This window comes from Azospirillum sp. TSO5, from assembly GCF_003116065.1.
GTDB lineage: Bacteria > Pseudomonadota > Alphaproteobacteria > Azospirillales > Azospirillaceae > Azospirillum.
In genome coordinates, this window is sequence record NZ_LGQY01000133.1 from 1 (window position 1) to 52,093 (window position 52,093).

The following is a 52,093-nucleotide window of genomic DNA, read 5'->3' on the forward strand; positions in this document are numbered from 1 at the left end:
TAGTCTGCCAGATCAGGGGTGGCTGGTTATTGGACGCCGATCACCCCTGAAACTGGCCCAGTGTTGCAGGCCGATGCACAACTTGATTTCTCCTCAGGCGCCCTGCTGGCTTAGAGGCGGCTTTCAGGACTCACGTTTGATGGTCTCCCTCCGGAAACCCGCTGATCTGCTGTCGGTTTCTCGTAACTTGGGAGCAGAGAGGCGTGCATAGGACCGACCACGGCAGAACTGATGCCTCTGCCTCGGTCGGTTGAGGGTGATCGGTGCAGGTGGGATCGCTTGAGCCTTGAACCACCAGAAGAACGAACGATTGGTGGACCTCAGATACTCTTTGCAGCACTTGACGGACACCCGTGCTCAAGCACGACTTTCCCAAAATGGGCACCGCTTTCCAGGTAGCGCATCGCTTCGGCCACGTCTGTCCATGGAAAAGCACGGTCGACAACGGGCTTCAGGTTGTTCGCCTCGATGGCACGGACCATGGCCTCGAAGGAGGCGCGCGATCCGACGGGGATGCCGCGGACCCGAACCTGACGGCGGAAGATGTCCAGCGGGTTGATCGCCCCTTCGGTGCCGCCGAGATAGCCGATGACGTTGATCTGGCCGCCACGGCACACAGCCTTCAGCGATTGGGTGAAACTTCCCGGGCCGCCGACCTCAATGACGTGATCGACACCTCGTCCCTCGGTCAACTCTAGGACCGTGTCGCTCCAGTTGGGATTGGTTTTGTAGTTTACCCCAGAAAACGCACCGAGCGTCTTGGCACGATCGATCTTGGCGTCGCTACTGGAAGTGACAATGACGCGGGCGCCGCTGACGGCTGCGAACTGCAAGGCAAACAGAGATACGCCCCCGGTGCCTTGAACCAGCACGGTCTCGCCAGCTTTTATACCGCCCTCCGAGATCAGCGCGTGCCAGGCCGTGACACCCGCACAGGGCAAGGTCGCCGCCTCCACATCGCTGAGGTTGCGTGGCGCAAGGACGGCCGCCTGCTCGTCGAGCAGGGCGTATTCCGACAGCAGCCCATCACGCGGGCCGCCCCGCTGATAGGAAGGCTCGGCCATCTCGAACGGTCCGGCGACCCATCGCTGCCAGAACGTGCTGCACACCCGGTCGCCGACCTTGAAACGTGTGACCTCATCCCCGGTGGCAACGACCTCGCCGACACCGTCGGACAGGGGAACGAGCGGCAGCGCAAAGCGTGTGTGATAGCTGCCGCGAACGATCTCCACGTCACGGTAATTCAGCGACGTTGCACGCACACGGATCAGCAGTTCCTGCCGACGCAGTTGGGGGAGCGGGCGTTCGACCAGTATCAGATTATCGAAACCTGGCTTGTCATTAAGGACGATCGCTTTCGGCATCTTGCGCTCCTATCGAGGACGATGCGGAAACGATGACCTTGTCTAACCTCACGCTCAAATTCATAATATGCAAAAAGATTATGCTGGAAACGATCATGCTGAACGAAATGCGGACGTTTATCCTCTTCGCAGAGGAGGGTTCTGTGCAGAAGGTCGCTCGCCGTCTCCCGCTGACGCAACCTGCCGTTAGCCGCCAAATCCAGCGGCTGGAAGAGGCGGTCGGCACGTCGCTGCTGGACCGTCGACAGAAGCCGCCGGTGCTGACACCGACAGGACGGGAGGTGCTGACACGCTGCCGCGAGATCCTCGCCTCCTATGCCTCTATGAAGGAGCTTGCCGTCGCGCCGGAACCCGCAGGTGTGCTGAGGCTCGGCTTGGCCAATGGGCTAGCTCACGACAGCCTGGCGGAGGCCATCTGTGAAGCAATCGCCGCCTTCCCAAAGGTTACGCTGCGCCTAAAATCGGGCTGGAGCGCTAGTTTGGCGGAAGAGCATCGCCTTGGTGTACTCGACGCCGCCATCGTGCTGAGCGACGGACCGCCGGTCTATGCCGCGGAAGTTTTGGGTACGGAGCGGTTAGCAGTCATCAGCGGCACGGCAATCCGACATACATCCGCCGCCATCATGACCGCCCCCTGGGTTCTGAGCCCCGAGCCGTGCGATGCGCGCCGCTTGTTGACCCAAGTCCTCTCGCGTGATGGCCGCATCCCGGTTGTCGCAGCAGAAATCGAGAACGGCGGGCTGCAACTTGCCCTCGTGCGCAAAGGGCTCGGCCTTGGCCTGATGCCCGAACGGCTGCTTCGCCAGGCGAAGCCTACGGGCATCGTGCCGATTGCCACACCCGGGATCTCCTTGTGCTTGGACGTGGCGCTGCTCCGATCTCCGCATCTCGGCGCCCTTGCCACGGTGGTGGACGCCCTGGCGCGCGTTACACGACAGGCGCTGGACCACAGATCAGATATCCAGGCGGCTTGACCGCCGCGCGGTCCCGCTATCTGGTGCGCAAAGCATTGCGAGCCAAAGGTGGCCTTCAAGAGGGCGACTGAACCCGTGCCGCGTCTTGCAAAAGCCGGCTCCCTTTCGCTCCCCGGACGCGGCAATATTCCCGGTCCGGGTCGTGCCGCTGTCATCTGAAGGCCCTCACCTTGGGTGGCGGGCCGACCCGACAACAGGGCCCAGGGGTGTCATCAGTCGTGGTTTTTAGAACTCTCTGTCTATAGTCCGCTTACCGCAGAGTGGGCAGAACCGAGAGGATGCCAGCAGGGCGGTGAGACCGTCAGATTGATGGCATGGCCATCGACACATCGCACGCGGCCTCAGCGCCTTCCGAACGCCGCCCTCTGTCTACGGCCAGTTGGCACGAGCTGGAGACGTCGACCATTGTAGGTCATTGCAGCGCCCGCCCGGGCTCCCAGGATGCTCCCACTTGCCAGCGTGTTCCACTTGGAGCATCAGGACGGATTGGCGATTGTGGAGACCGACCTGAAGCTGAGAGGCTTTGAAGACCTGTCGGCTTCATCGGCGAAGAATGCGCGAGCCGACGAGACAATGGAGGTCGGCCGTCCGACCCGCGTCGCGCCCTCCGAGGAGTTAATGGCCGGCTCATTGTCGGCCCCGCACGCTGGGCACCGGGGAAGCAGGCGATGTTTGTGAACCACCGCGTAGGTACACCCGCACTCGCACGAGCGCAGGGAGAGATCGCGAATGCGGAGGTCACGGACCAAAATCCAAGCCTCTGTGGGTCCGATCTTCGGAACCGCGACCAGCCCGGCCTCCGCGCGAAACTCCAAGAACAAGCCATAAGCTCGAATCAAAGCGTCGATGTTGATCGTCCGGAACACCGTTTCCGTGCCGACATGGACGTACAGGTTCAAAAACAGGCTGGCCTCGATAACGTCCTGCCGGGTGCTGACCACTCCGTCGGACTCGGCCATCTGACCTGACACGGGCGCTTCGCCGTTGTTGATCTCACGGTAAAGTGCACGCAGGATCGGTGCGGAGATGCCTGTGTGGAGCTGGACGATCGACGTCCGAACACCGAACACGATCAGCTTGATCGCCAGGGCCATTTGAGCATGTTGGGATAGGCGGTTCATGAGCGGCGCCTCTCAACCTTGACGCACGGAAACGGAGCGCAGGAGCGCGAGCTGCTTTGATGGCGCCTCACCTTTTTCAAGAGCGTCCGGCATCATCGGGCGCGGCTGAAAGAGGCACAGCGATTCCGACGCCATTTCCTGAAGCTTGCTGATGCTTACATCACGAATGTCTTCCGCAAACGCACGCGTGACACCGAAACGGGCCGTGGCCTCGCCCAGGTCTTCTTGCGCAACACGCTGAAGCAGGAGCAGCATGTGGCGGTTCAGATCACGAAAGTCCTCTGCAAACTTGTTGGTCATCGTTCAATCGTTCCAAAGCGAGGACACGGAAAGACCGCTTCCGGTCAGTTGTTTGAGGCGCTGGTAGACGGCGAGGACTCGCTGTCCATAGGCTCGTGCCGCTGGCTCATTCTGCCATGCGTTGTAGCGCCCGATGCCAAGTGCGAGATCGCCAGGTTTTGATGCGATGCTCTCACGCAGGATGGTCGCCCCCATGCGCAAATTCAGAACTGGGTCCAAAAGGTCGGCCGGGTCTGTAACGTGCTTGCCGTGGGCGCCGACATAAACCTGCATCATGCCAATGGCGGTACGCTGCAGATCAGCCGAAGGCATGCTCCGAAGGTGACGCTCCGCTTCGCTGCGATCGTCACCATAGAAATTGCCCTTCGGGCCGTTGAGCGCCCAGGGCCAGGGTCGGGCGAAGCGGTTCTCGTGCCTGGCGCTTTCAACCAGCGCCACGGAGAACAGCAGGTAGGGATCAATCCCCTCCTCTGCTGCTGCTACTTCCCAGGCAGTCCCAGAAAGGCTGAAGGCTGAAACTGGTGAGCTGATCGCGGCCATCATCGCCGTCCCGATAGCCGCGACCGCGGACATCAGGCGCCGCTTTTGCTGCGGCGAGCCCGGCTTGCTGGCCCCCTTGTCGTAGTGCTTAACCGGCCACATCGTGTGCCTACGCCCTTTAGATGCGCGCGATACCTCGAACGATTGCTTTATCACTTAACTTTCGTATGCACGCAAGTAATAAATCGAAATTCAAGGCAATTTTTTGTGTCCGCGCACGACATTGAATAGGCGAGCCAATTCCCCTCCCGACCAGCGGAGCATCTGCCTCCATTTTGCTAGCAGCGCGTCGGGCGAATCATACCCGGCTATGCACTGTTGCCGATGCTGCTTCTAGTATTTCTCTTGACAGAGATCCCACTTACATTGCCGCCGGGACTGGTCGATTGGATTTCGCTTCACTTTTGCTTAATGGGTCGTTAACGACGGCCATAGCATGCGGGCACGCATCCGTCTCCAGCGGGCCGTTAGACGCCGGCCAAAGCACGCGCGCAGTTGAGACTGCGGTCCTATCCCCTATTGGGAAGCTGATCTTCCGCTGTCTACCGCGGCTCGCATCTGAACCACTTGAAAGCAGCAAGGTGCACTAGCGGTACACCGGAGTGCACCTCCACGCCCTTCACCCATGGATAGGATTCGGGCTGGGTACTGCCGCAGTGCTCTGGAGTGTCAGTGGCGGTCACCTCACTCATTGTCTACTCCTTAGCAAGCTGGCGAAGCACTGACGACGGGTGTCACGCCAGCGAGGATTAGTATCCTCAACCTTCAGCATTTGAACGAATGGTGCGTGAAACCCGCATCTCCTGGCCCGCCCGGAGTCCCCCCGCCGGCCGGATGCAGCACAGTCAAGTGGGCCACCGATGGCGACGCTTCCTCATAATGCCGCGCGCACTGCCTGGAGACTGACACCATTCTGTCGGCAACATAGCTTCAATCCGTTCAACAAACAGAAACGCCCGGCTCCTAGGGAACCGGGCGTGATCGGCTGGGACAGCTAAAGGCGGCTCAGTCGAGAAGGCTGCGACTGAGACTGATGCTATTGACCTGGCAGCCATAGTTCTCCGTCGGCAAAGCGGAAGCCACGTTTATCGATGACGGTCCGATTTGCCCGGCACTGTTCTGCACAGCCATCCCGAAGGGACGATCGTCTACCGAGGAGCGGCCCGAACGCGACTTCAACGCACTGATGCCAAAGGCGAAGAAAGCCAGGAAAATGAGCACGAACTGACCCAGAATGAGAATTTCCAAGGGCCGCATGTGGAAAAGAAAATCGATCATAGTTGATGTCCAATCTGTACGGCGACGAACTCACAACGTCTCTATACGACGATCGTACCCGCGCCCGCCCCGAACGCAATAGCTCCTGCATGGAAAAAAATGAGCAACGGACCCCATTTCTGTCGGCGCTGGACCCCAAAGCTGTGGAGTATGCTCGCGACTTGTTGCAGGCAGAAAATGAGCACGCCCGGCTGTCGGTGTTCGACGCCGGGCGCGATTATATGGACTAGCCTGAATGCTGATGGCCAGCGCCTGTTAGTTTCCGCGCCCCTGAGCTAAAACGCCTGGAGGCTTACTGGCCGTCGCTCCATCAGCCCCAGGCTTGCGCGCGGGCGTCGTATCGACCGCGTCTACTGGGTAGCTCCTGCTCCCCTGTGCGGAGGCCGTAACGTTGCCCGGTGCTGGCGGCAAATTGTCGGCCGGCGGAGCCTGCGTCGGCGCTGTAACGGATGCGCCGGGAGTGATCGACTGCGCTTCATTCCCCTGCGCCAAGGGAAGGGCAGCGCCCGGTGCTGCCGGCAAGCTGTCGGCCGCCGGAGCTTGCCGCGATTTGGGCTCTACGTCGATGCCGGTCATTTGACCAGGGTCGTGCTGGAATACTTCAAAGGCGCCCCGTGCCGCGGACGAACCGTTAAAGCGGTTCTGCCCAGGATCCTGGTCCTCACGTACGCGATCCCGCAATTTTCCGTGGAGATTTTCAGTGCCTTTTCGTAGCGGGTCGTCCTCAAATTCCACTTTATGCCGTTCTTCAGACGCGGCAAAGCGCGTCTGAAGGTCACTCCGTTCTGGCATCTTCGGCTCACCTCTGTCGTTTACTTGGCTGAAGGCAGGGATCGGCTTACTGCCAACCACACTCTCAACCTCAGCGCGCGGCTGCGGCATTCCTGCCGCGTCTCCTCCAAGATGCGAGTTACGGGCAGGATCACCCACGGGGCCGCTATTGTGATTTGTGGCGCCCGAGAGCAAGCCTAGCAATGCTGCTTTTCTCTCCGTCACTTCAGCGGAGGAAGTAGAAGACGCCCCGGGCATTTTATTTTGGTTGTTCAAAGTCATTAGGCCAGCATAGGTGATAGCGTCTTCTTTGTTAGCGAAGGCCTTTGTTATCGCTCCACCAGTCCGCTCATCCATTCGAATCAACGCATCACGCGCACCCGTAAGGTTACGGCGCTCCAATTCGGACTCAAGCCGTTCTCTGCCACCATGTTGTTGGTTGACCGCATTCACAGCTTGACCGGCCGAGAGCGTCTGACTCGTACCGAAGGACCGCGCAAGACTGTCTGCTCTCTGGTATGTTTCTTGGGCGGTGAGCGCTTGTTGAGCGCTTTCGCTCAACGTCTTCTGCTGGCTTTCCGAAAGGCTGCTGGTGAAGCTATTCTGGGTGGTGTTGGCCGACTCGCGCATTGCGGTGTCAGTCAACGTGCCACTGAGCTTATCGTTTCGGCCAAACTGAGATTTGATCGCCGCCTCGATCTGCGAAACAGCTGAATGCCCGGCTGCCGCACTCATTTGGTCCGTTACCTTGCCACCAGCTCCAACCGCCACCCCAGCCTCAGCTCCGCCTTTCACAGAACCACCAAACGCTTCCCCAAGCTTTGCCTGAACACCTGCACTAATATTCCCTGTAAGGCCATATTCCAACGCGGCCGAGTTGATGAGTTGGGTTTTAGTCTCATCGCCACGGGCGAATTTGTCAGACACCCCCTTCATCGCGCTCGACACCAGTTCGTAGGTCTTGCTGCCCTGGAAAGCGGAGCCCGACTTGAACATCTCGCTGTGGCCAGTTTGATATTGCTGAACAGCTTGGGTACCAACCGTCGATGCGAGGTTGCTGGCAAAGGTATGCGTCTTAGCGTCGGCGACACTCTTGGTCGAGGACTCCGCACTCTGCGCCAACGATCCGACGTTGAACGATGTCAACATCTGATCGGCTCCACTAGCCATCGTCACGCGGCTCGGGTCACCGGTATAGCTCGGCGCCATCTGGTATTTGGGTGTGGCATTGAACGTGTCCCGAGCCACCTTATCCTCTTTGATGAAGTCGCCGCCCTGAAGGCGTCCAGCTAGGTGCGTGGCGGCTACGGATCCACCGTAGATCAGCATGAGTGTCAGCGCAGGAACCGACGAGGCCAGCATTTCGCCAGTGGATATCCACTTCTGCAGCGCACCGTCGGCGGCCAAAAGGCCGTTCATGGACCCGAGTGAGAAGCCGGAGTCTTCAAGCCCTCCCAACCTTCCCGTTAGGCTCATGTGAATGAACAGGTTCACGATCGCGAGCACAGGCATCCACAATTGGATCCAGAGCAGCGTTAGGATGTACTTGCCAGCAATCGATATGCCCAGGGGGCCGAGCACCACCAGGAACCCCATGATCGGCGTCACGGCGTAGGTGAAGCCCTCCAAGAAGGTAAGCATTGGGCGAACGATGCTCCGGAACATCGAGGCTTCGCCCATCCACGACATCGCACGCTGGTTCTTGGCGTCCTCGATCATCTTGGCGTAGCTGAAAGCGCGATCCTCTTCCGACCTTGCTACCGCGGCGCGCTCGAATATCGGCTGCAAAATGGAAGTGGTAACGAATTGTGTTGGCGAAATTGCCGTGACGCCAAGAGCGAGGAGTGCGTCTCCGATCTTCGCCGGTACGTCGGAGGCTGGCACATTCAACACTGGCGGAAGAACCTCGGCCAAGTATTTTTGGACAACAACGGGCGTGATCGCAGCGAGCTGCGCATGCCCGTCGGTGCAATCGTAGTTTTGGGACCCCGAACTGCCGAGCCACAACTCGGCCATCCATATACGAGAATCAAACTTAAGTGCAGAAACAAGCTCTGCAGAGTTGTATATCGTATGTGGGTCAATGGCACCCGAACTCAAGCCGGTCATCGTGCAGCGCTGAATGTATTCGGTCCACGACCTCTCGAAATTGGACGACCCTCCTGCAAATCTGTTCGCCGGGCCAAGCATTAGCGGGTCCCCCGAATGAATCCGAACCTTCTTCATCACTTCGAGTGAACTTCCATAGCCATGCTGGGTCATTGCGGGCATCGAGAACCCTTGCTCGAAGAGCACCGTGAGTTGATAACCAATCTCAGAGATGAGCGAGCCGCCAGCCGCAACGCCAACCGGCACGTTAGCAACGGGGCGAACTTGGCCGGTGTAAGCATCGGTTACGACAACAGTCGTCGACGGTCCAAAAAGTAGTGAGAACACGACCCAACCGAGAAAAACCTTCTGCCAGTCAATAGCTCTCGCCCCTGCTGCGACCGCTTGGAAGCAAACAAGCAAGGCTCCGAGCAAGAGCCCAATCTGAGCAACTGCATAAAATTCCCCGGTCCCCACAATCATCGCTACGGCGTTGAGGATTTCAGCAAGAAAAGCGCTGTCGCCAATGCTGTTGATATTCCACATCTGGCGTCAATCCCTTGCGACTGGGCCGGTTGCGGCGTAGCGGATTTTCTGCGTGATATCCAGGATGGCGAGATAGTCACGGAAAATTTCGGTTGGGTCGCCGATCTGGCCCCGAACCTGCTGCTGCTGAGCCCGCAGATCGGTACGTGAATCCCGAAGAAGCGCGTCCAGTTCCTTTGCGTGCGCGTCATCGGATACCTTCACGGCAGCCTCGACGGCCTTGATCATATCGTCCACCATGAGCGCCGCCATGTCATAGGCAAGGTGAGGGATGGCCCGCTCGGTCAAAGCCACTGCACCCATACGTCCATGCTTCGCCAGCTGGAAGATCAACCCAGCCAAGCCGTACCGCTGCGGAGAAAGGAATGCCTGGTCCGCCGCGCTCAATGCACCCTGGTTGTCAGCGATCCGATGCACGAGGCCAGGAGCACCACCGCTGCCATCAAGGAGCTTTTCCTCCAGCATCTTCCTGAAGCCCTTGATGACCATCGTTCCCATGATCGGGTTGGTGCAGCCATCTTCAGATTTTGTGTCGCATCGGAGCACGGTGACGGGCTGACCGTTGGTCCCATCCACCAAGTCACGAAAGCGGATCTTATTTCCCGATATAGCTGAGTATCGCGGCGACTGCTTGCCGCCCCCAGCATCGCTCATATCGCCAACAATAACCGTACCGGCGACGTTCATCATCGCCTCCAGCATGTCTTCGTCACCAGCGACAAACCAGCCGCTGACGGCATGCTTTTTGAGGGCGCGCCAAACTATATTGCCCTTAACCTTCTGGGAGAAGTCGTCGGGGGCGTTCTCGGCAGCCTGCTGGGTTGGTCCTTTGCCGCTCGACGTCGTCCAAGACTCGAAGATGTCGCCAATGCCCTTGGTGAAGCTGATCTTGGAAGCCTCGGTTTCCTGCTTGTTCAGAGCGGCACCCAACGTGTCGTTGACGATTCCCTGAGCTAATTGGCAGCTGTTCCCGAAGAACTGGTTGAGCTGTTGTATCTTTTTCTGGATCTGTTCGATGATGGCCGCGCAGTCCTGGCACATCGATCCCAATGCGAGCTGGAAAGCGTAGCCGGCGGCGTTCGCCGCAATGCCACGCATCAGCTGCACGAACTGATCCGCGTTGATGAAGCTGAACGATCCGCCGAACAGATCGATGCCTCCGCAGCCAGCCTCAAAACTCGGCGGCACGAATGAGACTAAATTCTCGTTCATAATCCGGTTTTTGGCGGTGAATTGGCCGCCGGCGAACACGCCACGCCGTTGCGTCTCCCAGACGCCCGGAGGTGTCGTGTTGCTCATTGCCCCGAACAACGAGTCCATCTGGCTCTGCAGCCCAGCGGCCTGTACTGGACCCGGCGCGGCCGTGACAGTAAGGCACGCGGCTATAGTGACCGCGGCCACCATCTTGCGGGCGATTTCGATCATTGCCTCACCATGGAACGGAGGTGGTTTACGAGTAGGGCAGGGTCGGAAGCGATCTCAGGTGGAATGTCGAGCTTCGCAGGCAGCATCGGCCCATTGTCCACGGCGCGTGTCTTGTCGAACGCCTTCTGGTCGATCCAGCCGGCATTGAGCGCTCCGGTGAGGATGCGCCGCCGCAACTCCTGCAGAGACAGGACGCCCCGGGCAATGGTCTGAATTCCGTCTGGCGGTCGGACCAGCACCAGGGTTGGCGTGCGCTCGACGCCCACCTTTGCAGCCTGGCCGCTGTCTGCCCTAAAGCGCGGAAACTGCCCACCCGGCAGGGGTTTCCCATCGAGGGAGATTGCCGTGATTTGAAAGCCATAGGCTCGTTCCAGCATCTCGAGAACCGGCGCCTGCTTGTCGCAGTAGACGCAATCGCTCCGAAAGAAGAACCAGATGCCGGCCTTCTCCGCGATTTCCTTCAACTCTGCGTCTGTGGCCTCACCCGCCACCGCATTCATCTCGTTCGCGGCGAAGGTTGCCGTCGGTCGGCGGCCGGTCTCATCAAGCAGCGGATCGCCCACGACAACGCGCTGGGCCATATCCGTGAAAGCCGAAGCCTTGTCCATTGCGAGCCGTTGAATGACGTAATAGGCGCGCACGTTCTCGGCGCTGGGTTCATCCAGCGCGCGGTCGCGGTACTTTGGCAGGTTCTCCCGCAGCCAGGCGGCCGAGCCGAATGAAGGGGGATCTGGGGTTCTCGGCTGTTCCGGGGGTGGGGCCGGGGGCGGCGGTGGAGGTGGAACAGCTGCAGCCGGCGGCGGCGGGGGTTCCGGTTTCGGGGGGAGAGATTCCTCGTCGGGCTCCGGCTGGACCTCATACCAGAACCAGCCGCGCTCCCGATCGCCGAAGAAGCCCGCGGGCTGCGCTTGCTGCTGGGCCGACGCAGAAAAGGCTATCGAGCCAGCGAGCAGAGCGGCAGTGGTGCTGATGAAGGCGGAGCGTGTCGTCATGCTCGCCAAGCTACCTTTCCAGGGCCCTCCTTCGCGCCGCTGAAAGGCGCGGGAAATCGATGTCTTTCTCGGGCGTGGGGGTTAGACAGCGCTGGACGATCCAGGGAGCATAGCGATGGCTGTATGGCCCAAACGAAGGATTGGCCATGGTCGGCGCCGGCTCTCGACCGACTAAAATAGCCAATCGAAGGAGCGCTGGGACCGCGGCGTCCATGCTGAACACTGAGGTCCCAGCGGGGTAGTTGCCCCGGATGGAGAGGCAGTGCCTCTCGTCCCCGGGGGCTTTGGTTTAAGTGGCCTCAGGCGGCCTCGATCCGCGCCGCGGCCTCTTCAAAGGTCAGCCCTGCCTGAATGAGGTTGAGCATCTCTTGGATTTGGCTCGGGTCGGTGATCCGAACCACGCTCGACGTTTCCTCGCCGATGATGTCGCCATTGTTGTCGACGGTCCGAATGGTGACGCTCTGCATCATTCTCCCTTTCCTCACGTGACAGTCGGCGAAGGACCGTTGGAAGTGGTAATCGTCACCTGCCAGTTGGTGCCAAACAGCGCACCTTGCTCCTCGGCCTTCAGTTTGGCGTCTCGGAGTGCAGTAGCTGCGGTTAAGTATGACCGAGGGCGCCGTTCCTTGATGGAACGAGGCTTGCCCCCTTCAGCGGTCACGGTCACGAACCAACGAAACTCCCCATCATAGGGCGTGACTCCGTAGGCGATGACGACACGTTCGGTACCCTGGGGGCGGGATTGCCCCCGTGAGAGTGCGTTGATCCAAATGGCCCGGTCTGTCGTTGGTACCTTCCGGCCATCGTCCAGTGCTTTCCCAGACCCGAGGGCTCCGTCGATCACGTCCCATGCGTCGTCTCGGGTTTCGCCATAGACCACAAAATGGAACAGCTCTCCCGTTGAGAGAACCTCGATGATGACATGCCACGCAGGCAGCGGACGGTTGAAGATGTCGTAGAACGGCCCGATTACCCTGTGCAGCGTGATGGACTGCTTTTGCATGTGCGACCTCGTGATTGAGGCACACGCCCCCGCCTGGGGCAACGTGTGCCCCGGTTGGGGATGGCGCCGCCCGACACCCAAAAGGGGGTCGGGCGGGGCGGATTGATTGTCAGGCGAGCCGCCGCGCCATGCGCGAGAAGGTCGCAACAGCTTGGTCGCGGTTCAGACGAGGAGTGAACCACTGGCGGACGCCTGCGGTGGTCGGCTTGAGGAAGACCCGGTAGTATCCGCCTGCGAGCGAAGCTTGCCGTCGGAGTTGGAGGATCTCACCTGTGTAGACCGTGCGCTCCGTCACCACCACGGGCGCCGGCGGCTTGCTGAAGAGCTTGCCGCCCGACACTTCGTAGAGGAACTGTGCGGTCAGGCCGATGAACTTGGTCAGCTTTTTCATGATGCACCTTGTTTAGCGATGAGGCGCACCACTCCCCTTCCAGGGGCGAAGCGCGCCCCGGTTGGGGAAAGTAGCTGTAGCAGCCGGCCATAAGCCGGCTGTGAATGTGCGGTCAGGACTACGGAACGATCACGCCCTGCTGCTGAACACGCTATTGAGGTCGATGCCGGGTCGATCGATGGACGAAAGCGTGACATACGCTTCAGCGTCGGAGCCGTCGGACTGGCGAACGAGCGCCAGATCGACGTCGTCCAAGCCTTCCGTGTCATAGTCGATGATCGCCACTCCAAGATCGCTTGGAAGGTTCTCACCAACGACGCCCTGCACCAAGCCGCCGTCAAGCACGATTGCCAGCCGCCCCGGCGTGCTGTAGGCGAGGATCTCTTCCAGGGTCTTTAGGTCGGCTTGCATGGTGCCGGGGCAGTTGTACGCAGGCCCCTGCATGAGATGATCCATGTGGTCCCGCAGGAACGCAGTGGCGCGTTGCAGGACATCCACAGGGACAGATTTCAGCAACTTGCTGTTCATGATGCACCTCATGTCCTCTTCGACGGACGACGGGGCACACCACCCCCGTGGGGCAACGGTGTGCCCCGATGGGGAGAGTTGATGAATGCTACCGGACAGTGCCGGCGTGGTCAGGCCGCGCGCTTGTAGCGATCGCGAACCTGCTGAGCCCAGTTTTGGACGCTTGAGAGGATGCGGCAATACCGAGTCTCAGCCTCATCCCGGTCGGTAAAGACGCTGGAAGTGATTTCCTTCCAGCGTCCCGGCTGACCGGGACGAACGCCCGAAAAGTGGGTTGTCTTCGTCAGCAGATAGCAGATGCTGCCTGGGGGCCGGGCAAGTTCGATATCGAACTGCTGGGCGTATGCGCAGGGCTGATCGTAGGTAAGCCCTTGCCAGTAAACGAGCACCGTTTCATCGTACAGGATATCCGCAGGCTCGCCGTGGATGATCGCCTCGGCTTCCCAACGGGAGATGCCCAGGAGATCAAGGCGTCTTTGTGCCTTGAGGGTCTCGATCACAAGCCGGTTTGCCTTGGCCATCTTCTGCACCTCACCCAGGTGATCCCAAGGCTTGGTGTTCTCGACCGGCTCATAATCTTCGTTATCATCGTCCCAGCATCCAGCGACGTAGGTCGGAGCCCTTTCGGCGGATACCTTGGCGGTCTCGACCTCACGAATGAGGGCGAAGGCCACCTTGCGAGCCGCGAAATACTCCGGCGTGCCGGGAATCGGGAAGAGGGTGTTCTGATTTTCCATGATGCACCTGTCCGGAGATGAGGCGCACCATGGCCCTGCGGGGGCTTGGAGCGCCCCGATGGGGAATGGAAAGCGAAGCTTCCGTTCATGCGCCGCCAGCAGGCGGAGCTTGGTTGCTGGTTATTTTAGGACCCCAACTAGGTCCCCAGCCGAGGCCGGACACTTTGCAATCGCTGCGACATGCAAGCGGAGCTAAGTGGGCCCAATGTAGCGGCTCGACGCTGGGAGGAACAGGGGTGAAAGGCGACGATTATCTCTCTCTTTCGCCAGCGCGAGAGAACAGGGACGAACGACGAGTTCACGAAAATTGGAGGAGGCCCGCCATGAGCGCGCAAAGACCGAAGCCTTTCAGTAGCCGAGGCTACCGATGCCAGGCGACCCGCTCACCAACCTCGCCAGGCATGAGATCCCGCACTTCCGGCAGCAACGGTGAAGCCCGACCACCCGCCCAAACGGTGTTGATATTCAATGCCTTTCGCTGGCGCGAAGGCCTTTCCCAGCCGCTATGGTGACGCGGAACGACCAACCACACGCTTAGATACTATGCCCCATATTACTGATGAAGAACGGGAGATCATCCGTACGCACTTCCCGACCATGGACAGGCGCCAGCTCCAGGCCCTGCTTCCCAAGCGGAGTTGGAATGGCATCCGATCCGTGGCGCGACGCATGAAGCTTCGACGCAAGACCAAGCCGGATCTCAAGTGGAAGCCTGACGAGGTCCGCGTGCTGCAGGAGATGGATCCCGCCAGCGCGTGCTCAATGGAGATTGCCGCCGTGCTGCCTGGACCCAACCGCACCAGCATCACCGATCACTCGCAAGAACTCGGTTTGGCCGCAGCGGAGGCTGGAGAACCCGACATTCGGATCACCTCGCGCAGTCCGCCCACCGGGTGGTCCATCGGTGAGTTTCTGGTGTTGCTTGAAAGCTATCCGTCGCCGAACTTGATGATGGAGGATATCGCGCGCCACCTGCCGGGAAAGTCGCTGTCGCAAATTCGACGAGCTGCCCATGGGGCCAATCTTCGCCGACCCAGGAGCGCCCAGGCCACGGCGGTATCAGGTCGCGATGCCAAAAACGTCTGGACGGATGACGAGGACGCGCTCGTGCTCAGCATGTGGCGGAGCGCCAGTCTCAAAGAGATCCAGTGCCTACTGCCGCACCGCACGGAAGGAGCAATTGCGAACCGGGGACGGAAGTTGCTCCGGCAGGGAGCCCCCCAAGATGCCACCGCATCATATGGCAATCTGGCCTTTGCGGCTCAGTAACCGCAACCCCGCACGAAGCGCACTAGGTTCGCCCTGCCGCCGGACCTTCTTATTCCCCTACAGCTCCACGACAAGGCACGCGTACGACCTCTCCGACAGTCGGAGCCGGTGGACACCGACCCTGGAGGCATAGCGGGAAGTCAGACGAGCTGGCGTCGTGCCCGATCGAACACCGAACTTTCAGGCGGCGTCAACGTGTGCGGCCGAAAGCGACGGCGATCCGTCGCACCGGGCCGTTGCCGCCGACCTTCAGCACCACACGCTGCCCCTCCTGCATATGCAGCGTTTCTTCGACGCGGACCTGATCCGGCTCCGGCACCTTATTCAATTTTCGCTGTTCCGCTAACAAGTCCGATCGGCGAAGCGCCGCGGCCTCAACCACCAACTCGACAGAGACCTCCTGAGAGGTATGTGGCGTTACCCGCACAGCAGTGACATGGCCGGTACAGATGATCGCTGGCGGTGCGCCATCCTTCCCGGCCAGCGCAAGTTTCACCTTCTCAATGGAGTGCGCAGACACCTCCGCGTTCGGCCGCGTGACGAATGGCACCTGTTCAATCAAGCGGTTCGCACTGTCGAACAGCGTCACTTCGACGACGAGCGAGGCCGCGGGGTCTGATGCATAATCCTGAATGCCCCCGCCGCTCTCCTCGCCGCACCGGCTCGACAGAGAACCATTCAGAGGAGCCGTACCTGCCGCCTCCGCGAAATGAAGGGTGGCGAGAAGGGCAACGGCCGCGACCGCAAGGGTGCGTATCATCTCGTAAGCTCCCAAGGCAATTCCAATTGCCCCGCCTAGCAGCTTCAGACGCTGTTTCTCTACAGAGAAAGGCGACGGTTTTCGTTGTCTTTCGGTGGCGCGCCGAATTGCCCGATGGCGATAGTCTTCCGGCAGCGTGATTATCCGGAGATGAAGAGTGAAGCGCCCCCTATTGACCCTACCCGTCCTTTTGGCACTCTCCGTCGCCACTCCTGCGGCTGCAGCGGACGTTGACAGCATCGTCGACGCTCTGATGAATCGCGTCGAGCGGCTTACCCAGCAGAATGCAAAGCTCACCATCGAGAATGAGCAACTGCGGCAAACCACTCAGGTCCGAGACCGCAGCGACGCCATGCCCGAGAATATGGGGCAGGCTCTTCGGAAAGCCGCAGAGGCTGTCACGATCTCCCCGCCGGCAGCGGTCTCACCAAACACAGCGCTCGACGCGAAGCAGCTGGACGAGGTGCTGCGCCAGTGGGTGAAAGACAATGCGGGTTATGTGTTCGAGAGCGTCAACAAGCACTTGGCCGAGCAGCAACAGGCCCGCGCTCCCAAATCCGAGAACTTCGCGGCCCGCGCTTCTGACCTGTTCGAGAAGGACGCGATCAAGGCTGGCGCCGTGAGCAGTCCCAAGGTGCGGCTGGTGATGTTTGCGGACTACAACTGCACTTACTGCAAGAAGGCCCAGCCGGTCGTCGAAGAGCTTCTTGCCAACAACCCGGACCTCCAGGTGGTCTATCGCGAACTTCCCATTCTGTCACCGACCTCCCGGCTCGCCGCCCAGGCGGCACGTGCAGCCGCGATGCAGGGCAAGCACGATGCCTTTCATCGTGAACTCTACAAGCTGACCGAGATCAGCGAAGCGAGCATTCTGCAACTGGCCGCCCGTCCGGACGTCGGATTGGACGTGGATCAGCTGCGGAAGGACATGACCTCGGAGAGGGTAGCCTCACTGGTTACCAACGATTTCAACCTCGGCCAGAGCCTGGGGATCCAGGGCACACCGTTCTTCTACTTGGACGGCGGAGCGACCATGCCGGGGTACGCTCCGACCTCCCAGATGCAGGTGATGATCGACCAGGCCCGCAAGAAGAGCTGAGCCAGATGCCCTTCCCCCGCATGCTTGCCATCGGCTTGTTGCTGATGGCGGCTGCGGGCTCCGCCACTGCGGCGCCCCAGCAGAACATATGGAAGAACACTGAGGCGGCGACGCAGGCGGTGGCCGTCGCCAAACGTGATCTGACCATCATCCTCCGCGTCCTCGCCAGCAGCGTCAGTTCCACCGAGTTTGCCGTGGCGATGTCGCCACTCACGTCAGAGGTTCGGTCCCGCTACCGGGGGCAAGAGTGCCTCTTCTACGAAGAGGTGACCAACTCACCGTTCGCCGATAATCCCTACTTCGCGCCGATTGCGGGGCAGATCGTTCAGGCCGCCTTGCCGGCCGAGTTCCACAACAACAAGGTTGTGGGAAAATTGGCCTCCTATCTGGCGTACATGGCGGCCACCAACGACCCGCCTGCCTGTGTCTGCGAGCCGATGCCGGTGGAAGAGGTGATCGACCTCTGCCGAAAGCGGTTCTATCCGGCGTCCCCACAGGATCAAGCCCGCTACGACAAGGCTATGCTGCCCCCGTGAGGCGGGCAGAGTTGAGACATGACGAACGGCCGGGGTGTACTCCCCGGCCGTTCGCATTTCAACGCAGCTTGTAAGCCCCGGTATCCCATCCCGACGCTTGCACGGGCTGCGGAGCGGTGCCCAGCCACCCGGCCAACGGGTTCACGGCATCAAGAGCCCCGCCTAACTCGCCGGTGGCCCAGTGAAGTGCGACGGCGGTCGTGCCCGGCCGCGTGTGTTCGATGTACATGCCGACACCGACACCGATCACCATCATAACCAACGGTGAACGCACGACCTGCAGGAAGAAGGCAAACAAGAAGGTTCGCAGGATCATGTTGACCATCGGGGTAAACTCCAGTGCGTATTGCCGGCATCCTACCGGGACGCGCAGCCGCTTCGCGCCGGGGAAAGGCGACGAATTTCCACGTCTTTCAGTGGCGCGGTTGAACCAGCCGACGCAATACGATCGGCGTAGTTGCCGCAGCTCTGCGACGATTCCCACGGAGTGATCATGCCCCCCCGGATCCCTGGTCGGACCCGATCGACTACAACAGCTCTGGCCCTGCTTGCGCTCACAACCGTCGCCGCAGGTCCCTTCGGCTGGGTGACGATCAACAGCGCCTGCATCATCGTGGAAGAAGGCGCCGCTACGCCCTTTGCATGGGTCGCGTTGGTGCTCATTGGCCTGCCCTTCGCGGGCTGGTGCCAGCGCTTTCTGCGCTGCCTCCTCTTCGCACGCCAGCGCGCCGCGAATGCGCTGGGAGCCAAGGTCATCACCTTGCGTATGGTCGAGCGGAACAAGAGCGTTTCTCCGGCCGAAGTGGCGCTTTACCACTTGGTCAGGAGCATTGCCGAACAAGCGGGCCTCCGGGCCGCGCCCATGGTCGGCGTCGTACCCAGCAACGCCATTAACGCGTTTGCGATTGGCCGGCGCGGCAAGTATTTCATTGCGGTCAACGTCGGCACGGTTAACCGGCTGTCAGTTGACGAGCTGGCGGCAGTCCTAGGGCACGAGGTCGGGCACGTCGCCCACGGGGATTCGTTCGTAAAGACGCTCGCTTTGGCGGTCCAGGACAGCATCGCTACGTTCCTGATCTCGCCTTTGGCCTTCGCCCACAGCCTGGTCCGCGCCTCGCCTGCCCTGCTGCTGCTATTGGGCGCCGGGTTGCTGTTCGGCATCTGGCATGGGCAACGAGACCTTGCCATGGCGTGCGCGGTCGCCCTCTTCCTTCCGCAGTTGGCGTGGCTCGTCCTGCTTGCGTGCCGCGCGCTGATTGCCCAGCTCGACCGCTGGCGCGAGTTTCACGCGGACGCTGCTGGCGCGGCCCTCACCTCACCCCGGAGTATGGCGGCGGCCCTCGCAAAGATCGCCGAAGACGGGTATGGCAAGCGGGTCGTGACCAACCCTCTACACTCCCCCGCCTTGGCTAGTTTCGGGATCAAGGACACGATCCTGTTCACGGGTCTGGCCGGTAAATTGTTCGCCACGCATCCCCCTGTCCAAGATCGCGTGGACGCTCTCATCAGCGGCCGGTTTCTCTAAAGGCTGGAGTTGGGTGCGAGGTCATAAGGCGAAAACAAAAAAAGCCCGTCCGACGTCCGCGATGGACGACAGACGGGCTTTTGGGTTTTAGAATCCCGGCCGAAGAGTGAGCCGGAGAACGCCGGTGGTGGGGACGCGGTAAACCGCGCCACCAACACTCTGCGCTACCAGTGCGGGGAAGACGCACCTTCGAACCACTGGCGCACCAGGGCCAGGTGATCCTCCGATTGACCTTCGGAACCAGCCAGCTGGGCGAAGGGATGTGCATCCCCCCGCCCCCGGCCTGATGCGGACCAAGCTGACGTCTAGGATCATGCTGCCGCCGCGTCAAAATTTGACGAAGTTGCGCAGCCGACCCAAGAGCCCGGTCCGTGGCGCCGCCGATCGCATCGACGGTTCCGCGATGAGGCCACGAATGCCCTCGCTCTGGGGTGTCGAACACGGACCCTGGACATGGATCGGTTGGAGATTTCGCTCAACCCGATCCGTGTACCGCGGCCCCGCGTCGCCGACAGCCATTGGCATGACCGCCCGCTGCTCCGTGCGGAACCGAGGGAAGCCAGCCTGACCGTGCATGACCCAGACATCGTGCCAATCGATTCCCTTCGCATTGTCGGGGATCGATAATGACGGCATGAAAACCAGAGCCTTTCGACCCATGTCCCACGCGCTCGCCTTGAGCCGTTGCGCGGCCTCACGGCCACGGCCGCTGCGATCCAGGTCACCCCAGACCACAATCTGCTCCACACCTTCAGGCGGAATGAACCGCTCCATGAGGTCGGCACAGACGCACGGCCACACTGTCATGCCGGTCGCCAGATGCACTGCAAGGGCCGTTTCAAAGCCCTCGGCAACACCGAGTACGCCGGCTTGCGGTTCACCCATGCGGATGAAGCCACCACCGTCCACCATCATGCCGTCAAAACGCGGATGCTCGACGGGCATGACCAGAGAGCGGTCGTTCGGCAGCGGAAAGACCTTCTTCGGTTCCTCCACCGGAGCCTTCTCGCCGTTCTCGGTGAGATAGGTTCGGTGAATGGTGGCGGGCCGCCCAAGGGCGTCCGACACGCCCATCAGCAAAGCTGGGAACTGACCGACCACGACACCGTCATCGTCGACGTAATCGAGCGACGGATGGAAGCGGAAGTTCTTCAGACCTGCGATGGGTTCGATGGAAAGCTTGCGCCGCATTAGGTAGCGCATCAGTGGCGCCGCCAATGGATCGGTCACCGGAACAGCCTCCGCCCACGCCCGCCGCAACAGGTTGCGGATGAAGGTGTCGTTCGGGGGCTTGGCCTCGACCTTCGGCCGGACACGAGGCGGCGGAGCGTCCTTCCGGACACGACCGCTGCCCACGTCAAGACCGACGACCTTCGCGACCTCCTCCAGCGTCTGCGGGAATGTCCAGCCTTCGATCGCCATCAGCAACCGGAAGCCGTCCGCAAACTTGCCGCAGGTGTTGCATACGCCACCGCCCGAGGTTTCAGCGTCCTTGAAGAACCGGAAACCGTCACCCCTGCCATTGCTCTTGCTGGTGCCGTGGATCGGGCAGACGGACCGCCCTCTTCCCGGCGCCTTCTGAAAGATCCGGCCGTCAAGCCTATTGCCGATCAGTCGCTCGTGAATATCCATCCAGCCATGCTTTTGCGCAGCGTTCCGGACGTCATCAGCTTTCAGCGTGTTCACGATTGTTCTCCTACGACACTCGGCAAAGACGCACCTATCCCCTGGCGGGGAGCAGAGCGTCCCCGCCGGGGTTTCTTTCAGTTGTGGGACGCGATCAGGCCGAGCCTGGTCGCCTGTTCACGGAACATAGCCCGGAGTTCATCCGGGTCCGCACCCAGCGCCTTCGCGCAAATGCGAAAGCCAAAGGCGTTCTCGCCGTCGCTGTCGATCCACTCCCAGGCTTCGGCCCGAGTGCGTTGACAACTACGACCATCCACTGCCGCGGCCATTGTTTCGAGCAGGATCGTCTCGCAAAGCGCGACGAGGTCCTGATCGGTCCAGGCGGTGTCGAGCAGCCAGTCGGCCGGCGCCACAGGTGGCGCACGCTCGTTGGTCAGCATGAGGTCTCTCCTTGCGGTGATCGGGAGAGACCTGTTCCCCTCCGGGGTCAGTCTCCCCGGGTGGGTTGGATCTTATCAGGCACGCCTACTGCAGACGCGGGTAGGACGTGCTGTTCAGGAAAGCTGCCCAGGCATCTGGCCACCTTTCGAAGGTTCCGGGTGCCCGCTGTTCAGCCTCATCGACAAAGCGAACGAAAGCGCGGCGGATCGTGTCGATCCGTTCGTACTGCGTTTGGCTGGTAAGATGGGCGAGCGTGCCGCTCGCCAGCCAGCGGACTTGCGTTGTGACAGGTTCCACGTATGTCCTCCTCGCATTGAGAGGGAGGCATCTCCCGGCGGGGAGATGTACTCCCCATGGGATCGGTGTATCGCTGTCAGGCGGCAGCGGCGATCCGGGAAGACCGAAGCCGAGCTTCCGACGCCGACAGGATCGTATTGACGTCCCCTTCGCGGAGGGTAGCGAGCGCACTCGCCGGATCCTTCACGGACGTTTCGCGAAGGGTTCTAAGAATGGTCAGCAGGCTCTGGGCCGTCTGGATCGCACCATCGTGGCCCATGACGCGGACACACAGATGAAAGCACTCTACGTTGCGCAGGCCAGTTTCCGGGTAGTCGTCCACGTCAAAATACGTGACAACCCGGCTGGAAACGACGCTTCCCTTATCGAAGCGACGGATCAACGAAATGCGCGGAGCATCGCTGCTCAGCACTTCGCTTAGGGACAGACGATTCTCCTGGTCATCCAGGATCTCATAGAACCACTTGCTCATGGGAGTCTCCAAAACTGGTTTCGGTAGGAAAGCCAGGGGGAGAAATCCCGTGTCCCGGGAAGGTTCCCCGGGAGGGTGGTCGTGGCGACTACTGGCCCCTGGCGGCTTACAGCTTGGAAGGCACGGTGAACATGCCTTTGACAGAGGGCGGCGCGGCTGGCGTCATGAGGACGATGGCCGGAGTGCAACCCGCAAGCGTCGCCGCAGCGGCGACCAGTAGGATCAAATTGCGCATGAGAACCTCTCTGCCGAAGGCGGAGGAAGCAGACGTCCCCCGGTGGGAGGCTGTGCTCCCTGCGGGGAATCTGCCGAGGCCGTCAGGCCCGGCGCGAGTGCCGACCAGCAAGGGGCGGCTTGAGTGCTGCTTATTTATCGAGCCCAACTAGCTCGCCAGCGGCGCTGGATCTCACGCAACCGCATCAAGCAGGAAGCGATAAGCGAACTCATAATAGCCAGGGTTAAGGCCAAGCGATAGAGGTAAAAGACGATCTTCTCATTCGTCGTTTAACGCTGCGGCACGTGCCCTCGACGCAATCCCCGGCGCGGAATCAAAAAGGGGGGATGCCGTAGAGCATCCCCCCTTCCCGCTTACCCAAGGACTGGCTACGCCAAGCAGGGCTGACCCTGCTGGACAAGCAGCTCCTCTACCACCGCCGCCGATAATGCGGCACGGGCGGTCGCGTCACACCACCCCTGGATCGCTGCCCGAACGTCAACGTCCCCTTGGTGGCCCTTCACGAACTCGGTCCGGAGCCTGATGCCGCGGTTGCGGACCACCTCCATGACCTCGCCGTGAATTTCCTGATCGGCAGTGCGGTCCTCGCGGACCCGTTGCGAACCGCCAAGCACACCGAGAGCGTGTTGGTTGTCCGACTGCACCGTTACGATGTCGCCGCGACAGAGCCTCAGGTTATGGACGGCGGCGATGACGCCGTTGCCCAGAGCCGTCAGCTCAGCCTCGCAGGAATCGCCGGCGGGTCCGTGGCCGCTGTAGCGGAAGACCCTCCGTCCCGATCGTACCCACACCGCCCAGCCTGCTCGCAGCCGCTTCCCACAGAAGCTGGCGTCGGCAAAGACGGTTACTCGTGTTGCTCGCCTCTCCATAATGCACCTCTTGGCGCAGGGAGACGCCCTCCCCTTGCGGGGAGAGGGCTCCCCGCGAGGGTTCGGGTTGATCGAAGGCCGGCGCCGAAGCGCCGGTCTATGGTCAGTGGCCGCTGACCGCGTTTGCAGAGCCCCAACGAAGCGCGAACTCCGTCGGGGATACTCCTTGGTCAAGCGCATCAGATAAGGCGTCCGGGTCCACCTGGGCATCGAACGTGTCGACCCGCCAGTGCCTGAGCATCGCCCCATCCACGGCTTCCACGTACTCCTGGAAGCCCATCTTCGAAACGTCGGTCTCGCGCTGTGTCCACACCTCGTCCACCGGACCGGTCAGGTCCACCGGGGCCAGATGGCCATAGGCGGGCGTCGCGAGTTGCTCGGCCGGAACTACGTCCTGGGTCGATATCTTCATGGCTTCCATCCTCCTGGGATCGAAGAGGGAGGCCGCCCCTGAGGGGATCGGCTCCCCTCGGGGTCAGGTCGTCAGGCTGCGGCTCGGGTGTGTCCCGTGCTTAGGCCCGCTTGGCGTTGCTCTCACCGCGCTCGCGTTCGGCGAGGTGGGCGGTGAGTGCGCGCTGCGCGTGGTGCTCTGCCAGCGTGCTGGCGCGGAACCGCTTGGTGATGTCGCCTCCGGGGTCGTGGACATGCTTGGCGGTCAGGGAAACGCCCCTTCCGATCAGCATGGCCTTCACGCCCGCCAGTGTGGCGGCTTCATCTTTGCGGTTGTCGCGCAGGGTCTTGTGTCCAGACAGGACATCGACCGCGTGCTCGCTTGCGGACTGCGCCACGATCATGTCACCGCGCTTCAGGTCGAACTCGTCCACCGTCAGGTGGATGCCCAGGGCCAGGGCCTCGACCGAAGCGTGGTCACGCGTGTGGATGTGCTTGTCCCAGACGCCCCGCTTCTGGAGCGTCTTGGTATTGTCCCGCGCGTAGACCGACCAGGCACCGAGTTGGTGGGTGGCGTCGAACGCCGCCTCTCCAAACACCGTAACCAGTCGGCCCCGTTTTGCACGCCGATCCAAATGGGGTTCGGTCGGCGGCTGCGGGACCACATCCTTGTTCCGCCGCTGGAACAGCCTGCGGAAGACCTCCTCCATGGCCCTCGTCGGGTCTTTGTGGTCGCGGAACTCCTTGAAGAAGAGCCGCAAGACCGTGACGCAGACGAAGGCCACAGCGGAGATCAACATCTTCTCGATGATCTCCATGATGCACCTCTCGTTCTTTGAAGAGAGGGGGAGATCGCCCCCGTTGGGGAGCGTTGCTCCCCCTCGGGGTTGCTGGTCAAAGGGCGAGGCTGCTATGCAGCAGCCGCCGTGAGAGCCTTGCGCGTGATCTCGAACAGCGCACTTCTCAGCTCGGTGAGGTCCTGGATGACGACCGCGGTCGGGAATAGTTGCCGAACACGGTCGATCTGGATGCCGATGCCGATCACCTCGATGCCCGAGGCCTGGCAACGCCGAACCATGTCGATGACTTGGTCTGAGTTGTTGGGCTCGCCGTCGGTCACGATGAGGAGCAGCTTACGCTCCTCCTTGGTCGTGTTGACCAGCTGCGCGGCGGCATACCACATGGCTTCCCCCAGAGGGGTGCCGCCGGCCGGGGCCACCGCGAAGTTGCCGACCACCTGACGCACCTTCTGTCCATGCTTCAGAAGAGGCAGAACGCCAATGGCGCGCTGGTGATCTTGATCATAGTCGCTCCGGCTTGCCGGAAAGGCTGTGATCGCCGAGTTGACGCCCGGGATGGCTTCGAGAGCCGTCGCGAGGGCAACCGCGCTGTCGATCGCCACGTCCAGCCGGTTCCGACTGGCCCCTCCGTTGACATGGGCGGCTTGCGCCGCCATGGAACCGGAGCGGTCCACGAGGATGTGGATCGCGGCGTTGGGGGCACGGGTGTCCGTGCGCTGCGTGAAGACCCGCGTGTCACCCGTCAAGATCCGGGTGATCTTTCGGCCGTTCACCGCACGGCCGCGCCGGCGGGTGATCTCGTCCTCCCGTTGGCTGGCTTGCACCAGACCCAGCAGTTGGGCACGTACCCGACCGCTCGTGCCACGGACGCGAGAAACGATCCCCTGTCCGATGAGCGGGTTGGCCTGCACCTCCTGCGGCTGAGCCATGGCCGGAACCCGACTCTGCACAGGTGCTTTGGCGGCGCTGTTGGACAGGTCCTTGGCCGCCTTTTGGAAGAGGTCTTTCGACCCCACATCGTCGGTCGAGGCCGACAGAGCCTTCGCAATCGCGTCGGCGCCGTTGGGATCGTAATCTCCACCCTGATCGGAGCCAGAGCCGCCCGCATCGCCGGCATCACTGCCGGCCGAATTGGGTCCTGAGCTATCGCCACCATCGTCGCCTTCTCCGTCACCGGATTGGTCGTCGTCGGCGCTGTCATCGGTGTCCGAGCCGGACCCCGAGCTATCGCCACCATCGTCGCCCTCTCCGTCACCGGATTGGTCGCCGTCGGCGCTGTCAGAAGCGGCTCCAGGCTTCGCACTGTCGCCCTGCCCTTCATCATCGCCGCCACCGTCGCCGTCGGCATCGCTGCCGGCGTCGTCAGTTGCGTCATCATCCTCGGACGTGCCGTCCTTGGACGTGCCAGAACCGCCTGTGGCATCGTCGGCATCGCTACCGTCGTCATCGCCTTGGGCGTCCTGCTCGTTGTCAGACCCGGACCCGCCCTGCTGTTGCGGGACGCTCTGGTTCTGCTGGTCCTGCTGCTGTTGTTGCGGCGGCTGCGGAGGGGGTTGGCGAGCCTTATCCTCCTCTTGCTTGAGCATGGTGAGGATGAGGTCTACGAGATCGAGGGCATCCGCAGTGCTCTCGAGGTTTTTCACCTCAGAAAGCAACGCGTGAAGCCTGACCATGGCACCGGCCGGGAAGGTCTGTGCCGCTACGGCCTCGCTTTCGTCCGCGAAAGACTCCAAGGCCTTCTGGCCAAGAACATCACATCGCAGGCGTAGCAGGCAGTAGCCGGACAGGATATCAGCCGGATGCGCCTTCTCGTTGACGGCCCTCATTTCGCCGCGGCGGATCAGATAGTCGATCACCTTGGCGATAGTCCTGCGGGTCCCAGGATAGTCGACGGCGAGCGCCGCCTCGATCCGGACATCCTCAATGATATTCAGCAGCTCCCGACGGAGCGGCTGGTAGTACGCGCGATGAACGACATTCCAATCCGTGAACTGGATGTGCCCACCGGCTTCATGCGCGATGACGCCGTAGGCGAGATCGCACAGGTCCGGCTCGTCGGGGTCGAATGCCGGCACGTAGACGCGATTCCCGTCGGTCATCATCTCGTTGCCAGAGACGATGACCTGTACCCCGAATTTCTTGCCCAGCGCCGCTGCCACAATGGGCAGCGAGTCATAGAGCGTGCGAGCTTTACGAGACGTCTTGGCCGGCTTGGCAGCCAGCCCTGTCCCTTGCATGGTCTGATTGACCGTCATTCTCGTGCCTTTCGCCTGGGGGGCGAAGGAGCCCCCCTCGACGGGGGAGAAGTACTCCCCCGCCTTGGGTTGCTTAGAAGAAGAAGGATTCGACAACCTCGACCGGTGCGGCCGTCGGCGGGATCATGTCAGGGAGCTTCCCGTCGTCTTCCGCCTCGTCCAGGTCGTCGGTGTCGTCCACCTCGGTTTCGACCGCCGCCTCAACAGCAGCCGGCTCCGCGTTGGGCGCGATCTCCGGTTCCTCCGGAGTTGCACTAGCCGGCGACGCAGCTTCCGCCCCCAGAGATGCCGGCTCGGCACCCGGGCGGGCATCCTGCTCTACCGGCTTCTGGTCGGCTTCCTGCGCGAGTTCAACCGTCTCCGTGACTGCCTCAACCGGTGCGGTCGGGACAGCCTCAGCGGCGACGGGTGTAACCTGACCCGCATCCTCTGCCTGTGCTGGCGTCGCAGTGTCGGAGTTGGACTCCTCGACCACTACGCCATCCGTGGCAGGAGAGGCGGCGTCATCACCATCACCGAACAAGCCGTCGAAGATGGAGAGGTCTGACGGCCCTTCAGCCATCGTTGCCTCGACCTGCGCAGGCGTGACGTGGACGACAGCCTCTGGCTCGTCCGCATCTTCCTCTTCCGGGAAGGCAGCATCAGGATCGACGATGTCCCCATCCTCGACAGATGCAAAGAGGTCGCCGAAGCCACCCGTCGCCGGGCGGCTCGCCGCGTAGGACCGGATCTTGTCGGGGTCCGACAGGATCAGGATCTTCGCGACGACCTCGTGGTAGACACCGTTCTCGATGTTGCCTTTCTCCGGAAAGCTGGCGATCAACTCGTCAATGCCAGCCACCATTGGAGCCACAGCGCCATCCAGGAAAGAAAGTCCGTCGAGCTTATCGCGCATCCGCTTGAGCGGCCCTGCGATACGCCGTGACAGGCTCTTCTCCGTCCGGGAAGCCACCGACTTCTCGTAGAGTTCATTGGCCTCCTGTGCGACCTCAGCCAAAAGCTGATTGCCCATGCGCGCAACCTCGCGGTCCAGCGAGCCGCTCTTGTCGGCCGGCGAGATCCGGAAGGTGCTGTAATCGGCCCAAAGTCGATGACTGACCGCCGAGGCGGGCTCAATGGCCCGGCGCAGCGCGTCCTCGAAGTTGGGGTGTTTGGCGATCCACTCTTCCACCTCCTTATCGTATTCGGCCAGGAAGGTGCTCTTCTCGCCGAGAAACTCCCGAACGATCTTGTCCAGAGCTTCGGTGACCGCTTCGGTCTTCTCGCGTGGGATCGCGTAGCCGCTTAGGAAGCGGATGCCAACGCTCTCCAAGAGGCGTTCCATCTGCTTCTTCAGCTTGTGGAAGACGTTGAGCCGATCAGGGTCCATGACTTTCTTGGAGCCCAGACTGGCAACGTCTTCAGAAGGCAGTTCACCACCCACGCCGAGGTTCAAATCTTCGGCCCGGAGCTTCTTGCGTCCGGTCCAGATCGTCACGCCCAGCGAGAGAATGTCAACCTTATCAAGGGTCTTCATGATGCAGCCTCGTTGTGAAACGAGGCGCGAACCCACTCCTCCCCTGGGGGCGAAGTGAACCGCGCCCCATTGGGGAAGGATGTTCTGGGTGGCAGAGCGGGCTGTAAGCCCGCTCAGAACCAATAGTCGGCTTGGCCGGTGTCGATTTGTGAGAGCTTGATCCGTTTCGGGATCAGCCCGGCATCTTCGGCAGCCGGCGTGATGAGGTCGACAGAGGATTCGAAGGTGGCGAGCAGAGCCGCCTCCTTGCGCAGGTCCTTGTCGATGGTGCCACCGTCCGCCTTGACCACGTTGACCGTCACGTCCGCAGACGCGACCATACGCATGGTCAGGAGAAACAGGAGGGCGCCGACGCCGTTGGCCCGCCGCAGCGACCCCGCGTGCCGCACCCTCCCGATGCCGGTGTGGCCGTCGAATGCCGGCGTCCAGCCCTCAATCACCGGAACCCCGGTCGGGATACCCTCACGGGTGCTCCACCGGCATTCATAGTGATCGGAGAGCCTGCCCACGGCCACCTCCATCACCTCAAAAAGCCGCTGCCAGGAGACAGCGGTGATTTCGAAGAAGATGTCGGCGTCCTTCATGGTGGCCGGTCTCGACGTAACCTCCTCAGCCGCGGGGATTTCCGCAGCCGGGTTGCTTTGCAGATCGGTGGCCTTACCGTCGGCGCCGAAGGTGCAAGTGCCCAGGATCTCATAACCCTGTTCAGTCTGCTCCCACAGTCGCCGACGACCCTCCGCCGCCGCGCCGCTGGATTTCCAGGACGACTTGGCGATGGGCTTTTTCTGCATGGCCTGTCCGGTCTTGCCGAAGCGCACGAACAAGTCTCCGCCGATCACGGCAACAGCCCAATCCTTGGAGGTGCCGTCGGAGCGGTTATACCGCGCCAACAGCCAGCGCTCGCCCGCCATCAATTAGCCTCCCAGAGATCGCCGAAGACATCGGCTGCGATCTGGTGGATCGCCTGCCGCTGCTCAGGTTCCGCCCGGTTGCTGAAGGCTCGCTCGAGAGCAAAGCCGACCGCGTTGGGAGCCCCCTTGAAGGCGACCGTCAGCCGTGCCCACCGCACGAGAGAGCGGGTGGACATGGTGAGGGAAAGCTCGGAGCCACCGTCCTCGCCGCCCAGGAACAGGCGACGGATGTCGTTAGCGACCTTGATCATGTTTTCCCGGATAGCCTGCGGCACCTTCGGCGCCACGCGCTCCAAGATTGATTCCTCGATGTCCGGCTCCAGATAGCCCACGCTGATGAAGCGGAAGCGATCCAGAAAGGCGGGATCGAGAACCTGGATGCTGGTGGCGTAAAGGCCCGAAGCATCACCCGACCCCATGCTGTTCGCCGTGACGAACAGCCGGAACTTCGGGTGGGCATGGATCACCTCGTTGGTCTCGGGGATCACCAGTGGCGATCCTTCCAAGATATCGTTGAGACCGACCAGCTCGCCGGCATCGCCGCGGTCAGCCTCGTTGATGACGAGAGCGTAGCCGTGGGTCATGCAGACGGGCAGCGGCCCGTGAACAAATTTCGTCTGCCCGCCGACGATGGCCTGATGACCAACGAGATCGGCGAACTCGCGACGCTTATGCCAGGAAAAGCACATGGTCGGCCAGTTCAGGCGCGAGAGCGTCTGGGTGACGATGGACGTCTTGCCAGCTCCGTACGGGCCACCGATCCACATGGCATCTCCCATAGGATCGGCAGCAAAGGCAAGGATGTCCCGCAGCTTGATGCGATCGAAAACGTAGAGATCGTCCCGCTTCGGGATGAGAGGGTTCGTATCGTCGGCAAAGCCCTCGACCGTAAACTGCGGCGGGGCCTTCGGCTGATCGAACGTGTCGCGAACGCTGAAGTTCTTAAACATGATGCACCTTTTCTTGGGGAAGTCGGGGCGCACCATGCCCCGGAGGGGAGCATGTCTGCGCCCCAGGTGGGGATGAACTTGTGTTGCGAACTACGCAGCCGCGGCTACGACCGGGCCCACGCTTTGGGTGCCTGTTGGCTTCGCCTTCTTGACACTCACCTTGACGCTCTCTGAGGAGGCGCTACGGAATTTGTCCAAATCGGCGTCGCTGACGGCAACCTTGTGATGCTCCAGGAGGGCCGTATAATCGACCCGCCCCTTGGAGATGTAACGGGTGATAAGGATGCCCGATGCTTCAGCTTGGGCGAACTGCCCCATCTGCTTGATCAGCCGCTCCTTAGCGTTGTCCTGCTTCAGGGTCAGTGTCGCGATCTCAGCCTTGAGGGCGTCGATCTTCGCAGCAGCATCTCGGTACTCCATCGCTGCAACTTCCCACTCCTGCTTTTCCTCATCGGACGCTGGGGAGTAGGTGTCGCGGGAAGGATCCTTCTTCGGCTCCTTGCCGGCGTTCACCGCCCCCATGAAGGCCTCTGCCCTCTGAAGCATGTCGGCGATGAATGCCTCGTCCCGGTCGACACGAAATTCGACGGCTTCGTCAACGACGAGGCTGCCATCTTCCTTCTCGATCACGCGACCAAACACCAGATAGCCGTGGTCCGTGCCGGACACGAAAATCTGAGCCTGCACTTGGCAGGAATAGAGGCGAAAAGCAGTCGCGTCCTCGCGGAGCGCCACCACCTCATCGAACACCGAGTCCGACGGGGCCTTGAGTTCGACGGGGATTCCGTCATCGGTCAGGCCGTCGAAGCTGGCGCGGATGATCGGATGGTCCGCTTCGGCGCAGGCGGGAAAAAGCATGGTGTCATGCTTCGCCTCGAACCACGCGCGAACAGCGGGCTCGCACCGCTTGCCATGAGCGACGAACATGTTGCCGCTCAAATCCTCCGGAGGAACCTTGCCTGCCTTCTCCGCCCACAGGCGCCAAGGCGTCTTGTAGGGGCTAATGCCGAGGACCACGGCAATGTCGGAAGCCGACACGCCTTGATCGCGCCATGCCAGCCATTCGGCCGAGCCCTGGCGAAGGTTGACGATCTTCATGATGCACCTCTGCAAGGGCGGAGGCGCACGTCTCCCCGGTCGGGGGCGTCGTGCGCCCCAGCGGGGATTTTCGTCGTGAATTACGCTAGCCGGTCTGGCCCCATGTCCCGGTTCCGGAACGGGGGCGAATAGCGAGCTAAGTGCTCGTCCGGCAGCGAACGGATCGCGGTCACGCCGGCCGATCGCAACGCCGCGGTAGCCATCGCGGTGATATCCTCGAAGGTGAAGACTTGCGTCGTGGCCTTCCAGCCCAACGCCCTGCCCTTCACTGCCTCCGGCTTTCTGATCTTGCTGAGCATGCTGCTCTCCTCCGGGGCAAGCCCCGGCCAGGGTGTCATCTTTCCCGCGCTGGGCGCTTGCGCACCCCGGAACAGGAATGGACGTGGACAGCGCCTACACGGCCTCTTTCATGGCGGCGGCAGTCGCGACCGCTTCCGCCTGGGCCAGATCGACTTCGGCCTGAGCGTACTCGAAGTCGAGGTCGCTCAGCTTTCCGTCGTTGCGGAGCTTCGACAGGTAGTCCTTCGCTCCTGTCCAGGCGCCGGCGGCACCGGCACGCTGGATCAGCTCCGTCGTGGAAGCTCGCACCTTGTCAGACACGGACTGGGAGCGCTCGGCCTGCCGTAGGACATACTTGGCATAAGCCAAGTCGTTGTCCTTCAGGCGCTCTGCGGCATACCCGATGGCCGTTTCCCAGGCACCATTGGGAAGCGCACGGCGCACCAGCTTTCCGATCAGCTCCTTCACCTCGACGCCGACCTGAAGCAGATCGGGCTTCGGTTCCGGAACCGGCTGACCGCCAAGGACCTCTCCCGTTTTCGGGTCGATGTCCATGACGGTCGCGGACTGCGGCACGCCACGCTTGGAGCGGCGTGGGATGTCAGCCTCGTCGGCCTCGATCACCTTGCCATCCATCTCCTCTGCACTGTAGCCGCCGCATTCCTCGGGGAAGGCGGCGCGTAGCGCATCGGCTTTGGCGCACTTGGCGAGTTGGCCCTTTGGCCGCTTCACCCACATGTCCGTGGGGAGGACGCCCCGAGCACCTTTCCGGGAGTAGGTCTCCATCCAGTAAACCTTCCCGGTGAAAGGGCACCGGACACCGCCAACAAGGCGGTACACGGTGACCGTGCACCATTCAGGGAACTTGAGGGTAACCGTCACAGTCTTTTTCGAGCCACGTGGACCGTCTTCATCGTTCACCTCCGCGGTGAACGTCTCCGTGATCTCCGGCCCGTAGATCGGGGCGTCGACACCGGCGAACTCGCCCGTTCGGGCAGCCGTGGTCTGCACCTCGTTGATGCCCGGCCAAACCGTCTCCACGTACTTCCGCAATGCGGAGCTCCACATGGGCACGATCGACACGGGGCGCTTCATGATGTCGAGCTTGCGGGCTTGGCAGTAGGCCACCGCGAGCAAGATGCCCTCAGCGGTCTTGGCGGACGGGAAGGTGGATTCCACCAGTACCCGCCAAGTCTGCTCATTGACCCCGTAGCTCTTTGCTTCCACCGGATACGCGATCCGCGGTTGCAGCGAAATGACTTCGCCCATCTTTCTGTCCCTCTCAGATGAATGAGAAGGCGCCACTTCCCCCTGAGGGGCGAGCGGCGCCCCCTATTGGGTTGTGACGGTCAGTTCAGGTCAGCGCGAGACGTCGTTGTCCTAATTGGACGAAGACGGAGCCTCGGCGGCCGGCTTTGGCCGGAACGGCTCGCACGGATCGGGTTCCCCCGGCTTGCGAGCCACGTAGCCGACGCCCATCGCTTCGGCATCGCATTTGGTCCTGAGCAGCAGGTTTTCCTGTGCCTTCCGGAGTGTGTCCGCCTCCCCCAGCGCAAACAGGAAGCCTGCGACAAGGTAGATCGCGTAGAGCGCGATCATGGCGAGCACGAAAGCCTTCAGGACGGGTTTGAAGATCTCGGTCATGGTTTTGCGCCTCCTAGCGCAATGCTGCAGAGGCACACTCCACGCCCCACGTTGGGACGAGCAAGTGCGCCCCAGTGGGAAGGAGTAGAGCGGATCAGCGGTTGTCGCTGAGCCGCGCAGTCATCGTCATCTGCTCCTGTTCGGCGGTCTTAATGATCGCGTACAGGCCTTGGTGGACAGTCACCCCAGCCATAGCGGCCACGATAACGCCGAAGACGATGTTCTGGAGAACCCGCATGTGCACCTCCACATCGGAGGGCACGGCATTCCCCTCAGGGACGCTAGGCCGCGCCCTTAACTTAGAACCGCGGGCAAAATTAGAACGGGATTTGGTCCCATCCATCATCCCCAGCGGCACTGCCTTGGCTGCGGTTTGCCGAGCTCTGGGATCGCGAACGATCCTGTCTGCCCTTCCGGTCGGAACCACCTGGACGACCGGCGGCACCTTGGCGATCAGAACCACCCTGGTGGTCGGGCTCGCCGGCGGCACGCGCGCCATTGACCGAGCCGTTGCTACGACTGTTGCCAGCGCTGTTGTCGGATTCCCGACCCTGACCCTGACCGCCGTGCAGGTCGAGCTCACTCACGCGAACGGTGAGGGCCTTGTCCTTGCTGCCGTCGCGCCGCTCGAATTCACGAAGCGTGACTTCGCCAGCAATGGACACTTCCCTGCCCTTCTTGAGGAGGGCGGCGAGTTTCTCAGCTCGCGTCCCCCACATTGAGCAATCGACCCATTGTGTCGTCTTGTTCTCTCCGTAGCCAATATCGTTGGCGACCGGAAAGCTGAGGACTTTTTCGCCGCCCTGCGTGGTGCGCAGTTCGGCGTCGCGGCCCAAACGACCATTGAAATGCCAGATGTTCATGATGCACCTCATCCTATTCAGGTTGCGATGCACGGAACTCCTCCCCTGCCCAGGGTGGAGACTTGTCCGTGCTGGTTGGGGAAGGTCAGGCTTCGAGATAAGGGCGGATCACCGCCGGTACCGCATGAACGGTCTCGGTGTGCAGCCCCGTGTTGATCGCATCCGAAGGCACGGCCAATCGGCGAAGAGCGGAGTGGGCAGTGCGCCATGGATAGCGACCCGCTCGGTAGCCGGCGTAAACGTCGGCCGCCAGGCTAAGTTTGAGCTCGGAGGACTGGACGCCCTCAAAAGCACAGAGATCAAGGGACATGATGCGCCCTCATTCCATGAGGATGAAGGAGGCGCGTCCCGACCCCACGCGGGGAGGGAGAAGCCTCCCTCTTGGTGGGAACACGCTCGGCGGCAAACCGGCGAGCTACATGCTGGTTGTTTTAGGACCCCAACTAGGTCCCCAGCTGAAGCCGGACACTTTGGCATCGCTGCATCAAGCAAGCGGCGCTAAGTGTAGCCAATGTAACGCTCCGACGCTGGGAGCGATAGGGCAGAAAGACGCCGATTTTGCGCGTCTTTCAAAGGCGCGAAAAAGCTCATTGGTTGATTAGGGTGTGGAGCACAGGTCCACCACTCCCCGGAGTATTCATCACCATGGAAAACGCCGACCAGCAGCCGGCACAGTCGGTTGCGTCGATCCAGTCCCATCCGGCCCGAAACTCGGAGGACACCTCGAACGGTAAGGCCCCGCGCCGTCCCGCCGGGGCCGGCCGGCAGCCCGGGAAGGGCCGCGTCTCCACCCGCGCACCGCGGACACACGCCGACTACTCCACGCCGGTCCTGCACAAGACGCTAGTGCTGAAGAGCCACCAGGCGCAGCAGGTGGAATCCCGAATCCTCGCGACCACGATGTCTTCGATGTACATCACCGAGGTCGTGCTGCGCATCATCGGCGATTCCAAGGAAGCCGAAGCGGTATCAGAGATCATCAACAGCAACCTGAAGGACGAGGAGGAAGCGCTCCGCGCCACCCTCGCCCAGCTTGAGCAGGTGCGCACGTCGAACATGATCGACGTCGTGCCGGAGTACTCGAAGCCGATCTCCAAGCCTCTCGAGGTCAGCTCGCCGCAGGCCATGCGCTTCCTCATGCTCCTGGAAGGCTACGACAAGCTCATCGGGGTGGTGGATAGCCTGTGGTTCGCCGGCGTGATGGATGGCAAGCAGAAGGCCACGGCAACTTGGGAGTGGCAGCGCCGCCTCGTCCGTCTCGGCAACAGCGTCATCGCCTTGGAGCGCCGCGCTCGCGCCGCCGCTGTTCGCAAGAACAAGGGCGAGGAGGTCAGCAAGGTTGTCGGCGACACGGAAACGGCCACGGTGTCTGACAACGACGCGGGGGAGAGCCGGCAGAAACGCGCCCCCAAGAGCACGGGCACGGCGCCGGCCCTACAGTCGGAGGACAACGCGGCATCTGGTCCCGCTCCGGTGGCGGCCGCCATGGCGGCAGTTGCGGCGACGGAACCAACGGGCGCCGGTGTGATCTCCGCCGCGAAGATCGCCGCAGCTCCCGCCGAGTGATTGCGTCGATCGCGACGCACCAGTCCGACGATCCGAAAAGAGGGAGCCACCGAGTTGGCTCCCTCTTTTCATGGGCGCTGCCCAGACATAGCGTTCGCTCATAATCAGGTTCAGCGTCTTGCGTGGACGTTAAGCGAGAACTCTCTGACAGCCTCGCTCCTGACGCGGTTGGGCCTTGCGCTGCTGGTCGGGCGCCAATATGGTTTGAATGCCCTCTCGCAGGGTAGTGTGTTGGGGAACACACTTTTTATGATGCACCTTGGGAGGGCGTGGTCTTCGGACCACGCCTTTCTCGATTCCAGGCGCGGCATCCCAGCAGACTAAACGCCGCAGCTGGATGAGCGGCGGCTCCAAGCGAACAAGGAACGTGCCGCCGCTCCCGCAGGTCCAGTCGCTAAGCAGCTGCCGTGCCCGCCGCGAGGGTAACGGGAAAGCGGACGTCTAAGCATCGGCCGCGCTGGAGGCAGGCGCGGAGCGTTTCCGTTCTCGGCGAGACAGCTCTTTTTCGACCGCATCCCGCACAAAGTCGGCCCGATCCTCACCTTCGGTGAGGACACGCTTAATCCGCTCGAAGGTCCCTTCGGCGAAACGGGCAACCATGTCCTCGATGTACTTTTTGGGGCGGGCCATGCCACGCCTTTTCGGGGATATCTCTGATTTCGTCAAGGCGATATCTCTTTCGTCCAGTTAATGAGATATCTTTCAAGTCGGTTAACAGATATCTCTTAAAGACGGATAACAGATATCTGTTATTTTGGCAAGAACGTTGGGCTGCCGAACCGCGGCAGGTAGTCACGAACAAATGGCACCGCCGATCTGAGGCTGTTGCTAACATCGCCGTCTGCGACGGCTTCCCAGGCCAGGATTGGCGCCATTCCCGCAGCGGGGCCGCCGATAAGGCGCTGATTGCCACGACCAGCAGCACCCATGTCTGGCGTCGGCCGGCGCCGGCCTGGAGCGGTATTGCGGCATTCGGGCCGCCTGCAGCTCAGAGCCGCATGCTGGGGATGGCGGCTTTCATAACCGCCATCCCCATGGCACTTACCAAGAGGGGTGAACCCGACCAGGATCACGCCGAGTTTGGTTCTCTGGTGAGGAGATGGCAGCTCGGTGACCGATGCGGACTGGAGCTGTACGCCTCCTGTTTAATTCCCGGGGAGAGGCCTAGACTTTAGTTCGGTCGTCGCGTCCTTGCGCGCCTTGTCCACGTTGATGCCACCGATCCGTTCCTTTGCCCGCTGACTGGAATCCATCCGTGTACCAACATTCAAGCTGCTCCCAGCACCAGTGAGCTTTTCAACGCTCACGTTTGAGTCCGTCGGTAGATGCCCAGTTTCGGCAAGCAATCCCAGCCACTCGTCTAGATTGACCTTTGACCAGTCGACGAGCTGAATTTCATCAGTCGTGATGCCACGGCAATCCGGATCCTTTGGAGTGCCCCAGGACAAACCGATCTGCGGTCGCACCTGTTCCTGAATGATCCTTGACAATGGCGAGTTAAAGCAGCAGTAAGACTCCCTCTTCTCAATACAGACGCCCGCCACCTTACTATTACAGTAGCTACCGACTTGGTGGCAGTTTTTGAGTTGCTTCTGCGCATTAAGCTCGAATTCTTCCTTCTCGCACGCCCAGATGATCTTTATCAGGATCATTACGATCTGGTAGACGGTATAGGCAATCATTACCCAGCCGAGTACCGACCCGATAATCGCTTGGCCGCCGCCCAACTGCAGGGGCCCCTGCGCAGTGCCACCTACGAACGCTGACCCGCCAGTTTCTGCGACCGAAAAGAGGCTGTTGGCTGCCGCGTCACCGAACACCTGAGCGGTCCAGTCGCCGACCTTGTTTAATAAGGTCTGTTGGATGGAGCCGATGAGCGTCTTCGACGCAGCGTCCGATGCGACGCTTTCCGTGCCACCCCATATGTTCTCCCAACCCTGGACGAAGGGCTTGTTAAGCTCAGTCCAGGCGCTATCAATTGGCCCGGTTAGCGTCTCGTAAGCTCCACGTATGGCATTGCTCTTGTCCAGGGCGGATACCGCGCTGTCCAGCTTGCCGACAGCCAGAATCAGCGAAATATAATCGCCGAGAGACACGGTAGACGTTGATGCGCAGCAATCGACGATGCCGCCGACCGCTTTTTTGCAAGACTGCGCCTTCCCTTTGAAGACCGTACAATTGCGGTTGGCCTCAATTGTATCCTCGTTGCACTCAGCATCCATAGCCATGAAGCGGGCGGCCGACAATGTGGCCGCAGCTCGCGCGAAGTCGTCGCTCAGTTCGGCCTGCGGGTTCACGCAGTCGGTGCCCATGCATCGGATTGGTCCAGGGCAACTTGTTTCGGTGCTGCGGGTCACGGTTGGAACCGTTGCCGAGTGCCCACAATCCCACTGCTCCTCCATCACGTAGCAGGCGCCGGACGTTCCTTGCGCCCCCTGCACGCAACTCGACTTGATAAAGCCGCAAGCTGGATTCGCCTCATAGCTCGCGCATGAGGCCATGTTTTCGCCGCTGGTTTTCGGACATTGCTGCTGGCCTTGCGCATCAACCCAACAGTCCATCTGGCCCTTGTAAAAGTCGCATGTGGCATTGATGCTCGCCTTGCGACACATCGGGGATAAGCCCGGATGGATGGGTACCATGTCGGATTCGCACAGCTTGATCCCGTCAATGACCGCGCATCCATCGGCGTCCAAAGTTGGCATGTCCAAGCACTGATAGGTGCCCTTGCAGAATTTGTCGGCTAGGCCCTTGGTCGACCGTTCGCAATCCGGCGGGGAATATTCGTCCACAGCTAGCACCTTCTTGGGGTCATAAATGACCTTGAGACGAGCATAGCCTTCCCCTTTGCCCGTGACAGATGTCCGAGTACGAAATTCCAATGGCCCCTTGGTCTTGAAATAGCTGGTCACATCGACGCTAAGGTTTCTCTGCCAACTTACCCCGTTTTCGCAGTTACCGACAGTTTCCGGCGGGAAATTACTATCGGGACCGGACCACACTTTCTGACCCTTCATGAGGATCTGCATGTAATCGTCCCACTTGGCGTAGTCGACAGTCGCCGAGATCACCGCATCGGGATTGAAAACGTCAACCTCAATTGCCTCCTCGAAGATCGTGCAGTTTCCCTGCCAGTAGTTGTCACCAACAGTGCCGATCCAGATGTAGAGGCAACCGTCGCCGCATGAGGCTAGATTAAGAGGACCAGATTTGTGATTGATGATGCCTGCTTTATAGGTATGCTGAAGAGTGCAGTTCCGGCTCTCGTCCGTTATGCGCTCGCAAGTCTTATAGTCCGGGATATGAGCCGCAAAGGACCCCTTGCTGAAAGTTGTCGAGGATTTGCAGTCCTGGAAATCGGCTGGCAGATTATTCCAAGTGAAGTCGGATTTAGCCCAGAGTGGGTCATTATCGAGGTTCGGTCTTGTCACGTTGGCCGAGCCCACCAGGGTCCGGTAGGCTTCGCCGGTGCGGCTCTCCTCAGTCTTCAGACGCTTGTGGGCCTCTGTGCCAGCGTCCCGCATGGCATTGTCGTTGCCATATAGCGCTTGGGTGGTGTCGGCATTCTGGCCGCTTGAGCCAGGGAACATATCGCCCGATGAGAGCGACAGCGGCTTCGAGGAGTTGGGCCAAAGGGTGACCTGCCCATTCGGCTGGGCAGAAAAAAGGTCATTCACGTTCGGAATGGAGCCGCCTACCGCCCGTCCGGCAGCAGCGCCGCTGGCGATGGGGTCCGCGGCCAGAGCAATCGCGCCAGTCTGCACGGTCACCAGCGCGGATACGACTATGGCCGCGATCGGCTGGGCGAGCCAAGACGTGCGTAGCAGTTTCATGGGGGTCTCACGCAGACGAAGAACGAGGCGGAAGCGGCGAAATGCCACGGGAATTTCCGCCTTCAGTTATCGCCTATCGCAAACGTCCCTCGCGCCGCTGAAAGACGCGCGTTTTCAGCGTCTTTCGTCGCCTCATGATCGAACTGAACGCTCAGGTCTGCGTTACCTTTGGCGCACCTTTGCTTGAGGCGGCCAACTCAGCCACATACCAATCGACTGGGCATCCCAGAATAGGTTCTGAAGCAGTAGAACTGCCACTTACCAATCAGAGAAACATGCATTTCATCGGTTGCATCCGCCTACATAAAAGAAGAACAGCAGTCGACCCAGCGCCAAAGTATAAACATTGAGTCCTCTCCTATTGCCGGGATTTGCTTTCCCATTCCCCAACGCCAATCGGACTCACCGGTAACATGATCACTTCGTGCCTCGGGCAACGGGAAGAACATACTCCAGCGATATTGAGATTTTGGGAACATGGGGTCGATACGTCCGCCGCACAGGGCGTCGTCCCCCATGGTCCGCCAGGAGAGCCCCCGGCGATGCGCCACCGCAATAGACCGAGCGGCCAGGAGGTTAGTGTTCTCCGCCAACGAGCCAAGGGCGTCATCCCAGCCCGAAAAGGGATAGATCGACGTGCTCCAAGCTCCCGCACACCAGAACATCTTCGTGATCGGCCGCCCAGCTGTTGCGGCGGCAGCGTCCGCCACGCACGCGGACTGCGTGATGGGATCGGCAACGGCCGCCGCCTCCGGCTGAGTGAAGAACGCTAGCTCCGAGTTGTTCCAGGTCGGGTCTAGCTCGGAGATCATCATGAGATCGAAGTCGAAGAAGCCATCGCTGACGCAGTTGTTGTCAACGAACAGGTCAAGCATGATGAGCAATGGAAAGGCGTATGTGTGATAGTGATAAAAAGCGCTGTCCCCATAGTCGAGCTCCGAGTTCCCCTTTGTGCCCTGCATGCGCCGTGAGATGGGCAACGTGATGCCCCCGAGCGCCATCGAACATCCAGGCTTGCGCACCAGCTCCACAATTCTCGCCGGCTGCCACATGGAGATCGTCAGGCCCGGCTTCGGCAATCCAGCCCGGTCGCTGCACAGGCACAGCGCCTTCTTCGTGGCTCCTTCCGGCACACGACTGCTCCCACCGCCCAAGGGGATGCCCGCCACCTTGATGGGGAAGATGCAGCCCCAGCAAATGTCGGTGAGCAACTTCCCCGAGAACAGTTCGGAGTTTTGGCAAGCAGGGTCGGCCACGGCAGACGACAAGGGGCTTGCAATGAGCCCGAGGGCCAAAGCGGCAGCGGCGAAAAGGCGGCGCATCAGGGCTTGCCCTTCTCTGGAGGAATTTCGGTGACGACGAACGCGCGCCCATCGGACTCGATGAGCGATGGCACGCGCTCCAACTTGAAGCGGGATTTGATGTCGGGGGTCAGCAGATAGACCGGACCATCAACACGCTGCTCCAGCTTGTCGAGACCCTCCCAACTACCGTCTCGGTCCATGGCCGTCATGACCAACGTGACGCGCCGCCTACCCTGCACCTCGGCAGCGAGCTTGGCAGCTATTCCCACTTGGCCAGGAGAGCGGGCGTCGAAGACGACCAGCCGCTGTGTGAAGGGTAGTTTATCGAGTGGGTTGATCCGGCGTCCAACTTCAACGAGGACGCGCCCCTGAGCATCGGTGATCGGCTTCGTGACCACGACCGTCGGATCGATAGAGCGCACCCGCCTTTCGGTTGCCTCCGGCAGCTCGTCGAACCGCGCCTTCTTCCAGAATTCATCGCGGGCGCGGCGCTTGTAGCCCTCAAGGTCGAAGTCTTTGGCCTTTGCCTGCAGCACCTCGATCAGATCGGGCTCTACCACCTCAACTGTGGGGCCGAGAACGCCAAGATCACCAGTTGCGCCCTCCCTTACCTTGTCGACGATGAACTCCGGAGAAGTAAGGCCGGTGGCATGGGCGAGCACATTCGCGCCGTCCATGTAGGCGACCACTGGTGCCGCTGTAACGGACAGGTCCCGGAAGACCGTAGGATCGATGATCACGTTCGGCAGCGGGTCCATGTCCCGCAGCATGGCGTGAAGCCGCCGGACGCCCTGCCCGAATGTCTCACCTGGCAGAACGCCCCTGAAGAGCACCTGCACGTCTTCGCGACCGGCGACGCTTTGGAAGAGTTCCTTCAGCGCTGCATCTCCCAGCGCCCAAGATGCGAGGACCTTCACCCGCAGGCCATCGTCGCGCGGAGGTTGCCCGGCGGCGGGCCCAGCGTCTGGCATGGACATCTGGCGTTCGGCGGCATCCTTGCCATAGAGCCACGCCGGTGGCGGCTGCGTGACTGCCTGCTGCTTGATACGCTGCGCCCTCTCCACGATGGCTCGGATCTCATCGTTGCTCGCGACTGCTGGCGTGGCCAGGACGGTCGCGCCAAGGAGCAACAGGGCGAAGCTGCGCATGGATGGTCCTGAATGTGTGGGGATGTTGAAACGGCCGCCGCGGTCAGGTGGGGCGGCGGCACCAGCAGGTCACTGCTTGCGCATGCTGGTCGGCGTGCTACCGCTCAGTCCCAGATAAACCAGAACTCCAACCGCGGCGATCACGGCTACGATGGCGGGCGGCGCCACAGCCCCAAAGGCGACTGGAAGCTCGGTGCTCTCTGTTCCCGTCCAGATCAGGTCTGCCCAAAAAAACAGGCCGGCCACGACCATGGCGGCAACGACAAAGGAGCCGACAAGTGTGAAGGCGAAGCCAAGCAAGGTAATGGTTTTTGCGAGCATCGGACTCTCGAGAGCATCGGGAAAGGGTTCCCGTCCAAGGCCCCCAAGACTACCGCTATCCGCGATCGATCCGCGCCACCGAAAGACGCTGGAAATCGTCGCCTTTCGGCAGCGCCCGCTATGGCGATGGCAGGATGACGATAACCGACAGATCGTCGGTGAGCTGGCCCCACCGGCTCTGAACCGCAGATGCCAGCGCGGCTGCAGGGCTCCGGCCCTGTGACAGCTTCAGGAGCGCCAAAGCGTTTTCCGGCCAGAGGTAGCGCCAGAGCCCATCCGAGCCGATCACAATCGGATCGGTGCTGGCACCAATCACGCAAGGAGAGGGATCGGTTATTCCGGCGCCTACCCTCTGGTTCCGCTCGCCCCCTGAAATCTCAACCGGGCCGTCCTCATCTCTCGACCACGCTTCGGAATCCCCTACCCTCACAAAGGTCAGCCGACCTCCGCCAAGGTAGCCGAGAATGGCCGTCGTGCTCCCATCGTCAGCCTTGTGCAGGGCAGCGTCAGCGGCGACGAGAATTGCCGCAAGGTCATGCCCGGTAGGAGGCGTCTCCATGGCTTTCACCGCTCTCTGGACCGTCCCCAGCAGAAGGCGCGGAGCCCGGCACCCACGAGCACCGGCGCCATCAGCCAGAAGCAGCACAAGGCCATCTGGCGCCGGTAAGCAGGCCGCGATGTCGTCAGCAAAGGCAGCGCCGGTCATCGGACGGACACACACGGTCACGGCGCATCGATCGGTTCGATGCTGCGCATCCGTTGGCGGATCGGCGGGAAAAGGAGCACTTGGGCCGTGAGTAGGGCTCGCCAGCGGTTCTCCGCGCACCGGAGCCGCCGTCGGGGTAAGACGCCGAAGAAGCGCGAGCATATGGGACCTCTTTGGACGGCGGGTCAGAAGAGGCGGTAAGCCCGTCCCACGATCTGGGCGACAGGCAGCTCACCCCAATACCGGCTATCGAAAGAGTCGATAGTCCGGCCCATCACCCAGATTGCTCCAGGCGACACCACCAGCTCACGAGCGAAGTCACCTGCCTGCCGGCCTAGGGTGCGTGCAAGGGCCAGCCCCTCGCCCACTTTGGCTCCATTAACGGTGACGGCCGCCTCGCCGACGGCGACGTGATCGCCAGGCACACCGTCAGCCACTTTGACCATCGTCGTGCCGTTCTTGAAGTAGGGCGTGAGCCCATTCGCCGCGAAGGCCACGAGTTGTCCGCGCTCAATGTTCTTGTCCCAGCGATCGATCAGCACCACCCGGGTGTCCGGCAGGCACCGGGAGATTTGCGGGTCGATTCCGATACGGTACCGGTCGGTCACATAGGCGCCGGCGGCGTAGAGCGCCACCAGCAACGCTCCTGCCTTCAAGGCGAAGCGGCCCCACGGCTCCCGCCGGCGTGCGGCGGCGCCTGTCACTTCCTCTTCTCCTGGCCGCCTGCTTGCGGTGCTGGTGGCGAGTCCGACTTGGCGGCAGCTGGCATCATCATCGCCCCGTCCGGGGCCGCGAGCACCGACTGGCCGTCCAGCACGATGTAGCCATCTTCCTGAAGGCGGCGAATGTCACCGCGGACCCGCCCCATCGCCATTTCTATAGCTTCGGCCGGCTGCCCCTTCAGGGCCGTCGCCATTTTCGTGAAGTCGACAACGATGACAGGGGGACGGGCTGCGACCTCCGCTTCTAGAAGCGCCACTCGATGCCCCATCCCGAGGTAGGCGACACCGACGCTCACCACCACGGTAAGCACGAAGCGGAGCACACCGTCGAGAATGTCCGGCTTGCGGTAGGCGCTCTGGCGCTCCACTGGAGACGGAGAAGACACTCCCTCAGTTCCGGTGCTGGAGGCGGCCTGTGCGTCAGGCGGCGGAACGGCGGTTTCCACCATTTCTCTCCTCGATAAGCATGTAAACTGCATCCCGAACCGGTACGCCCTGCGCACTCAGACGCTTAATGGCGTTTACTTCCTCGGCCTTTGTCGAGTAGATCAGCTGGCGGAACGGATCGACGATGAGCCGCCCTATGCCGCAGCCGTACGACGTGATGGCAAAGATCTCCGAGTACTCGCCCGGGACTGTGTGGACGGTTTTCAGCAGTTCATAGCCACCCTCGGTGAGCGGCAACCGGCTCTCTTTCTTCAGCGCGTCAATCGCCTCTGGCTTCTGACCCAGTAGGTACATATTCGCGCTGTTCTCAACGATGGCCCGGCCGGTCGGCGCTGCGTAGAGGTCACCGACACCTTGCGTGATGGTTACGGCCGCGCCACCGTATTTCCGGAAACGGCGGTAGCCATGCTCAATGAACTTGGCAACGTCACCCTGCATGAGCAGGTCCCATGCCTCGTCGATAATCACGAGCTTCGGACGATCGCGTTCGCCGAGGTACATTTCCTGCTGAATTTGGTAAATCAGCTGCAGAAGGACGACCTGCTGGAGGTGCTTGCGCCCCTTCAACTCTTCGAGTTCCAGCACGGTAAACCGATTGTTGAACGCAACGTTGTTCTTGCCGTTGAAGTATTTCCCGTACTGACCGCTTCTGGAAAAACTGTAGAGCTGATGCCCGAGATCACTGATGCGATTGTCTTCGCGTGCCTCCCCTTCTCGCAGAAACCACTCGATCATGTCGTCCACGACCATCTGGTTCCCTTTGGCCTCCCATGTTTCGTGCAGCGCCCGTTTCATTTCCTGGGTCTGCAGATCACTGAGGCCTTCGGTCGGAGCAGCCATAGCGGCGAGAAGACCAACGAGAACATCCTCCTGATCCTCGAAGTCTTCACCATCTTCGATCGCTTGAATCAACTCGAAAGGATTCAAGCAGATCGGGGTGCCTTTGCCAAAGTGTATGAAGTCACCATCAAGCAGTTCACACAATTTTTCATAGGATCGGCCAACGTCAATCACCCATACGCGCCCGCCCATCGAGAGCGTTGACGAAATTAGCTCGTTGGTCAGAAACGACTTACCGGAGCCACTCTGCGCCGCAATAGTCGTGTTGTAGTTTGATGTGCTGTCGTACAAGGACAGTGACATCAGCTGGCCGTTGCGGCTGATGAGATTGAGGACCGGCGTGCCCGTGCCTCGCCAATCACCGAACACTGGCAAAAGCGGCACCGCCTGACGCGTGGCCATGGTTTTGTAGCGGAATAGCTCTTTGATTGCCTTCTTCTCCGCACCAAACGGCAGAGCGTTCAGAAAGATCGGGAGGCAGAAGAACTTGTCGGGCAGCAGGTTGTAGCCCATCTCGCCCCAATAGGCCTGAGCGGTCGATACAGCGCCCGTGGCGGCGTCGTCATCGTCAGCAAACAGGGTCATGGAGAGGCTGAGACGGCAGGTTCGGTCACCGTCGTCCAGCGCCTCGAACAGGACATCGAAGTCGTCCTTCCTGTGCGCCAGCTTCGGCACGAAGATGCGCATACGGCCGATGGCCTGGTTGGTCGCCCATTGACGCTTCGTTGAAAGACCCGCCTTAGCTTTCTGCGGGTCCGGATAATGGAGGCTGGCGCTGATCATAAAGGGAACGCGAATGCCACGAATCCCTTCCCACATATCTCCGATGAAGTTTGCCGCCTGCCCGAAATAGATGCGCTGCGGAAAGCGCTTAATCGACAGCGTGCGAACGCGGGTTTCGCCGAGCGACAAGCCCTTTGCGTTCACCTTCAGGTCGGTCTGGTAGTCGAACACCTGATCGCGCAGCAGCTTGTCGGTTTCGATTTCGCTGGTTCCATCCAGGCGCCAGGAGGCATCCTTGCCCTGGTTGATGAGCGGCACCATCACGTCGAGCCATGCCTGCGACGTAAGGGGAGTTGGCGAGAGGCCCACCGTCTCGAGGCTCTTCTGCACCGTCACCTTCTGCTCGCTGGCCCGGTCCAGCTCAGCCTGGGTGGGTTCATTGCCGGACAGCGGAAGTTTGACCGTGACGAGAAGCTGGATGTCACGGACGCGTAGCCCGCTGCGCTTCTCCACAGGGTCATTGACGCCGGCCGTCAGGAACTTTGCGCGTTGCTCAACCGTCTCCAGCAGCAGCGGGTCTTCTTGTCCGGCCCGGAGTTGGCGCATGTGGAACAGGGGCGGCTGAATGTTCTGCGAACCGAGCAGAATGAACTGGAGGATGGTGTCGGTCGGCCACGCATCCTTTAGCATCACGTTGAGGCGTTCGGCCGCCTTAGGATCGCCAGCGGTGAGCGGCCGGCACATGAACCCGAAGCCGATGGTTTGGTCCGCGCAGTAGAAGATCTCGCTTTCAGGCTCGTAGGCGAGCGGCATCAACAGCTCGCCGCATCGATCGGACTTGTAGCGTTGGTTCAGGGGCATCAGATGCGGCCCTCCAGCCAGCTGTCGAGGTCCTGGGGAAGCCCACCCTTGGTGCGGCCGTCCGGCGCGATCATGAAGGGAACCCCCTTCACACCGACAAGCTGCGCCGTCACCAGTCGCTTCTGGATGGGCAGCAGGTTGCAGTTTTCGTTCTGCGGCAGGCTGTCGCGGATTGGCCCGGCCATGAGCGCTGCAAGCGCCGCGGCCGGATCGGTCGCGCAGGACACCATCCGCGTCAGCCGCTCGCTTTCCTGGCCGAGGACGGGAACGACGATGACCTGGAATGTGTACTTGCCTGCCAGCGCGGGCATTTGCTGCAAGATGCCGTGGCAGTAGGGGCACTTGGGGTCGACAAAGATCGTCACTTCCTTCGAGCCGGTACCGTAGCGGAATGCGCCCAACTCGGCCGGCGTCACACCCAGTTTGGAGAGCTGGACGCGGCTCGCGTTGTCGCGGAGGTCGGCCAGGTTGTTCACCCGCTTTCCAGTCCAAGTGTCGTAAAGGTCGCCGCGCAGCACATAGCGGCCATTGTCGGAGATAAAGGCCATCCCGGGAAAGCCTTCGCCTTCAACGGCAGTAAAGCCTCCGGAGGGGAGCTTTTCCATTGCCGTGATCCCGGCCGTCAAGGCGTTGCGGTTGATCTGCGCCTCGGTCTCGGCCGAGGCCGGGCCCAAGCTGCAGGACAGGGCCAGAAGAGCGACCAAAAGTCCGAGTGCGACGCGCACGGTAATCCTCCAAGTGCAGAGAAATTCTGGCTCGGAGGCTACTCATTTCGGCGGTTTCTTCGCGCCGTCGAAAGACGCCTGAAATCAGCGTCTTTCTCAGGCGTGACCAGACTTGACAACATGCGCAGATGATTGCGCGAGAGGCCACAAGGTCCGGCGCCATAAGCCGGACCTTTGCCTTACATCCTTACCGCTTGGGGGCGGCGCTATGGTGTTGCCGGGGGAACCTCCGCCGGTTCGGCCTCGGTCCCAGCCGTCACCTCAGGTGACTCCGCACCGGAGTCATCAACTCCCCGCAGCGTTACAACCGGGGTATCGCTGCGGGACAGCTTCGATACCGAGATCCGGTTCGAGTTGAAGGCAACCGGTTCGCCATCGAGCGTCCAGCGGTAGCCTACAACACGCCCATCGTCGTCGCGGCAATCGGCGTAGTAAATCCAGCCACTCGTCCACTCCCGCAGGGTGGCGGTGCAGCGAGGGGGCGTATTGGCCGCCACGGTGACGGTCTGCGAAGCCCCAAAGCTCCATCCCATCAGCGTCTTCGCTCGCGCCTCCACCGTGTGTGTGCCCTCGCCCAGGGTCATCTTCGAATAGGACCCTGTGGTCCCGGTCGGCGCTCCGTTCAGATAGTATGCGAGTGATGTGATGCGGTCGCTTGGATGGCCCCCCGTGATCGAAGGCTTGACCGTTAGATCCAGAGGGGCTCGGTAGTACGGGTTGGACGGGGACACGGCGAGCGTCATGTTGTAGTTCGGTGCGGCAAGCATGTTCACCGTCGTGTTCACCGTCGACGAATGGCCGCGAGCGTCGGAAACGGACGCGGAGAACGGATAGGCCCCTGGCGTCTCGGTTCGGACAACGCGCATCGTCTGGTTGGCGTCCTCGAGCAATGTGGCGGCCGGTGGCAGGGACCAGTTGTAGGTCGGGTTGTCGAGCTGCATGGGCCGCCCGATCTGGCGCAGGCGCACCGTCACATCCGCCGGCGCATACTGCGAGCTTCTGGTCGGCTCCAGGCTGAACTCCGGCCAGACGTATTCCCAAACCCGCACGCGCTTGTCTTCGCTGCCCAAGGTACCGTCGAACCCCACAATCTCAGCGTGGTAGGTGAGGGTCACCGTGTCGGCCGCCAAATTCTCCGATGTAGGCCCCCAGGTCAGCATCGGACCATCGACACGCGTCCCGTCGGGGAGCGTCCACCACCCACGCAGTTCCACATCCATGTTCCGGTAGGGCAGGCCCATCACGCCGCGGAACGTGCCGGTCTGCGGGTACTCGACACGGGCTGGTCCGACGATGCGGATCATCGGCGGGCGAACCGGCACGAAGTTGACGCGCCGCCGCAGTTCACGCCACGCAAACGGGTCGTCGGGAGGTGCATCCAGCATGCGGGCGCGGGCGACCAGAACCATGCGCTCCGGTGCCTCGCGGGTCACATTGAATTCGAGCTTGCCCGGGGTGAAGGATTTCCCGGCATCCAGCGACCACTCGACTGAGACTTGTTCGTCAGTCACCGGCTCGCCCTTGTGCGTGAGCAGCAGCTTGTAATGACCGTTGCCGCCGAGGAAAACGTGCTCTGGGCCATCCAACTTACCCTGCGGCACGTCATAAGCGATGACATGGATCGGGTCTGTCGTGTGTTCCGCGCCGGAGAACTTGTTCTGGAGGACCGCACGCACATCGTACTCACCTTTCGGGAAGGTGTACGACAGGCGCATCTTGTTGTTCCGCATCGGGGGGACCACGCTCCACGTCGCTCCGCCGTCGGCACTCACCTGCCACGTCACGGCGCCCAGCGCAGTTGCGTCCAGGCGGTGATCGAGGGCGAGACTAAAGATGGAGGTGAGCGGCGCTTCACCGGTGATCCGACGCGCCGTTAGGCCGGCGCCGATCGCACCGCCCTTGACGACGGTGAGATTCAGCGGCCGGATCGCAAATTCGGTGCGCGAGTATTCCGGAACCGGCGACTTGACGCGCGCCTCCGCGGTAAGGCGGACGTAGCCGGTGTCGAAGGTGCCTTCCGGCAGCGTGAACGAAACGTCGCCGTTGTCGGCCGAGACGAATTCGGTCAGCGGCTCGGTCGTCCGATAATCGATGTACTTGACGAGGCGGACCTCCCACTCTCCCATCGTGGCGGCATTGTAGCCGGCCTCCTGTTTGTAAACGTCCCGAATGCCGACCGCGACCGGCAGGTCTTGAGTGTCCAACATGAACGTTGTCGGCACTGTAACGACGGGCTTGATGTTGGCATTCGGAACAGCGAGCAGTTCGAACGTGCGCTCGGACTTGTTATTGGGCATTTGGGAGTAGCGGGCCCTCACGGTCCAGGGCGTGCGGCTCCATAGCTCCGCCTCTACCGCGTTCAGGCGCCGCTGTATCTCCCTCGTCTCTCCCCAGGGGGAGGCGTCGAACTCACCATCCTCGATCACCTCGCCTCCGCGTTCGACCGAGATACGGTAGACTGCGTTAGCGCCTTTGATCACAGAGTTGCCCGCATAGCCCCCGTCACGGGAGACCGCGTAGAGACCGTCTTTCAGAACGGTCAGCATGTCCTCGGTGATTGCCGGCACCGGGGGCTCAATCACGTTGTACGTAAACGCTCCTTCTCCAGCCGGGATCTTAGAGCCGAGCGGGGTGACGACGTCGACCTTCCATCGCACTTCCTGAGTGCCGGCCTGCTCGAGCGAACCTTTCAGATAGGGGCGCACCCAATACTGATCCTGGGACAGCGTGTTGGGCAACGCCGTCCATGTGAGTGCGCAGCGCACCACCGCATCGGAGGAACGATACTCCGCCTCCTCATAGCTCCAATATGTGTCGCAGGCCGGGCCATCGGACTGCTTCATCATCACTTCCAGGGGCTGGACCAGCCGGTAGGCGCGATCTGACGAACGCTGCGGCTCGTAGGCGAGAAGGTTGCCGATGGGCGTGACTGTGAGTGTCGCCGTACCGGACGCTACGCGCACCTGCACATCGTTGGGATCGACCAAGCTGATCTTGTAGCCGACGTCGTACGCTCCGTGGACCCACATGCGTCCCTCCGCCATGGGTGTCATTGCGGTTACGGGCTTGAGGTCGGTCGGCAGTGGATCCCACTCAACGAGGCACTTCGGAGCGGTGAGCACGTCACTGGATCGTGCGGTCGAACGGCTTGACGTCAGTTCGCATCGGTTTCCAATGATCGCCTCGACCTTGAGCTTCGCCATGTCAAATGCTTGGCGCACGGACCAAGACTCAGCCTTCATGGCAACGTGCGGCACCCAGGTGTTCACCCGGAGATCAACACCAGGGCTGTTCGGAGCGACGCTGGTAATCCAGAGCCGCGCCTGCCCCTCCCGCCCGTCCTCCGCAGCCATCATAGGCAGCGAGAGCTTTCCCGACGCGGTGGTGAAATCGTAAGAGCCGATCGGAACACCCACATCGCCGGGATTGACCCTCACGCCGGCTATCACTACCGAGACATTTGAATCCTTGTGCATTGAAACACGCATCTCGTGCGTGCCGCCAAGCGTGACCCCATTTGGGAGTTTCCAGGCGTCGGTGGTCAGCGGATTCAGGCGAGCGCCGTTACGAAAGCTGTGCTGAACCCCCGGGATCCAGATTTCATTGGCGGTGGCGGTCACGACAGGAACAGTGGGTGGCGCATATGTGATCGTCCACTCCCGGGTGGCCGACGCCCCATTCCCATCTTTGGTCGTCGCAGATAGCTTGTAATCACCCACCCAGGATGACGGGAGAGGATTATCGGTGATGATCTTGTAGCCCTCAGCGCGGTTCGCGAGGGTCAAGATCACAGGGTCGCCGGTTACATTGGTCCCCGGTCCGGTCACTCTGAACGACGTCGCATCGCCTGCACGATGATCGATGTGAGGAGCTGTGCCGCCATAGCTCTCCGCTATTGCAACCCCACTCGTAGTCGGCAGAGCCACTCCAAGCGCCCATACTGCGGCAAGGACGGCGCTTCTTAGTCGCTTACCGCTTCCAAAGTTAGGACCACCGTTATTAAGGCCCTGCGCTATGCACCGTCGCCAGCGCCGGGTCCAGTTCCCCTTAGTAGCGGAAGTCAACGGTTGCACAGTTTTGAATCTCCTCAGCATTCGGTCTACGAGCCCAACAGCAATAGCGACCGGCCAAACCCCGGCGCAGGGTGTTGCTGCCACCCGGATGAAGGCGCCGCAAATGCTGGCGCAGCGCCACCAGAGGAGCGTGCGCCAGTTCTCCGCTCGGCAGCAGTCATTGGCAGCTGCCATCGCACTGGACATGCCCATCGTTGAATCCACAGCAGATTTTATCTCCGTCGGAGCAGGAGGTTATCCATCCGCCGCGGTACATCTCGCACGTAGTCGGCGTGGCAATCCAATCACTGCACGAAGCCGCGTAAGTGGGTTGGCACCAATATCGTGAGCAGCTCTGACCCATGTTTCCAACACAGCAATTCTGAGTGTTGCAGCTCTGGGAGTCGTTTGGCCGGCCGCCCCAGCCGCAGTTGCTGCCATCGACCGACGCGCCATCGGAGCGACGGCACCAGACGGACCGCGATTGGCTGCCGCCGCCGCATGAGGCAGAGCACCCGCCCCAGCCCTCTGCTACCCAGGAGTACGAACAGCCTGAGTAGCTGGTACACCCCTGAGTATCGCTCGGCCGCCCACCCCCGCAGTTGCCACCATCGACCGAGGCACCGTCAGAGCGTTCGCACCAGACCGAGCGGCTTTGGCTGGAACCGCCGCAAGCATTTGCACACGCTCCCCAATCGTTGCTACGCCAGGAATAGGTGCAATTGGCGTAACTGGTGCATGCTTCCACCGTCTCCGGCTTCCCGGCCCCGCAGAAGCTGTCGGCAACAGTCACTCCATCAGAGCGCTCACACCATACCGACCGCGACCGGCTGGACGCGCCACAGGCGTTTTCACAGGCCCCCCATGCGGCAGTCTTCCACGCCACCGGCAAGAAGCCTGTAGCTGTGCCTGCGAGCGCAACACTGGGCTGGTTGTGGTTCGCGAGAAGGAG

The 52,093-nt window shown here is 61.5% G+C and carries 49 protein-coding genes; 7 read left to right on the plus strand and 42 right to left on the minus strand.

Features of this window, described 5'->3' with window-relative positions:
- Positions 1–320 precede the first annotated feature (320 nt).
- On the minus strand, positions 321–1,364 hold the full coding sequence (locus tag TSO5_RS28365) for an NAD(P)-dependent alcohol dehydrogenase (protein WP_109154745.1): 1,044 nt from the start codon (positions 1,362–1,364) through the stop codon (positions 321–323).
- A gap of 32 nt (positions 1,365–1,396) precedes the next feature.
- On the opposite strand from TSO5_RS28365, the gene TSO5_RS28370 reads away from it, so the two are divergent.
- Positions 1,397–2,338, plus strand: coding sequence for a LysR family transcriptional regulator (locus TSO5_RS28370; RefSeq protein ID WP_109154746.1), 942 nt, complete (start codon positions 1,397–1,399; stop codon positions 2,336–2,338).
- A 476-nt stretch (positions 2,339–2,814) separates the two neighbouring features.
- Here the strand turns inward: TSO5_RS28370 and TSO5_RS28375 are convergent, their stop codons facing one another.
- The 4 genes from TSO5_RS28375 to TSO5_RS28390 all read right to left on the minus strand — a co-directional run bounded on the left by TSO5_RS28375 (position 2,815) and on the right by TSO5_RS28390 (position 5,577).
- Positions 2,815–3,459: a FlhC family transcriptional regulator gene (locus TSO5_RS28375; protein WP_109154747.1), complete on the minus strand. Its 645-nt coding sequence runs from the start codon at positions 3,457–3,459 to the stop codon at positions 2,815–2,817.
- A 12-nt stretch (positions 3,460–3,471) separates the two neighbouring features.
- The gene (locus TSO5_RS28380) at positions 3,472–3,759 is read right to left on the minus strand and encodes a flagellar transcriptional regulator FlhD (protein ID WP_109154748.1); all 288 of its coding nucleotides are present in this window, start codon (positions 3,757–3,759) and stop codon (positions 3,472–3,474) included.
- Positions 3,760–3,762: 3 nt separating this feature from the next.
- A complete protein-coding gene (locus TSO5_RS28385) occupies positions 3,763–4,401 on the minus strand; it encodes a transglycosylase SLT domain-containing protein (protein WP_109154749.1) in 639 nt (212 codons plus the stop codon).
- Positions 4,402–5,304: 903 nt separating this feature from the next.
- A complete protein-coding gene (locus tag TSO5_RS28390) occupies positions 5,305–5,577 on the minus strand; it encodes a hypothetical protein (protein ID WP_109154750.1) in 273 nt (90 codons plus the stop codon).
- 5 nt (positions 5,578–5,582) lie between these two features.
- On the opposite strand from TSO5_RS28390, the gene TSO5_RS28395 reads away from it, so the two are divergent.
- The gene (locus TSO5_RS28395; RefSeq protein WP_136705948.1) at positions 5,583–5,807 is read left to right on the plus strand and encodes a hypothetical protein; all 225 of its coding nucleotides are present in this window, start codon (positions 5,583–5,585) and stop codon (positions 5,805–5,807) included.
- 25 nt (positions 5,808–5,832) lie between these two features.
- Here TSO5_RS28395 and TSO5_RS28400 read toward each other — a convergent pair whose 3' ends face one another.
- The 8 genes from TSO5_RS28400 to TSO5_RS28430 all read right to left on the minus strand — a co-directional run bounded on the left by TSO5_RS28400 (position 5,833) and on the right by TSO5_RS28430 (position 14,058).
- The gene (locus TSO5_RS28400; RefSeq protein ID WP_109154752.1) at positions 5,833–8,982 is read right to left on the minus strand and encodes a conjugal transfer protein TraG N-terminal domain-containing protein; all 3,150 of its coding nucleotides are present in this window, start codon (positions 8,980–8,982) and stop codon (positions 5,833–5,835) included.
- Between the two features lie 6 nt (positions 8,983–8,988).
- On the minus strand, positions 8,989–10,407 hold the full coding sequence (locus TSO5_RS28405) for a conjugal transfer protein TraH (protein ID WP_109154753.1): 1,419 nt from the start codon (positions 10,405–10,407) through the stop codon (positions 8,989–8,991).
- A complete protein-coding gene (gene traF, locus TSO5_RS28410) occupies positions 10,404–11,399 on the minus strand; it encodes a conjugal transfer protein TraF (RefSeq protein WP_109154754.1) in 996 nt (331 codons plus the stop codon). Before traF ends, TSO5_RS28405 begins: the two co-directional genes overlap by 4 nt.
- A gap of 299 nt (positions 11,400–11,698) precedes the next feature.
- Positions 11,699–11,869, minus strand: a complete 171-nt coding sequence (locus TSO5_RS32825; RefSeq protein WP_158282499.1) for a hypothetical protein — start codon at positions 11,867–11,869, stop codon at positions 11,699–11,701.
- Between the two features lie 11 nt (positions 11,870–11,880).
- The gene (locus TSO5_RS28415; RefSeq protein WP_109154755.1) at positions 11,881–12,402 is read right to left on the minus strand and encodes a hypothetical protein; all 522 of its coding nucleotides are present in this window, start codon (positions 12,400–12,402) and stop codon (positions 11,881–11,883) included.
- A 109-nt stretch (positions 12,403–12,511) separates the two neighbouring features.
- A complete protein-coding gene (locus TSO5_RS28420; RefSeq protein WP_109154756.1) occupies positions 12,512–12,793 on the minus strand; it encodes a hypothetical protein in 282 nt (93 codons plus the stop codon).
- A gap of 129 nt (positions 12,794–12,922) precedes the next feature.
- Positions 12,923–13,321, minus strand: coding sequence for a hypothetical protein (locus TSO5_RS28425; RefSeq protein WP_136705946.1), 399 nt, complete (start codon positions 13,319–13,321; stop codon positions 12,923–12,925).
- A 110-nt stretch (positions 13,322–13,431) separates the two neighbouring features.
- Positions 13,432–14,058 carry a hypothetical protein gene (locus tag TSO5_RS28430; protein ID WP_109154758.1) on the minus strand — a complete coding sequence of 209 codons (627 nt, stop codon included), beginning with the start codon at positions 14,056–14,058 and terminating at the stop codon, positions 13,432–13,434.
- 669 nt (positions 14,059–14,727) lie between these two features.
- On the opposite strand from TSO5_RS28430, the gene TSO5_RS28435 reads away from it, so the two are divergent.
- Positions 14,728–15,327: a hypothetical protein gene (locus TSO5_RS28435; protein WP_136705945.1), complete on the plus strand. Its 600-nt coding sequence runs from the start codon at positions 14,728–14,730 to the stop codon at positions 15,325–15,327.
- A gap of 190 nt (positions 15,328–15,517) precedes the next feature.
- On the opposite strand, the gene TSO5_RS28440 is transcribed toward TSO5_RS28435, so the two are convergent.
- Positions 15,518–16,087, minus strand: a complete 570-nt coding sequence (locus TSO5_RS28440; protein ID WP_109154760.1) for a hypothetical protein — start codon at positions 16,085–16,087, stop codon at positions 15,518–15,520.
- A 157-nt stretch (positions 16,088–16,244) separates the two neighbouring features.
- Between TSO5_RS28440 and TSO5_RS28445 the strand changes: the two genes are divergently transcribed.
- The gene (locus tag TSO5_RS28445; RefSeq protein ID WP_109154761.1) at positions 16,245–17,186 is read left to right on the plus strand and encodes a DsbA family protein; all 942 of its coding nucleotides are present in this window, start codon (positions 16,245–16,247) and stop codon (positions 17,184–17,186) included.
- Positions 17,187–17,191: 5 nt separating this feature from the next.
- Positions 17,192–17,722, plus strand: a complete 531-nt coding sequence (locus TSO5_RS28450) for a hypothetical protein (protein WP_109154762.1) — start codon at positions 17,192–17,194, stop codon at positions 17,720–17,722.
- A 58-nt stretch (positions 17,723–17,780) separates the two neighbouring features.
- Here TSO5_RS28450 and TSO5_RS28455 read toward each other — a convergent pair whose 3' ends face one another.
- The gene (locus TSO5_RS28455; RefSeq protein ID WP_109154763.1) at positions 17,781–18,047 is read right to left on the minus strand and encodes a hypothetical protein; all 267 of its coding nucleotides are present in this window, start codon (positions 18,045–18,047) and stop codon (positions 17,781–17,783) included.
- Positions 18,048–18,308: 261 nt separating this feature from the next.
- Between TSO5_RS28455 and TSO5_RS28460 the strand changes: the two genes are divergently transcribed.
- Positions 18,309–19,247, plus strand: coding sequence for a M48 family metalloprotease (locus TSO5_RS28460; protein WP_158282500.1), 939 nt, complete (start codon positions 18,309–18,311; stop codon positions 19,245–19,247).
- Positions 19,248–19,574: 327 nt separating this feature from the next.
- Here TSO5_RS28460 and TSO5_RS28465 read toward each other — a convergent pair whose 3' ends face one another.
- From TSO5_RS28465 to TSO5_RS32425, 16 genes are all read right to left on the minus strand, one after another.
- The gene (locus TSO5_RS28465) at positions 19,575–20,933 is read right to left on the minus strand and encodes a toprim domain-containing protein (protein ID WP_109154765.1); all 1,359 of its coding nucleotides are present in this window, start codon (positions 20,931–20,933) and stop codon (positions 19,575–19,577) included.
- A gap of 77 nt (positions 20,934–21,010) precedes the next feature.
- On the minus strand, positions 21,011–21,313 hold the full coding sequence (locus TSO5_RS28470; protein WP_109154766.1) for a hypothetical protein: 303 nt from the start codon (positions 21,311–21,313) through the stop codon (positions 21,011–21,013).
- Between the two features lie 374 nt (positions 21,314–21,687).
- Positions 21,688–22,083: a hypothetical protein gene (locus TSO5_RS28475; RefSeq protein WP_109154767.1), complete on the minus strand. Its 396-nt coding sequence runs from the start codon at positions 22,081–22,083 to the stop codon at positions 21,688–21,690.
- 1,207 nt (positions 22,084–23,290) lie between these two features.
- Positions 23,291–23,599 (minus strand): hypothetical protein, encoded by a 309-nt coding sequence (locus TSO5_RS32830; protein WP_158282501.1) that lies wholly within the window; start codon positions 23,597–23,599, stop codon positions 23,291–23,293.
- Positions 23,600–23,699: 100 nt separating this feature from the next.
- Positions 23,700–24,395 carry a hypothetical protein gene (locus tag TSO5_RS28485; protein WP_109154769.1) on the minus strand — a complete coding sequence of 232 codons (696 nt, stop codon included), beginning with the start codon at positions 24,393–24,395 and terminating at the stop codon, positions 23,700–23,702.
- 92 nt (positions 24,396–24,487) lie between these two features.
- Positions 24,488–26,632: a VWA domain-containing protein gene (locus TSO5_RS28490; RefSeq protein ID WP_109154770.1), complete on the minus strand. Its 2,145-nt coding sequence runs from the start codon at positions 26,630–26,632 to the stop codon at positions 24,488–24,490.
- 73 nt (positions 26,633–26,705) lie between these two features.
- The gene (locus TSO5_RS28495) at positions 26,706–28,148 is read right to left on the minus strand and encodes a DUF3150 domain-containing protein (protein WP_109154771.1); all 1,443 of its coding nucleotides are present in this window, start codon (positions 28,146–28,148) and stop codon (positions 26,706–26,708) included.
- 113 nt (positions 28,149–28,261) lie between these two features.
- Positions 28,262–29,059, minus strand: a complete 798-nt coding sequence (locus TSO5_RS28500) for a hypothetical protein (RefSeq protein WP_109154772.1) — start codon at positions 29,057–29,059, stop codon at positions 28,262–28,264.
- Positions 29,059–30,009 carry a CbbQ/NirQ/NorQ C-terminal domain-containing protein gene (locus TSO5_RS28505; RefSeq protein WP_109154773.1) on the minus strand — a complete coding sequence of 317 codons (951 nt, stop codon included), beginning with the start codon at positions 30,007–30,009 and terminating at the stop codon, positions 29,059–29,061. Before TSO5_RS28505 ends, TSO5_RS28500 begins: the two co-directional genes overlap by 1 nt.
- A 90-nt stretch (positions 30,010–30,099) precedes the next feature.
- Complete coding sequence (locus TSO5_RS28510; protein ID WP_109154774.1) at positions 30,100–31,107, minus strand: lambda-exonuclease family protein; 1,008 nt, start codon at positions 31,105–31,107, stop codon at positions 30,100–30,102.
- An 80-nt stretch (positions 31,108–31,187) separates the two neighbouring features.
- Positions 31,188–31,406 (minus strand): hypothetical protein, encoded by a 219-nt coding sequence (locus tag TSO5_RS28515; protein ID WP_136705943.1) that lies wholly within the window; start codon positions 31,404–31,406, stop codon positions 31,188–31,190.
- A 94-nt stretch (positions 31,407–31,500) separates the two neighbouring features.
- Positions 31,501–32,655, minus strand: a complete 1,155-nt coding sequence (gene bet, locus TSO5_RS28520; RefSeq protein WP_109154776.1) for a phage recombination protein Bet — start codon at positions 32,653–32,655, stop codon at positions 31,501–31,503.
- A gap of 111 nt (positions 32,656–32,766) precedes the next feature.
- Positions 32,767–33,030 carry a hypothetical protein gene (locus TSO5_RS28525; RefSeq protein WP_109154777.1) on the minus strand — a complete coding sequence of 88 codons (264 nt, stop codon included), beginning with the start codon at positions 33,028–33,030 and terminating at the stop codon, positions 32,767–32,769.
- A gap of 94 nt (positions 33,031–33,124) precedes the next feature.
- Positions 33,125–33,268: a hypothetical protein gene (locus TSO5_RS32835; RefSeq protein WP_158282502.1), complete on the minus strand. Its 144-nt coding sequence runs from the start codon at positions 33,266–33,268 to the stop codon at positions 33,125–33,127.
- Between the two features lie 79 nt (positions 33,269–33,347).
- Positions 33,348–33,893, minus strand: coding sequence for a single-stranded DNA-binding protein (locus TSO5_RS28530; RefSeq protein WP_109154790.1), 546 nt, complete (start codon positions 33,891–33,893; stop codon positions 33,348–33,350).
- 85 nt (positions 33,894–33,978) lie between these two features.
- A complete protein-coding gene (locus tag TSO5_RS32425) occupies positions 33,979–34,203 on the minus strand; it encodes a hypothetical protein (protein WP_136705942.1) in 225 nt (74 codons plus the stop codon).
- Positions 34,204–34,538: 335 nt separating this feature from the next.
- On the opposite strand from TSO5_RS32425, the gene TSO5_RS28535 reads away from it, so the two are divergent.
- Complete coding sequence (locus tag TSO5_RS28535; RefSeq protein ID WP_109154778.1) at positions 34,539–35,459, plus strand: DUF1845 domain-containing protein; 921 nt, start codon at positions 34,539–34,541, stop codon at positions 35,457–35,459.
- 441 nt (positions 35,460–35,900) lie between these two features.
- Here the strand turns inward: TSO5_RS28535 and TSO5_RS28540 are convergent, their stop codons facing one another.
- The 11 genes from TSO5_RS28540 to TSO5_RS28590 all read right to left on the minus strand — a co-directional run bounded on the left by TSO5_RS28540 (position 35,901) and on the right by TSO5_RS28590 (position 50,874).
- Complete coding sequence (locus tag TSO5_RS28540; RefSeq protein ID WP_109154779.1) at positions 35,901–36,089, minus strand: hypothetical protein; 189 nt, start codon at positions 36,087–36,089, stop codon at positions 35,901–35,903.
- 515 nt (positions 36,090–36,604) lie between these two features.
- The gene (traN, locus tag TSO5_RS28545) at positions 36,605–39,292 is read right to left on the minus strand and encodes a conjugal transfer mating pair stabilization protein TraN (RefSeq protein WP_109154780.1); all 2,688 of its coding nucleotides are present in this window, start codon (positions 39,290–39,292) and stop codon (positions 36,605–36,607) included.
- A 299-nt stretch (positions 39,293–39,591) separates the two neighbouring features.
- Entirely contained in the window at positions 39,592–40,614 is a 1,023-nt protein-coding gene (locus TSO5_RS28550; protein ID WP_109154781.1) for a TraU family protein, read from the minus strand.
- The gene (locus TSO5_RS28555; protein WP_109154782.1) at positions 40,614–41,744 is read right to left on the minus strand and encodes a TrbC family F-type conjugative pilus assembly protein; all 1,131 of its coding nucleotides are present in this window, start codon (positions 41,742–41,744) and stop codon (positions 40,614–40,616) included. The genes TSO5_RS28550 and TSO5_RS28555 overlap by 1 nt, the downstream gene beginning before the upstream one ends.
- A gap of 69 nt (positions 41,745–41,813) precedes the next feature.
- Positions 41,814–42,065, minus strand: coding sequence for a hypothetical protein (locus TSO5_RS28560; RefSeq protein ID WP_109154783.1), 252 nt, complete (start codon positions 42,063–42,065; stop codon positions 41,814–41,816).
- Positions 42,066–42,183: 118 nt separating this feature from the next.
- Positions 42,184–42,771 carry a hypothetical protein gene (locus tag TSO5_RS28565; RefSeq protein ID WP_109154784.1) on the minus strand — a complete coding sequence of 196 codons (588 nt, stop codon included), beginning with the start codon at positions 42,769–42,771 and terminating at the stop codon, positions 42,184–42,186.
- Between the two features lie 185 nt (positions 42,772–42,956).
- Positions 42,957–43,406, minus strand: coding sequence for a S26 family signal peptidase (locus tag TSO5_RS28570; protein ID WP_136705941.1), 450 nt, complete (start codon positions 43,404–43,406; stop codon positions 42,957–42,959).
- 65 nt (positions 43,407–43,471) lie between these two features.
- Complete coding sequence (locus TSO5_RS28575) at positions 43,472–43,942, minus strand: hypothetical protein (RefSeq protein ID WP_136705940.1); 471 nt, start codon at positions 43,940–43,942, stop codon at positions 43,472–43,474.
- The gene (gene traC / locus TSO5_RS28580) at positions 43,914–46,364 is read right to left on the minus strand and encodes a type IV secretion system protein TraC (RefSeq protein WP_109154787.1); all 2,451 of its coding nucleotides are present in this window, start codon (positions 46,362–46,364) and stop codon (positions 43,914–43,916) included. Before traC ends, TSO5_RS28575 begins: the two co-directional genes overlap by 29 nt.
- Positions 46,364–47,089, minus strand: a complete 726-nt coding sequence (locus tag TSO5_RS28585) for a DsbC family protein (protein WP_136705939.1) — start codon at positions 47,087–47,089, stop codon at positions 46,364–46,366. Before TSO5_RS28585 ends, traC begins: the two co-directional genes overlap by 1 nt.
- A 206-nt stretch (positions 47,090–47,295) precedes the next feature.
- On the minus strand, positions 47,296–50,874 hold the full coding sequence (locus TSO5_RS28590) for a hypothetical protein (protein ID WP_136705938.1): 3,579 nt from the start codon (positions 50,872–50,874) through the stop codon (positions 47,296–47,298).
- Positions 50,875–52,093: the final 1,219 nt, after the last annotated feature.

Excerpts from the sequence above, each read along its gene's own strand:
- TSO5_RS28510 (WP_109154774.1), bottom strand. The coding sequence starts at position 31,107 with ATGAAGATCGTCAACCTTCGCCAGGGCTCGGCCGAATGGCTGGCATGG.
- TSO5_RS32835 (WP_158282502.1), bottom strand. The coding sequence starts at position 33,268 with ATGCGGGTTCTCCAGAACATCGTCTTCGGCGTTATCGTGGCCGCTATG.
- TSO5_RS28565 (WP_109154784.1), bottom strand. The coding sequence starts at position 42,771 with ATGACCGGCGCTGCCTTTGCTGACGACATCGCGGCCTGCTTACCGGCG.
- traC (WP_109154787.1), bottom strand. The coding sequence starts at position 46,364 with ATGCCCCTGAACCAACGCTACAAGTCCGATCGATGCGGCGAGCTGTTG.
- TSO5_RS28415 (WP_109154755.1), bottom strand. The coding sequence starts at position 12,402 with ATGCAAAAGCAGTCCATCACGCTGCACAGGGTAATCGGGCCGTTCTAC.
- TSO5_RS28430 (WP_109154758.1), bottom strand. The coding sequence starts at position 14,058 with ATGGAAAATCAGAACACCCTCTTCCCGATTCCCGGCACGCCGGAGTAT.
- TSO5_RS32830 (WP_158282501.1), bottom strand. The coding sequence starts at position 23,599 with ATGAAGATATCGACCCAGGACGTAGTTCCGGCCGAGCAACTCGCGACG.
- TSO5_RS28485 (WP_109154769.1), bottom strand. The coding sequence starts at position 24,395 with ATGGAGATCATCGAGAAGATGTTGATCTCCGCTGTGGCCTTCGTCTGC.
- TSO5_RS28385 (WP_109154749.1), bottom strand. The coding sequence starts at position 4,401 with ATGTGGCCGGTTAAGCACTACGACAAGGGGGCCAGCAAGCCGGGCTCG.
- TSO5_RS28555 (WP_109154782.1), bottom strand. The coding sequence starts at position 41,744 with ATGCGCAGCTTCGCCCTGTTGCTCCTTGGCGCGACCGTCCTGGCCACG.
- TSO5_RS28495 (WP_109154771.1), bottom strand. The coding sequence starts at position 28,148 with ATGAAGACCCTTGATAAGGTTGACATTCTCTCGCTGGGCGTGACGATC.
- TSO5_RS28515 (WP_136705943.1), bottom strand. The coding sequence starts at position 31,406 with ATGCTCAGCAAGATCAGAAAGCCGGAGGCAGTGAAGGGCAGGGCGTTG.
- TSO5_RS28370 (WP_109154746.1), top strand. The coding sequence starts at position 1,397 with ATGACCTTGTCTAACCTCACGCTCAAATTCATAATATGCAAAAAGATT.
- TSO5_RS28540 (WP_109154779.1), bottom strand. The coding sequence starts at position 36,089 with ATGGCCCGCCCCAAAAAGTACATCGAGGACATGGTTGCCCGTTTCGCC.
- TSO5_RS28450 (WP_109154762.1), top strand. The coding sequence starts at position 17,192 with ATGCCCTTCCCCCGCATGCTTGCCATCGGCTTGTTGCTGATGGCGGCT.
- TSO5_RS32425 (WP_136705942.1), bottom strand. The coding sequence starts at position 34,203 with ATGTCCCTTGATCTCTGTGCTTTTGAGGGCGTCCAGTCCTCCGAGCTC.
- TSO5_RS28395 (WP_136705948.1), top strand. The coding sequence starts at position 5,583 with ATGTCCAATCTGTACGGCGACGAACTCACAACGTCTCTATACGACGAT.
- TSO5_RS28470 (WP_109154766.1), bottom strand. The coding sequence starts at position 21,313 with ATGCTGACCAACGAGCGTGCGCCACCTGTGGCGCCGGCCGACTGGCTG.
- TSO5_RS32825 (WP_158282499.1), bottom strand. The coding sequence starts at position 11,869 with ATGATGCAGAGCGTCACCATTCGGACCGTCGACAACAATGGCGACATC.
- bet (WP_109154776.1), bottom strand. The coding sequence starts at position 32,655 with ATGGGCGAAGTCATTTCGCTGCAACCGCGGATCGCGTATCCGGTGGAA.
- TSO5_RS28420 (WP_109154756.1), bottom strand. The coding sequence starts at position 12,793 with ATGAAAAAGCTGACCAAGTTCATCGGCCTGACCGCACAGTTCCTCTAC.
- TSO5_RS28425 (WP_136705946.1), bottom strand. The coding sequence starts at position 13,321 with ATGAACAGCAAGTTGCTGAAATCTGTCCCTGTGGATGTCCTGCAACGC.
- TSO5_RS28560 (WP_109154783.1), bottom strand. The coding sequence starts at position 42,065 with ATGCTCGCAAAAACCATTACCTTGCTTGGCTTCGCCTTCACACTTGTC.
- TSO5_RS28475 (WP_109154767.1), bottom strand. The coding sequence starts at position 22,083 with ATGAGCAAGTGGTTCTATGAGATCCTGGATGACCAGGAGAATCGTCTG.
- TSO5_RS28550 (WP_109154781.1), bottom strand. The coding sequence starts at position 40,614 with ATGCGCCGCCTTTTCGCCGCTGCCGCTTTGGCCCTCGGGCTCATTGCA.
- TSO5_RS28440 (WP_109154760.1), bottom strand. The coding sequence starts at position 16,087 with ATGATACGCACCCTTGCGGTCGCGGCCGTTGCCCTTCTCGCCACCCTT.
- TSO5_RS28490 (WP_109154770.1), bottom strand. The coding sequence starts at position 26,632 with ATGACGGTCAATCAGACCATGCAAGGGACAGGGCTGGCTGCCAAGCCG.
- TSO5_RS28530 (WP_109154790.1), bottom strand. The coding sequence starts at position 33,893 with ATGAACATCTGGCATTTCAATGGTCGTTTGGGCCGCGACGCCGAACTG.
- TSO5_RS28500 (WP_109154772.1), bottom strand. The coding sequence starts at position 29,059 with ATGGCGGGCGAGCGCTGGCTGTTGGCGCGGTATAACCGCTCCGACGGC.
- TSO5_RS28435 (WP_136705945.1), top strand. The coding sequence starts at position 14,728 with ATGAAGCTTCGACGCAAGACCAAGCCGGATCTCAAGTGGAAGCCTGAC.
- TSO5_RS28365 (WP_109154745.1), bottom strand. The coding sequence starts at position 1,364 with ATGCCGAAAGCGATCGTCCTTAATGACAAGCCAGGTTTCGATAATCTG.
- TSO5_RS28380 (WP_109154748.1), bottom strand. The coding sequence starts at position 3,759 with ATGACCAACAAGTTTGCAGAGGACTTTCGTGATCTGAACCGCCACATG.
- TSO5_RS28505 (WP_109154773.1), bottom strand. The coding sequence starts at position 30,009 with ATGTTTAAGAACTTCAGCGTTCGCGACACGTTCGATCAGCCGAAGGCC.
- traF (WP_109154754.1), bottom strand. The coding sequence starts at position 11,399 with ATGACGACACGCTCCGCCTTCATCAGCACCACTGCCGCTCTGCTCGCT.
- TSO5_RS28525 (WP_109154777.1), bottom strand. The coding sequence starts at position 33,030 with ATGACCGAGATCTTCAAACCCGTCCTGAAGGCTTTCGTGCTCGCCATG.
- TSO5_RS28575 (WP_136705940.1), bottom strand. The coding sequence starts at position 43,942 with ATGGTGGAAACCGCCGTTCCGCCGCCTGACGCACAGGCCGCCTCCAGC.
- traN (WP_109154780.1), bottom strand. The coding sequence starts at position 39,292 with ATGAAACTGCTACGCACGTCTTGGCTCGCCCAGCCGATCGCGGCCATA.
- TSO5_RS28375 (WP_109154747.1), bottom strand. The coding sequence starts at position 3,459 with ATGAACCGCCTATCCCAACATGCTCAAATGGCCCTGGCGATCAAGCTG.
- TSO5_RS28390 (WP_109154750.1), bottom strand. The coding sequence starts at position 5,577 with ATGATCGATTTTCTTTTCCACATGCGGCCCTTGGAAATTCTCATTCTG.
- TSO5_RS28455 (WP_109154763.1), bottom strand. The coding sequence starts at position 18,047 with ATGGTCAACATGATCCTGCGAACCTTCTTGTTTGCCTTCTTCCTGCAG.
- TSO5_RS28400 (WP_109154752.1), bottom strand. The coding sequence starts at position 8,982 with ATGTGGAATATCAACAGCATTGGCGACAGCGCTTTTCTTGCTGAAATC.
- TSO5_RS28535 (WP_109154778.1), top strand. The coding sequence starts at position 34,539 with ATGGAAAACGCCGACCAGCAGCCGGCACAGTCGGTTGCGTCGATCCAG.
- TSO5_RS28405 (WP_109154753.1), bottom strand. The coding sequence starts at position 10,407 with ATGATCGAAATCGCCCGCAAGATGGTGGCCGCGGTCACTATAGCCGCG.